The organism is Cryptosporangium japonicum (assembly GCF_039524755.1).
Lineage (GTDB): Bacteria > Actinomycetota > Actinomycetes > Mycobacteriales > Cryptosporangiaceae > Cryptosporangium > Cryptosporangium japonicum.
Genome location: NZ_BAAAGX010000015.1, coordinates 55,636 through 112,813 on the forward strand (window position 1 = coordinate 55,636; position 57,178 = coordinate 112,813).

Below are 57,178 nucleotides of genomic sequence, written 5' to 3' on the forward strand. Positions count from 1 at the left end.
AACGTGAGATAGGTGAGGACCAGGCCGGTCCGGCTCGCGTAGAGCTCGATTCCGGTGGCCCGGCCGATGTTGACGTAGATCAGGAACAGCGGCAGCAGGAACAGGATGCCCGGGAACATCTGGGTGGAGAGCGCACTGGCCAGGAACACCCCGCGGCCGCGGAAACGCCAGCGGCTCGTCGCGTACGCGGCGAGAATCGCGATCGCGACCGAGAACACCGCCGCCGCGGTCGACACGATCAGGCTGTTGACCAGGTACTGCCCGAGCGGAACGGTGTCCCACATGTCGACGAACGCCTCGAACGACACCCGCTTGGGAAGCCACGAGAACGTGTCCCGGACGTCGCTGAGCGGCTTGATCGCCGTCGAGAGCATGACGTAGAGCGGCACCAGCACGAACAGCGTGAGCAGCGTCAGGACGATCCGGCGCGACCAGCGCTCGGCAGCGGTCTCATGCATCGGCGCGCGCCTTCCTCGTCAGGAACAGGTAGATCCCCGAGACGACGCTCAGGAAGAGCAGCAGGGCGACCGACATCGCCGAGCCGAGCCCGAAGTTCCAGGTGACGAACGAACTCTCGTAGATGTGGATCGAGATCAGGTCGGCCTGGTCCGGAGCGGACTTGCCGAACAGCACGTACGGGGTGTTGAAGTCGTTGAACGTCCAGAGGAACAGCACCAGCAGCAGCACCTGGTTGACCGGGCCGAGCATCGGCAGCGTCACCGCGCGCAGCCGGCGCCAGAAGCCCGCACCGTCCATGTACGCGGCCTCGTAGAGGTCCTGCGGGATGCCCTGCAGGCCCGCCATGATGCAGAGGAACGCGAACGGCCAGTGCCGCCAGACCATGACGATCACCAGCGACCAGAAGCTGTTGCCGCCGATCAGCCAGAACGGCCGTTCGTCGACGAGGTGCAGCTGGTCGACGAGGATGTGGTTGAGGGCGCCGGTGTCACGCTGCAGCAGGAAGCTCCAGATGATCACCCCGGCGTAGACCGGCAGCGCGTAGGGCGTCAGGAAGAGCGTGCGCAGGAGCGCGCGGCCGCGGAACGGGCGCTGCAGGAGGACGGCGGCGGCCAGCCCGAGCGCGTACGAGAGCCCGACGACCAGGATCGTGCAGGCGGCCGTCACCCAGAACGAGTGCAGCAGTTCCTTGCCGGTGGCGCTGTTGAAGTCGAGCGCGACCTTGTAGTTGTCGAGGCCGACGAACGGCGCGCCGCTCCAGTTGCGGATGTGGAACTGGGTCAGCTCTTTCAGGCTCATCCAGATGCCGGTGAGCATCGGGATGACGTGCACCGCCAACTCCAGCACGATCGCCGGGATCAGCAGCAGATAGGGGAGGGCCGGCGTGCGGCGCCGTTTGCGGCGGCGCGGTGTGCCGGGGTCGGGCGGCGCCTCGTCGGGCGCCGCGATCGTCGTTGCCATGCGGAATGTCCTTTCCCGACAAGGGGCCCGGGACCTGATGTCCCGGACCCGTCGTCGCGGCGCCTTAGTGAACTCTTTTCAACCTCAGCTGAAATCGCATGTCACGGGATACGCGCAGGGCGGTCGAAAAGAATTCACTTGACCTGCTCCTCGGCTGTCTTCAGCTTCTTCTCGATGTCGGCGGCCGACGGGGACTTGCCCTTGGCGGCCGCGGCGAAGAGGTCGTTCATGACGTTGCCGACGAGCGTTTCGTACTGGCTCTCCTCCGGCACCTGCGGCAGGGGCGCCGCGGTGCTGGCGAGCGTCTCGGCGATCACCTTCTGCTCGGGCCCGGAGAACGCCGGGTCGTCGGAGACCGTCGTGACCGACGGCAGCGAGCCGTAGGCCTTGTTGAGGGCGATCTGCTCCTCGTCGCTGGTCATGAACTTCACGAAGTCCAGCGCACCCTCCTGGTTCTTGGAGTGCTTGAAGACCGCGATGTTGATGCCGGCGACCATGCTGGTGACCTTCTTGCCACCGGCCGGGGGCGTGGCCGGCTGCGGAACCGGCGCGACGCCCCACTGCTCGGGCTTCATGCCGTGCAGGGCCAGCTGGTTGCCGGCCGCCTGCCAGAGCAGCATCGCGGCCTTGCCGTTGGCGAAGTCGTTCACCGACTCGTTCTGCGCGTACTCGGCGTTACCCGGGTTGGTGATCTTGTCGGCCGCCAGGAAGTCGACGTACCGCTTGATCGCCTGGGCGTTCTGCGGGGTGCCGAACGTCGGCTTGCCCTCCTGGTCGAACCACTCGCCGCCGTACTGCTGCGAGAACGTGAACGCGTGGTGCGAGTGCGCCGAGATGTGCGCGCCCTCCTGCGCCAGGCCCCACTTGCCGCCCTTGCTCAGCTTCTTGCCGTCCTCGACGAGCTCCTCCCACGTCGCCGGGGGCTTGCTGATGCCGGCGTCGGCGAACATCTTCTTGTTGTAGTAGAGCGAGTACGCCAGCGAGTAGATCGGCACCGCCGTCGGCGGCTTGCCCTCGGCACCGGTCGCGGCCAGCGCGGACGGGACGAAGCGGCTCTTGCCGCCGATCTTCTCGAGCGTGGCGTCGTCGAACGGCACGAACGCGTCGGTGGCCTGCAGGGACGCCGACCACGTGTTGCCGATGTTGACGACGTCCGGGCCCTGACCGCTGGTGGCCGCGGCCAACAGGCGGTTGAGCAGGTCGGACCACGGAACGACCTCGAACTTGACCTTGATGCCGGTCTGCTTCTCGAACTTGGCCAGTTCCGGCTTCAGGATCTCGGCGTCCTTGTCGAGGCTGATGCTCTGGTTGCTGGCCCAGTAGGTGAGGGTCTTGGCGTCGCCGGCCGAGTCACCCCCGCCACAGGCCGTCAAGGTGGACGCCAGTAAGCCCGCGGCGGCTACCGCGGCGATTCGTCGCTTGAACACACGCTGTCCTTTCCAGAGACGCCGGCCTGCTCGGCTAAGGAGTCCTGGGTTCGAGGCGCGCGGAACCTAGGCCGAGTGACCAGCAGGTTTTGGAGCGGCGGAGTCCAAAGCGTAGGGATATTTCGACATTGTGTTCGTTGTGTTGCGGATCGGAGCGACGAACGGACACTTAGGAGCGCCGAAGTGTAAGCGCTTTCCTGTGAGCGGCCCGGGGCGCACACCCGGGCCGCTGCGCAGCGTCCTACTTGACTTGCTCCTGAGCCTTCTTCAACTTCTCCTGGATCTCCGCGACCGACGGGGACTTGCCCTTGGCGGCCTCGGCGAACAGGTCCTTCATGAGACCGCCGACGAGCGTCTCGAACTGGCTCTCCTGGGCGACCTGCGGAAGCGGGGCCGCGCTGGTGGCCAGCGTGTCCTGGATCGCCTTCTGCTCCGGCTTCGCGAACGCCGGGTCGTCGGAGACCGTGGTGACCGACGGCAGCGAGCCGTAGGTCTTGTTCAGCAGCGTCTGCTCCTCGTCGCTGGTCATGAACTTCACGAAGTCCAGCGCGCCCTCCTGGTTCTTGGAGTGCTTGAAGATCGCGATGTTGATGCCGGCGACCATGCTGTTGATCTTCTTGCCGTTGGCCGGCGGGCTGGCCAGGAACGGCACGGGCGCGACGCCCCAGTCGTCGGCCGGCATGTTGCGCAGCGTCAGCTGCGAACCGACGGCCTGCCAGAGCAGCATCGCGGCCTTGCCGCTGGCGAAGTCGGCCACCGACTGGTTCTGCGCGTACTCGGCGTTACCCGGGTTGGAGATCTTGTCGACCGCGATGAAGTCGATGTAGCGCTTGATCGCCTGGGCGTTCTCCGGGCTGTCGAACGTCGCCTTGCCCTCCTTGTCGAACCACTCGCCGCCGTACTGCTGCGAGAACGCGAACGCGTGGTGCGAGTTCTCGGAGATGTGGGCGCCTTCGATCGCGAGGCCCCACTTGCCGCCCTTGGTCAGCTTCTTGCCGTCGGTGACCAGTTCTTCCCAGGTCGTCGGCGGGTTCGCGATGCCGGCCTCGGCGAACATCTTCTTGTTGTAGTAGAGCGAGTAGGCGAGGGAGTAGATCGGCACCGCCGTCGGGGGCTTGCCCTCGGCGCCGGCCGCGGCGAGAGCGGCGGGCACGAAGCGGCTCTTGCCGCCGATCTTCTCGAGCGTGGCGTCGTCGAACGGCACGAACGCGTCGGTGGCCTGCAGGGACGCCGACCAGGTGTTGCCGATGTTGACGACGTCGGGGCCCTGGCCGCTGGTGGCCGCGGCCAGCAGGCGGTTGAGCAGGTCGGACCACGGGACGACTTCGAGCTTGACCTTGATGCCGGTCTGCTTCTCGAACTTCGCGAGTTCGGGCTTCAGGATCTCGGCGTCCTTCTCCAGGCTGGTGCTCTGGTTGCTGGCCCAGTAGGTGAGGGTCTTGGTGTCGTCACCCGAGTCACCCCCGCCGCAAGCGGCCAAGGTGGACGCCAGCAACGTTCCGACGGCAACGGCGGCTAATCGTCGCTTGAACACACGCTGTCCTTTCAGTTCGGCCAGCACGGCCGAGGGACGCCGGGCGGCTCGGCGTGCGCTCCGGGGTCCCGGTGCGAGCGGAACCCGGACCGAGCGGCCCACAGGTTTGGTGCAGCGGAGCCTAAAGTGTTTTTCGGCACTTCGTTCACGACTTAATTCAAGGCGTTATTAAAGTGTTGCCGTAAGGTCGACCCAGGGGGAGCTCACCGGTGGACGTGGTGTCAGGCAGAACGACGAACCGAGCGCTGCGTCGGCAGAACCGCGCGACGCTGCTCTCGGCGCTGTTCCTCGACGGTCCGCTGAGCCGCCAGGACCTGACCGCGCGGTACGGGCTGAGCCAGGCCGCGGTCAGCAACGTCGTCGCCGACCTGATGGACGACGGGCTGGTCGTCGAAGCCGGAGCGCTGGAGTCCGACGGGGGACGGCCCCGGATCCTGCTGCGGGTCTCACCGGGCTACGCGTCGGTGATCGGCGTCGACGTCGGCGAGACGCGGGTGCGCGTCGAACTGTTCGACCTCGCGATGACGCCACTGGCCAAGGCCGACTACCCGCTGGAGGACCTCGATCCCCGCTTGGTGGTGCGCCACGTGCGCGCCGGGATCGAATCGGTGGCCGGCGAGAACGTGCTCGGCGTCGGCGTCGGGGTGTCCGGGCTGGTGGAGCAGGGTGACCAGGCCGTCGTGCACGCGCAGACGCTCGGCTGGGACGCGGTGCCGCTGGAGCGGATGTTGCGCGAAGGCACCGACCTGCCGCTGCACCTGGACAACGGGGCCAAGACCTGGGCCCAGGCCGAGCACTGGTTCGGCGCCGGACGCGGCGCCCGGCACGCCGCGTTCGCGCTGGTGGGGTCCGGGGTCGGGGCGGCGATCGTGGCCGACGGCCAGTCGTACCGGGGTGCGTCGAGCAGCGCGGGGGAGTGGGGACACACCACGCTGGTCTACGGCGGGCGTGCCTGCCGCTGCGGCGCGCGCGGCTGCCTGGAGGCCTACGTCGGGGCCGAGTCGATCATCGCCCGCGCGCTCGAGGCCGGGGTACGTGTCGAGGGACCGGACGAGGAGACGCAGGTGGCGTCCGTGCTGGCCGATCCGGCCGCGTCCGGTGTGCTCGAGGAGACGGCCGCCTACCTCGGGGCCGGGGTGGCGAACCTGATCAACCTGTTCAACCCGGAGCGGGTCGTGATCGGAGGGTGGGCGGGGATCGCGCTGGGGCCCTTACTGCCCCGGGTGCGCGAGGCCGCCGCCGCCCAGGCCATGCGCCGGCCGTTCACGCAGGCGTCGATCGAGCTCTGTGCGCTCGGCACGGATGCGGTGGCGCTGGGCGCGGCGACGCTGCCCGTGGCGCGCCTGCTCGCCGCGGGCGGCGTCCGCGAGTAACCCCGGCTAGCTGTCGAAGCCCAGGCCCAGCGCGTCCAACGTGCGGAGCCAGCGGTTGCGGCGACCCTGGTCGCGGTCGGCGGCGGCCAGCGCGCGCCGGGTGAGCTCCACCCCCGCGTAGCGCACCGGCTCGGGCGGGAACGGGAGCGGTTTCGTGCGCACCATGCGCGGACGGGTCCGCGGGGTGTCCTGGCCGCTCAGCAGGTCGAGCATCACCTCGGCGCCGAACCGGGTCGCGCCCACGCCGAGGCCGGTGTACCCGGCCGCGTAGGCCACCCGGCCGCCGTGCGCGGTGCCGAAGAACGCCGAGAACCGCGTGCACGTGTCGATCACGCCGCCCCACGCGTTCGTGAACCGCACCCCTTCCAGCTGCGGGAACGTCGTGAAGAAGTGCTCGGCGAGTGTCTCGTACGTCGACGGGCGGGCGTCGTAGCGGGCACGCACCCGGCCACCGAAGTGGTAGATCGCGTCGTAACCGCCCCAGAGGATCCGGTTGTCGGCGGTCAGCCGGTAGTAGTGGAACTGGTTGGCCGAGTCGCCCACCCCCTGCCGGTGACGCCAGCCGAGCTCGCCGAGCTGACCGGCGGAGAGCGGCTCGGTCATCAGCGCGTAGTCGTACACCGGGATCACGTACGGACGCACCCGGGTGAGCGGGGACGGGTACGCGTTCGTGCCCAGCGCGACCGTCCGGGCCCGCACCCGCGCTCGCGAGGTGCGCAATTCCGTGCCGCGCAGCCCCAGCACCGGGGTGTGCTCGTACGTCCGCACCCCGAGCCGTCGGCACACCGCCGCCAACCCCCACGCCAGTTTCGCCGGATGCACCATCGCGACCCCGCGCCGGTTCCACACGCCACCCAGGTACGTCGGCGAGTTCACCTCGGCGCGCACGGCGTCGCGGTCGAGGGCGTCCGGGCCGAGGTCGCGTAACTGGTACGCCTCGGTGGCCACGGACAGCTCCCCGGTGCGCTCCCACTCGGCGTCGATTCCGTACCGGGTGAGCGTGTCCTCGATCGCCTGCAGGTTCTCCGCTCCCAGCCGTTCGAGCTCGGCGAACTCCGACGGCCAGCGCGCCAGCCCGTTCCCGGCGCCGTGCGTCAGCGACGAGGCGCAGAAGCCGCCGTTGCGCCCGGAGGCCGCGTGCCCGATCCGCGCGCCCTCGAGCAGGACGACGTCGAGCGACGGGTCGCGCTCCTTCGCGATCAGCGCCGTCCACAGGCCGGAGTAACCGCCGCCGACCACGGCCAGGTCACAGGACGTGTCGGTGGTCAGCGGGGGCGTCGCGGCCGGGCGGGACGGGTCCTCGAGCCAGAACGATCCGGGTTCGGCGTCGGCCAGGGATTTGTGCATGGGTCAGCCCTCGTGAACAAGCGTTCCGTCGACGTAGGTCAGCGCCACGGTCGTGGCGGCGATCTCGTCGGCGGGGTGGTCGAACGGGTCACGGTCGAGGACGACGAGGTCGGCGCGGTGGCCCACACGCAGCGACCCGGTGTCGTCGAGATGGTTCACGTAGGCGCTGCCCGCCGTGTACGCGGTCAGCGCGGTGCCGAGGTCGAGGCGCTGCTCGGGCCGGAACGGCGCCAGCTCCGAGCCCGGCAGCCGCCGGTTCACCGCCACGTGCACGGCCTGGATCGGGTCGGCGGTCGTCACCGGCCAGTCGCTCCCCGCGACCAGCGTCGCCCCGGCACGCAGCAGGTCGCCGAACGGGTACTGGTGCGACGCGAGGTCACCGCCGAGGAACGGGATCGTCAGATCGTCCATCTGGGGTTCGTGGGTGGCCCAGAGGGCCTGCAGGTTCGCCGACGCGCCGAGGCGGCGGAACCGGGGAACGTCGTCGGGGTGGACGACCTGCAGGTGGGCCAGGTGCGGCCGGGTGTCGAGGTGGCCGTTGGCGGTGCGGGCGGCCTCGATCGCGTCCAGCGCCTCGCGGACGGCCCGATCGCCGAGCGCGTGGAAGTGGACCTGGAAGCCCCGCGCGTCCAGCTCGGTGACGTATCCCCGCAGGGCGATCGGGTCGACGAAACTCAGCCCGGCGTTCGTCGTCGCGCCGCCGCAGGCGTCCCGGTAGGGCACGGTCATGCCCGCGGTGAAGTTCTCGGCCACGCCGTCCTGCATGATCTTGACGCTGGAGCAGCGCAGGCGGCCGACCGTGTAGCGCTCGCGCTTCTCGACCAGACCGGGGATCTGCGACGCGTCGCCGTCCCGGTCCCACCAGAGCGCGCCGACCACGGTCGCGGTGAGCAGCCCCTCGCGGGCCGCGGTGAGGTACGCGTCGGCGATGTCCGGGTAGCCGTTCGTCGCGCCGACCATCGCGTCCTGCCAGGCCGTGACGCCGAACGAGTGCAGCAGGGCCTGGGCGCGCAACAGCCCGGCGAGCCGGTCGGCCGCGGTGACCTCGGGGAGCAGGGCGCCGACCAGCGTCATCGCGCCCTCCTGGAGTGCACCCACCGGGTTCCCGTCGGCGTCCCGGTTGATCACGCCGTCGGGCGGGTCGGGGGTGTAGCGGGTGAGGCCGGCGCGTTCCAGCGCGCGGGTGTTGACCCAGGCGCCGTGGTGGTCCTTGTTCGTCAGGTAGACCGGCCGGTCGGCGACGATCCGGTCGAGAAGCTCCGCGGTCGGGACACCACCCGGGAACGTCTCCATCGCCCAGCCGCCACCGACGATCCACTCGGCGCCGGGGTGGTCGTCGGCGTACGCGCGGATCCGCCGGGTGTACTCGTCGAGGTCGGTGGTGCCGGTGAGGTCGCACTGACCCAGTTCGAGCCCGCCGAAGACCGCGTGCACGTGGGCGTCCTGGAAGCCCGGCAGCAGCAGCCGGCCGGCCAGGTCGACGACCTCGGTCCGCGGGCCGCGCAGCGCGTCCGCGTCCGGTCCGAGCGCCACGATGCGGCCCGCCCGGACGGCCAGCGCCCCCGACCGGCTGCGTGCCGGGTCGGTGGTGAGCACCGGTCCGCCGGTGAACAGCAGGTCAGCGGGGGCTTCGGTCATGCGACGATCGAATCGGCAGCGGCGCCGGGAGTCAATGGTGTTGTCATAAGGGGTGTCCATGCTGGTCCTGGCAGTCGCGCAGCCGCGGCTCGAATCGTTCGCCGTCGCGGCCAACGCGCTCGCGCACGCCGAGGCGGTGCGGTCCGCCTCGGCCCGGGTGGTGGTGTTCCCCGAGATGTCGCTGACCGGCTACGAGTTCACCGCGCCCGTCCTTGACCCGGACGACCCCCGCCTGGCGCCGCTCGTCGCCGCCTGCGCCGAGACCGGCACGCTGGCCCTCGCCGGCGCCCCGGTCGACGGCCCGTCCATCGGGATGCTGGCGGTGGACGGCGACGGGGCCCGGGTCGTCTACCGGAAGCAGTACCTCGGCGGGGGCGAGGGCGCGGTGTTCGTGCCCGGCCCCGAACCCGTCGTGCTCGAGGTCGACGGGTGGCGGCTCGGGCTCGCGATCTGCAAGGACACCGGGATTCCCCGGCACGCCGCGGACACCGCCGCGCTCGGTGTCGACGTGTACGTCGCCGGCGTGCTGGAGACCGCCGAGGACTTCGACGTGCCCGCCGAGCGCGCGGCCCGCATCGCCGGGGCACACGGCGTGCCGGTCGCGATCGCGAGTTTCGCCGGCTCCAGCGGCGAAGGGTTCGACCGGGCCGCCGGCGGCTCCGGGGTGTGGGCCGCCGACGGCTCGCTCCTGGCGCGCGCGGGCACCGGCACCGGCGAGATCGTCCAGGTCACGTTCGACTGAGTCGGTCACGCAACAGCGCGTTCTCCAGCGTCGTCCACAGTGTGCTGGTGAGCAGGTAGAGCACCGCCGCCAGCGGAACCGTGAGCGCGAACAGCACCGACACGAACGGGGACGCGCTGAGCCAGGCCGGCTGCCCCAGCCGCCGCAACCGCCGCGCCGCGACCATCGCCACCCCGACAAACAGCCCGAACAACCCCACGAACACCAGGCTGTGGACGCTGAGCAGCGAGCCGTCGAGCCAGTGGTCGCCGAGTCGGACGCCCCCGAGCTCGTGACCGAGCAGCGCGTTGGGTTCACCGCCCACGGTCGGGAGGCGGAACAGCGAGAACAAGGTCAGGAAGAACGGGGCCTGGAGCAGGAGCGGCCCCATCGTCGTGAGCGTGCCGACCCGTTCGCTCCGGTACAGCGCCGACACCTCGGTGAGGGCACGGACCGGATCGTCGGCGTGCTGGTCGCGCAGCTTCTTGACGCGGGGGGCGAGGGCGGCGCGACGTCGTTCGACCGCGATCTGCCGGAACGTGAGGGGGAGCAGAAGCAGCCGCACGGCGAGCGTGGCCACCACGATCGCGAGAGCGGTCGACGCACTGCCGGCGAGCGGGGTGAGCAGGGTGCCGGCCCACTCCACGAAGGAATGGGCGTAGGAGAGGGGCAGGTCGAACGGCATGGGGACGCTCCGAGGTCGAGGACGGATCTGGTCACCGCCGAGCCGGGTTGGCTGCAGGTGAGGGAGCGGCCTGAGCACCGCTGGTCGCGGGCCGCACCTTCCCCGGTCGGCGGCTGGGCTGGTTGCCGGTAGCGGGGCCGGGCTGAACTTGGCTCGTCGCGGAGCGCACCGTCCCCGGTCTGCGGCTGGGCTGGGTGCCGGTAGCGGGGCGGGGCTGAACTTGGCTCGTCGCGGAGCGCACCCTCCCCGGTCTGCGGCCGAGGTGGTCGCAGGTCGCGGTGCGGTCTGCGGCCAAGGTGGTCGCAGGTCGCGGTGCGGTCTGCGATCGGGCTGGTCGCTAGGTGCACGGCGGGCCTGCTGCGCCACCGCGACCGGTCCGGAAGAGGGCTGCCGTCCGGGCGGTCTGCTCTCGAGCTGGCCGTAGGTCGCGAGGCGGGCCCCGATGCGCCGCCACGATCGCCCCGGGTGCGGACAGCCCCGAGTCGAGCGCGGTCCGGGTGCGCCGCGACCGACCTGGGTGCGGGCACCGTCCCGGACCGATGCGACTCGCGACCGGCTCGAACACAGATCGCGGACCTGTCCGACACGGCTAGGAACCGCGTCGATCGCGGCCCACCCGGTTGGCCGGAGAGTCGGGCGTGCCCGCACCTAGGCGCCGAGCGCAGCGCCGTCTCCGAACGCCGAGCGAGGCCGCCACCCCAGCATCGAGTGCGGCGGCCTGCCCGCGCGCGCCGACCGCGTCAGCCACCCCGAGCATCCAGTGCGGCGACCACACCCGTGCCGCCGAGCGCGGCAGCCGCATCCGATCTCCGAGTACGGCAGCCGCATCCGAACACCGAGCGCGGATACCGCATTCGAACACCGGGTTCAGCGGCCGCATCCGGACACCGAGCGCGGATACCGCATCCGACACCGAGCTCAGGAGCCGCGTTCGACCATCGAGTGCGGTAGCCGCATCCGGGCATCGAGTTCAGCGTCCGCGTCCGAACACGGAGTGCGGTAGCTGAATTCGAACACCGAGTGCAGCAGCCGCGTTCGACCATCGAGTGCGGTAGCCGCATCCGAGCACCGAGTTCAGCGTCCGCGTCCGAATTCGAACACCGAGTGCAGCGTCCGCATCCGAACACCGAGCGCGGGTGCCGCATTCGAACACCGGGTTCAGCAGCCGCGCCCGATCATCGTGTGCGGTAGACGCGTTCGAATGCCGACCACGTCAGAGCACGGTGTGCGGTAGCTACCTTCGGGTGCGAGTGCGACAGCCTTGTTCGAACGCCGAGAGTAGTCGCCGTACCCGAGGCCCGAGCGGGGTTGCGCCTGAGCGCCGAGTGCGGCCTTGCCTGGGTGTCGAACGCGGCTCTGCTCGGGTGTCGAACGCGGCCCTGTTCGGGTGTCGAACGCGGCCCTGTTCGGGTGTCGAACGCGGCCCTGTTCGGGTGTCGAGCACGGGCACGCTCGGCATTGAGCGTGGCCGCCGCCGGAGTGCCGGGCCGGACCACACCGATTCGGGCTCAGCGGCAGCAGCTCGGAGCGTTGTTAGCGCCCGAACCTACTGCCGCCTGACCTCCCGGTGGCTCGTAGCACCGCTACCTGGACATGCCGGTGCGGTGCCTCGGCGTGTTGGCGCAAGTGCCGGTGGCGCGGGTGCAGGCTGCCCGTGCGCGGTTCTCAAGCCCGATGCCTGTGACCCCGAGCCGCGCCGGTGGCCCCTGAGCTGTGCCAGTGGCCCCTCTCAGCCGCGCCGTTGCCGCCTTGAGCCGAATCGGTGGCACTGAGTCGTGCCGGTGGCATTGACCCGTGCCGGTGGCCCTGACGCGTGCCGGTGGCCCTGACGCGTGCCGGTGGCCCTGACGCGTGCCGGTGGCCCTGACGCGTGCCGGTGGCCCTGACGCGTGCCGGTGGCCTTCGCGGTGTCAGCTGGTGCCGATACCCCGGCCGGTGGCCAGGCGCGGGTGCTCGTGGCGGCGACTGTGCGCGGTGCCGGATCGTGCCCGGTGGCGGACGCCGGGGGCGCTACGCGGCTCGAAGAGTGGGTGCTCGGGGGCGGGAGTGGCCTCGGGCGTCGGGGTCCCGGTGGCGAGGAGCCCCTCGGTAGGTGGCGCGGCGGGCGGCGGCGGCCAGGCGGGACGGAGGCAGCGCCGGGAGCTGGATGCCGACCTGACGCAGGGCCAGTGCGGCGAGCAGCGCCACCGCGACGAACGTCAGCACGCCGGTGTTCGGTTGGAGGAGCACCAGCAGGCCGGCGAGTGCCCAGAGCGCGACTACCGCGCGGGACCAGAAGCTGACCATGCCACCAGCGTACGGCCGCCGGGCCACCCACAACCGATATCCACAGAACGCCGACCCGAGCCCGCTGATCCCGGCCACCCAACCGACCGTGAAAGAGGCTCGAGCCGCTGATCCCGGCCACCCAACCGACCGCGAAAGAGGCTCGAGCGCGCTGATCCCGGCCACCCAACCGACCGCGAAAGAGACTGGAGCGCGCTGCCCCCGTCCACCAACCGACCGCGGAAAAGACCCGAGCACGCTCCTCCAGGCCACCAACCGACCGCGGGACAACGGAATGTGCGGCCCCTCACACCGGTTGGCGAGCATATGAGCGACGACACCGGGTTCGACCTGCACGCCCTCCTCGCCGAGGCCCGCCTCGGGGTACTGGCCACCATCAAAGCCGACGGGCGGCCCCAACTCTCCCCGGTCACCCCCTTCTACGACCGCGACGCCGGCGTCATCTACGTCTCGATGACCGAAGGCCGCGCGAAGACCGCCAACCTGCGTCGTGACCCGCGCGCCGCGCTCGAGGTGACCAGCAAGGACGGCTGGTCCTGGGCCACCGCGGAAGGCACCGGCACGCTCGTCGGGCCGGGGACGGACCCGAACGGGCCCGAGGTGGAGGCGCTGGTGGACTACTACCGCGCGGCGGCCGGTGAGCACCCGGACTGGGACGAGTACCGGTCGGTGATGGTGTCCGACCGGCGGGTTCTGCTCACGCTCCGGGTCGAGAAAGTCTACGGCGCCAAGATTCGGTGAGTAACCTACTCGATTAGCTACAAAACGTACTAATCGAGACGAGGTGAGGCTGTGGCTCGCGCTGCCACCAGCGACGAACTCGACGCGGTGGCGCGCGCGGCGGCGGAGGCGGTCGACGTCCCGATCGGGCTAGTGACGCTCGTCGACGGGGAGTGGATGCGCTTCGCCGGCGCGTTCGGCCTGGTCGGGCCGTTGGCGGAGTCGCGCCGCATCCTGGTGTCGGAGTCGTTCTGCCAGGACGTGGTCGCCCGCGGCGCCCCGGTGGCCAACGGCAACACCGAGGACGACCCGCGCTCGCGGCCGACCGGCGCCGCGGTGCGGGTCGGCGCGTACCTGGGCGTCCCGCTGCGCGGACCGGACGGCCAGGCCTTCGGCGTGCTCTGCGCGATCGACGCCCGACCCCGGGAGTGGACGCCGGTCGAGATCGGCGCCCTCCGCGGCGTGGCCACCGCGGCGGCGAACCTCCCCGGGCTGTTCGCCACGACCACGCGGAGCACCGAAAGCACCGAAGAAGGCGACGGCCCGCCGCACAGCCTCTTCCTGCAGGCGTTGCTGGACAGCCTCAACACCGCGGTCTTCGCCTGCGACGCCGCCGGCTACACGATGTTCGGCAACCCGGCTCTGCAGCGCATGCTCGACCTGGTCGAGGAGCTGCCCACCGACGCGGCCGCGATCGCCGGCGACCGGCTGCGCGACGCCGACGGGCAGCCGTTGCCGCACGACCGGCACCCGAGCGCCCGCGCGCTGGCCGGCGAACCGGTCCGCGACGTCGTGCTGCGCCTGGTCCGCCCCGGCCGTCCGCCGCGCACGCTGATCGCCAACGCGGAGCGCATCACGGTGGCCGGCGCGGTGCTCGGCGCGGTCGTCGCGCTGCACGACGCGACCGACCAGCAGCGCGCCCAGCGCTTCCGGGAGTGTTCGCTCGCCGTCTCCCGCGCGCTGGTCGAGGCCGACGGCGTCGCCGAGGCGGCCCGCCAGGTCGTGGACGCGGTGGCGCGGTCGCTGCACTGGCCGCACGCCGAGCTGTGGCTCGCCGATCCGGTCACCGACGTGCTGCGCCCGGCCGCGTCCTGGACCGACGGCGAGCTCGACCGCCCCGGCCTGATGTCCACGTCGCTCGGCCCGGGGGAGGGGCTGGCCGGCACGACGTGGCTGACCGGGGAGCCGGTGTGGGTGCCCGACATCGCCACCGAGACCCGGTTCGACGTCGAGGGCGCGGCCCGGCGCCGGCTGCGTACCGCGCTGGCCGTGCCGGTACGCAGCGCCGAGGCCGTCGTCGGGGTGCTGGCGATCTACGCCGACACTCTCGACGAGGACCGGGTGGCCCTGACCGCGCACCTGGTCGGCATCGCCGCCCACGTCGGCCACTACCTGGAGCGACGCCGCGCCGAGGAGCTGGCGCTGCAGCTGGCGCGCACGAAGGACGACTTCCTGGCGCTCGTCGGGCACGAGCTGCGCACGCCGCTCACCTCGATCACCACCTACGCCCAGCTGCTCGGCGACGACCCGGACTGCTGGGCCACCGACGGACCGCAGCTGCTCGGCGTCATCGTGCGCAACACGCAGAGCCTGACCGCGATCATCGACGACCTGCTCGACCTCGCCGGGCTGGAGTCGGGACACATCACGATCCGGCCCGGCGACACCGACCTGGCCGAGCTGACCCGGGAGGGCATCGAGGCGGTGCGGGCCACCGCCGACGGCCGCGAGGTCACGCTGGTGGCCGAGCTGCCGGAGCGGGTGCCGCTGCACGGCGACCCCCAGCGGCTGCGCCAGATGCTCGACAACGTCCTGTCCAACGCCGTGAAGTACAGCCACCGGGGCGGACGGGTCACGGTCGTGCTCACCGAGGAGGCGGGGGTGGCGAAGCTGTCGGTCGCCGACACCGGGATCGGCATCCCGCCGGACGAACGGGACCGGCTCTTCCAGCGGTTCTTCCGGTCGTCGACGGCCCGCGACAACGGTGTTCCCGGCACCGGGCTCGGGCTGGTCGTGACCCGCGCGATCGTCGAGCGGCACGGCGGCCGGATCAGCGCCACCCACACCGATCCGGGCACCACGATGGTGATCCGCCTCCCGATCGCTCGACCGGGGCCCGACGTGGGATAACTATGGATGCATAGCGCAACTAGGAGGGCCCATGGGCGCCAGATCAGTGCAGATCCCCACCCCCGACGGTGTCGCCGACGCGTTCGTGGCCGAGCCCGAGGGTGACGGTCCGTGGCCGGCGGTGCTCTTCTACATGGACGCGTTCGGCGTCCGTGAGGTGCTCACCGACATGGCCAGGACGATCGCCGACGACGGCTTCGTCGTCGCGCTGCCGAACCTGTTCTACCGCAGCGGCCCGGCGCCGCTCTTCGACACGTCCGGGCTGGGCACGCCGGAGGGCCGGGCAGCGATCTTCGGGCAGGCCCGGCCGATGATCGCCGCGTTGACCCCGGAGGCCGTCAAGGGCGACGCGGCCGCCTATCTGGACTTCCTCGCCGACCTGCCGTCGGTGCGCGGCGGCCCGGTCGGCGTCACCGGCTACTGCATGGGCGGGCGGCTCGCCGTCCGCACCGCGGTCGCGTTCCCGGACCGGGTCGCGGCGGTGGCGAGCTTCCACGCCGGTGGCCTGGTCACCGGCGAACCCGACAGCCCGCACCGGCAGATCGCCGGCACCGGCACCGAGTACTACTTCGCGCACGCCGAGCACGACCACTCGATGACGCCGGCGAACGTCACCGCGTTGAACGACGCGCTGGACGCCGGGGGCGTCCCGTTCAAGTCGGAGATCTACGAGGGCACCGAGCACGGCTTCACGATGTCCGACAGCGACGTGTACGACCCGATGGGCCTGGAGCGTCACTGGCGCAATCTGCTGGAGCTGTTCGAGCGGCGGCTCTGACCGGACGGCGGCCCGGTGCTGCCGCGCACGGTCAGCGTCGGTTCCAGCAGCACGCTCCCGTCGTCGCGGCCGGCCGGTGCGTCCTCGCGGAGCTGGGCGAGCAGCACCTCGAGGCTGCGCCGGCCGAGCTCGGCGAAGTCCTGCCGGACCGTGGTGAGCGGCGGGAGGAAGTACCCGGCCTCCGGCACGTCGTCGAAGCCGACCACGCTGACGTCGTCGGGCACCCGGCGGCCGGCCTCGTGCATCGCGCGCAGCACGCCCAAGGCGACCGGGTCGTTCGCGCAGAACACCGCGGTCACCGACGGGTCGCGGGCCAGCGCCGCGCCGAGGTCGTACCCGGAGTCGGCGGTCCAGGCGCCGAACGCGGCCGGGGGCACCACCCGGTCGTTGGCGTAGAGCGTGGCCCGCCAGCCCTCGATGCGGTCGCGGGCCTCCGGCCAGTCGGACGGGCCGCCGACGTGGTGCACGGTGGCGTGCCCCAGGTCGAGCAGGTGCTGCGTCGCCAGGGCCGCGCCGGCGCGGTTGTCGAACCGGACGCTCGCCACACCGCTCTCGCCGGCCCCGCCGACGCCGACGGCGCCCAGCCCGTCGGGCACCTGGGCCAGCGCGTGCGCGGCCGACTCCTTGGGTGCGATCGCGACGATGCCCTCCACCGCCTGCGCGCACAGCCGGTCGATCGCCTCCAGCACCGCGGTGCGTTCGAGCGAGCGCACGGTGACCACGCTGACGAAGTAACCGGCGGCGCGGGCGGCGTCCTCGATGCCGTACAGCATGGACGCGGGCCCGTAGAGCGTGCTCTCGAACCCGATCAGGCCGAGGATGCCGGAGCGGCGGGTAGCCAGCGTGCGTGCGGCCAGGTTGCGCCGGTAGTTGAGGGCACGCATCGCCTCCAGCACCCTGGCCCTGGTCTCCTCGCGCACGCTCGGGTGCTCGTTCAGCACCCGGGACACGGTCTGGTGGGACACCCCGGCGAGGCGTGCGACGTCACGCATGATCGACGTGCGAGGGCGCTCGGACGGTCTCTCCGGTACGGACAAGGGACCCTCCCATCCAAGCCCTGTGATCGTTCACATCGTAACGACGCGTATCGGCCGGGCCGGATCCTACCGAGGCGGAGCGGGGCGCCGTCCAGAGAAAACACTGGACAGGTTTCGGTGACCCGTCGGTAAGGTGTCGCTTCGCAACAAGCCGGTAACGCGTGGTCGACAGACTCTTGACGTGCCGAATGAGAGCGGTAACACTCTCGGGACACGGACGCGTGATCCGCGCCACAACCGAAGCTCGCCGCGTCCCTGGAACCCGCTCGGGGCTCTCCGCGAGGGATCCGGCTGTTCCACGAAACAAGACCACTCGCTGCTCGTCGGAGAGTGGTAACAAGCGATGTTAACGGTCACATCGCTCGGGGAGTTACTCGTTCTACCCAGGAGGACGTAGTGATCAGGAGAGTGTCCGCGGCGATTGCCGCCGGGTTACTCGTCGCCGCCGGTCTGGCCGGCTGCGGTGGCGACAGCGGAAGCGGAAGCGGCAACGACGACGGCAAGATCACGATGGGGTTCGCGCAGGTCGGCGCGGAGAGCGGCTGGCGTACGGCGAACACCAAGTCGATTCAGGAGTCGGCCAAAGCCGCCGGGATCGAGCTGAAGTTCTCCGACGCGCAGCAGAAGCAGGAAAACCAGATCAAGGCGATCCGCAGCTACATCGCCCAGAAGGTCGACGTCATCGCGTTCTCGCCGGTCATCGAGTCCGGCTGGGACCAGGTGCTCAAGGAGGCGAAGGACGCGGAGATCCCGGTCATCCTGACCGACCGCGCCGTCGACTCGAAGGACACCTCGCTCTACGAGACGTTCATCGGCTCGGACTTCGTGCTCGAGGGCAAGAAGGCCGGCGAGTGGCTGGTCGAGGACTCCAAGGCGGCCAAGGGCCCGGTCAACGTCATCCAGCTGGAGGGCACCACCGGTGCCGCGCCGGCCAACGACCGCAAGTCCGGCTTCGCCGACGCGATCAAGGCCGACCCGAAGATCAAGGTCGTCGCGTCCCAGGACGGTGACTTCACCCGCGCCAAGGGCAAGGAGGTCATGGAGGCCCTGCTCAAGGCGCACCCCGAGGCCAACGTGCTCTACGCGCACAACGACGACATGGGTCTCGGCGCGATCGAGGCGATCGAGGCGGCCGGCAAGAAGCCCGGCGTCGACATCAAGATCGTGACCGTCGACGCGGTGAAGGACGGGATGACTGCTCTCTCCGAGGGCAAGATCAACTTCATCGTCGAGTGCAGTCCGCTCCTCGGCCCGCAGCTGATGGACCTGGCCAAGCAGGTCGTCGACGGGAAGAAGGTGGAGAAGCGCATCCTCACCGAGGAGACCACCTTCACCCAGGAGCAGGCCAAGGCGGCCCTGCCGGACCGCAAGTACTGAGTCACCCACCCCGGGTGGGCCGCGCCGCGGCCCACCCGGGACTTTGCGTGGAATGGAGAGGCGATGGGGGAGCCCACCCCGGCGCAGGAGCCGATTCTGGAGATGACCGGCGTCGGGAAGGTGTTCCCCGGCGTCGTCGCGCTCGCCGACGTGGATTTCCGCCTCTATCCGGGCGAGGTCCACGCGCTGATGGGGGAGAACGGCGCCGGCAAGTCGACGCTGATCAAAGTGCTCACCGGCGTCTACGACATCGACGCCGGGTCGATCCGGCTCAACGGTGAGGACGTCCGGTTCTCCGGGCCGCTGCAGGCGCAGCGGGCCGGGATCAGCACGGTCTACCAGGAAGTCAACCTCTGCCCGAACCTCTCGGTCGCGGAGAACATCTTCATCGGACGCGAGCCGCGCCGGTTCGGCGCGATCCAGTGGCGCCGGATGCGCCGCCGCTCGGCCGAGCTGCTGCGCGGTCTCGACCTCGACCTGGACGTCACCGCGCTGCTGGGCAGCTACTCGATCGCGATCCAGCAGATGGTGGCGATCGCCCGCGCGGTCGACATCTCCGCGAAGGTGCTGATCCTCGACGAGCCGACGTCCAGCTTGGACGCCTCGGAGGTCGAGCAGCTCTTCGCCGTGATGCGCCGCCTCAAGCGGGAGGGCCTGGCGATCGTCTTCGTCTCGCACTTCCTCGACCAGGTCTACGACATCGCCGACCGGATGACCGTGCTGCGCAACGGCAAGCGGGTCGGCGAGTACCGGGTCGCGGAGCTGCCGCAGGCCCAGCTGGTCAGCGCGATGATCGGCAAAGAACTCGCGGTGCTGGAGGAGCTCGAGGAGCAGGAGAAGCCCTCCACCGCGGCATTGGAGCAGGGGGAGCCGGTGCTCGCGGCCACCGGTGTCGCACGCAAGGGCGCCATCGAGCCGTTCTCGCTCACCATCCACCAGGGTGAGGTCGTCGGCCTGGCCGGGCTGCTCGGGTCCGGTCGCACCGAACTCGCGCGCCTGCTCTTCGCGGCCGACAAGGCCGACCAGGGCACGTTCTCGTTCGGGACCGACACCGTCTCGATGCGCGGCCCGCGCACCGCGATGGAGCACGGCGTCGCGTTCAGCTCGGAGAACCGGCGCACCGAGGGTGTCGTCGGCGAGCTGACCGTGCGCGAGAACATCGTCCTCGCGCTGCAGGCCTCCCGCGGCTGGGCCCGGCCGATTCCGCGCGGGCGCCAGGACGAGCTGGTCGACAAGTACATCAAGGCGCTCGACATCCGCCCGGCGAACCCCGATACCCAGGTACGCAACCTCTCCGGCGGCAACCAGCAGAAGGTGCTGCTCGCCCGCTGGCTGATCACCGAGCCGAAACTGCTGATCGTCGACGAGCCCACCCGCGGCATCGACGTCGGGGCCAAGGCCGAGATCCAGCGGCTGCTCGCGCAGCTCTCCGGGGACGGGATGGCGGTGCTGTTCATCAGCGCCGAACTCGAAGAGGTCTTACGCCTGTCGCACAAGATCGCGGTGCTCCGCGACCGGCGGCTGGTCGAACAGCTCGACAACACCGACGACGTGGACGTCGACCGGATCCTCGCGACGATCGCGAGCGGGTCGGCCACCGGGGAGGACTCATGAGCCGGCTCGCGCCGATCGTCCGGCACCGGCTGTTCTGGCCGGCCGTGGCGCTCGTCCTGCTGCTGGTGAGCAATCTGTTCTTCAGCGCGGACTTCTTCGCCGTCCGGATCAAGGACGGCCACCTCTACGGTTCGCTCGTCGACATCCTGCGCGGCAGCACCCCGCTGGTGCTCGTCGCGCTCGGGATGACGCTGGTCATCGCCACCGCGGGCATCGACCTCTCGGTCGGCTCGGTGATCGCGATCGTCGGCGCCGTGGCCTGTCTGCGGGTGAGCGAACTCGACGACCAGAACAGCGTCACCGGGGTGCTGGCCGCGGTCGCCGTCGCGGTAGTGCTCTCGCTGGTGCTCGGGCTCTGGAACGGCGTGCTGGTCGCGGCCGTCGGGATCCAGCCGATCATCGCGACGCTGATCCTGCTGGTCGGCGGGCGGGGCATCGCACAGCTGATCACCGACGGGCAGATCATCAACGTCCGGTCGTCGCCGTACCGCACGATCGGCGCGGGGTACGCGCTGACGATCCCGGTCGCGGTGATCATCGCGGCGGCGGTCGTCGCGGTCGCGGTGCTGCTCACCCGGCGCACCGCGCTCGGCCTGCTGATCGAGTCGGTCGGCAGCAGCCCGACGGCCAGCCGGCTGGCCGGCATCCAGGCCCGGCGGCTGACGCTCATCGTCTACGTGTTCTCCGGGTTCTGCGCCGGGGTCGCCGGGCTGATCTACAGCTCGAACATCTCCAGCGCCGACGGCAACAACGCCGGCGCCCTGATCGAGCTGGACGCGATCCTCGCGGTCGTGATCGGCGGAACCGCGCTGACCGGCGGCCGGTTCTCGATCGCCGGCAGCGTGCTCGGCGCGGTGCTCATCCAGACGCTGAACATCACCATCTACACCGCGGGCGTGCCCGGCCGGTTCACCCTGCTCTTCAAGGCGGTCGTCGTGGTCGTCCTCTGCCTGGCGCAGTCCCCGACGTTCCGGACCAAGGTGTTCGGGCGGTGGCGCCGGTCGAAGCCGCCGACCGCCGGACCGACCCCGGGCGCACCGGCCCCCGCGGAGGTGGCGGCATGACGACGGTCACGACCCAGCCTCCGGTCGAGCGGCCGAAGATCGCCCGGAGCCGCCGGTACGCGGTCAACACCCGGTACGTTCCGGTGCTCGCCACGCTCGTGCTGTTCGGCGTCATGTACGGCATCGGCATCGCGAACTACGAGGGCTTCAGCGACACCCAGGTGCTGCTCAACGTCTTCATCGACAACGCGCACCTGCTGACGGTGGCGATCGGGATGACGTTCGTGATCCTGTCCGGGGGCATCGACCTGTCGGTCGGGTCGGTCCTGGCGCTCGGCACGGTGATCGCGGCCACGCTGCTGAAGGCCGGCTGGAACCCGTTCGTGGTGATCCTGATCGTGCTCGTCGTCGGCGCGCTGATCGGGCTGGCGCAGGGCGCGATCATCCACTTCTTCGACATCCAGCCGTTCATCGCCACGCTGGCCGGGCTGTTCCTGGCCCGCGGCATCGCCCAGCTGATCAGCACCAAGGCGGTCGGCATCACCGACGAGTTCTGGACGACGACCGCCACCGAGCGCATCCATTTCGGCGGGTTCCGGCTCTCCCCGAGCGCGCTGATCGCGATCGTGCTGGCGATCGCCGCGGCGCTCGCGCTGGCGTACACCCGGTTCGGGCGCAACACCTACGCGGTGGGCGGGAACGCGCAGTCGGCCGAGCTGATGGGCCTTCCGGTCGCGCGCACCCGGGTGCTCGTCTACACGCTGTCGGGGCTGTGCGCGGCGCTCGGCGGCGTGCTCTACAGCTTCGAGACGCCGACCGGCAACAGCCTGACCGGCACCGGCATGGAGCTGGACGCGATCGCCGCGGTCGTGATCGGCGGCACGCTGCTCAGCGGCGGTTCGGGCTTCCTGGCCGGCACCGTGCTCGGGGTGCTCGTGCTCGGCCTGATCCAGACGATGATCACGTTCCAGGGCACGCTGAGCTCGTGGTGGACGCGGATCTTCATCGCCGGTCTGCTGTTCGCGTTCATCCTCTTGCAGCGGATCGTCACCCGCCGAGAACCCACCTAGGCAGGCCCCACCGCACCGGCGAAAGCCGGTGCGGCGCAGAATGTGAACGTTCACAAGCGTCGTAGGAGGTACGTCGTATGGGCGAGATCTGGTTCCTGACCGGTAGCCAGGGGCTGTACGGCCCGGAAACGCTGGACCAGGTCGCCGAGCAGTCCCGGCGGATCGCCGACCAGCTCGGGGACGGCGACCTGCCGGTCTCGGTGGTCTGGAAGCCGGTCCTGACCGACTCGGCCGCGATCCTCCGGATCTGCCAGGAGGCCGACGCGAACCCGGACGTGGTCGGTTTGGTGGCGTGGATGCACACGTTCTCACCGGCCAAGATGTGGATCGCCGGCCTCGACGCCCTGCGCAAGCCGCTGCTGCACCTGCACACGCAGGCCAACGTCGCGCTGCCGTGGGCCGAGATCGACATGGACTTCATGAACCTGAACCAGGCCGCCCACGGCGACCGCGAGTTCGGCTTCATCCAGGCCCGGCTCGGCGTCTCCCGCAAGACCGTCGCGGGCCACGTCAGCGACCCCCGCGTCGGCCGCCGGGTGGCCGCCTGGGCCCGGGCCGCGCTCGGGTACGCCGAGATGCGGACGCTGCGCCTGGCGCGGTTCGGCGACAACATGCGTGACGTCGCGGTCACCGAGGGGGACAAGGTCGAGGCGCAGCTGCGCTTCGGCGTCTCGGTAAACACCTACGGCGTCAACGACCTGGTCGAGGCGGTCGACGCGTCCTCCGACGCCGAGGTCGACAAGCTGGTCGCGGAGTACGAGGAGCGGTACGAGGTCGTACCGGAGCTGCGTGCCGGCGGCGACCGGCACGACTCGCTGCGCTACGGCGCGCGGATCGAGCTCGGCCTGCGCTCGTTCCTGGAGGCCGGCGGCTTCCGCGCGTTCACGACGAACTTCGAGGACCTCGGTGGCCTGCGCCAGCTGCCCGGCCTCGCCGTGCAGCGCCTGATGGGCGACGGCTACGGGTTCGGCGGCGAGGGCGACTGGAAGACCTCGGTACTGCTGCGGACGCTGAAGGCGATGGCGCCCGGCGGCACGTCGTTCATGGAGGACTACACCTACGACCTGACGCCCGGTTCGGAGCGCATCCTCGGCGCGCACATGCTCGAGGTGTGCCCGAGCATCGCGTCGGAGACCCCGAAGCTGGAGATCCACCCGCTGGGCATCGGCGGCCGCGAGGACCCGGTGCGACTGGTGTTCGACGCCACGCCCGGCCCCGCGGTGGTCATCGGCATGGCTGACCTGGGCGAACGGTTCCGGCTGGTCGCCAACGAGATCGAGGTCGTGGCGCCGAGCGAGCCGCTGCCGAAGCTGCCGGTCGCGCGGGCGGTCTGGAAGCCGGCCCCCGACCTGGCCACGTCGGCCGAGTCGTGGCTGACCGCGGGCGGGCCGCACCACACGGTGCTCTCGGCCGCGGTGGGCGTCGAGGAGCTCACCGACCTCGCCGAGATGGTGTCGACCGAGCTGGTCGTGATCGACGCGGACACCACGCCGCGCCGCCTCGCGAACGAGCTCCGGTGGAACCAGGCGTACTACCGCCTCGCCCGGGGGTTCTGAGTTCCTCATATTTCCCCCCTTATGCCCGATATTGGGAGCAATCCGGGTAGTGCTCGGGTGTACCAGGGGTGGAGAGAGGATCCGCATGGCGAGTTACCAGGCCGCCGGTTCGGGCACGGCAGCGCGGCGTAACCCTCTGGTGCGCTGGCTGGCCGACCGGCCGGTCAAGGTGAAGCTGTTCATCGCGCTGGGCGTGCTGGCGGTGATCGCCATCGCGGTGGGGCTCGTCGGTATCCGTTCGCTGGCCGAGACGAACAAGGACTCGCAGCACCTCTACGACGAGAACGTGATCTCGATGATCGCGCTCGGTCGCGTCCACCAGGAAGAGCTGAAGACTCGCATGCTCGTCAACGGGCATGCGAGTGCCCTGGACGCCAAGACGATGGCCGAGTGGGAAACCAAGATCCAGGAGAGCGACGCCGAGCTCGCCAAGTGGGAGGCCGAGTACGAGAAGGCCGGGCCGGAGGACGAGGCCACCTGGAACGAGTTCAAGGTGGCCTGGAAGAAGTGGCAGGACTACCGGGACAGCACGCTGCTCCCGCTGAGCCGCTCCAACCAGAACGAGGCGTTCAACACCGCGCTCACCGGTACCTCCGCGGACCTCACCGGCGCGGCCGCCGACCTGCTCGACGAGCTCGAGGCGTACGACTCCGGCCTGGCCAAGCAGACCGCCGACAAGGCCGGTGACGCCTACCGCAGTGCCCGGATCACGGTGATCTCGCTGCTGGTCATCGGACTGCTGCTGGCCGGTGCGCTCAGCCTCGTCATCACCCAGCTGATCGTGGCGCCGCTGCGCCGGGTCTCCGGCGTGCTCGACGCGATGGCCGCCGGTGACCTCACCCAGAACGCCGACGTCAACTCCAAGGACGAGGTCGGCCAGATGGCCGCCTCGCTGGTACGGGCCCAGGACGGTGTCCGGCAGGCGATCAGCGCGCTGGCCCAGAGCGCGGACACGCTCTCCGGCAGCGCGGACGAGCTGACCAACGTCAGCCAGCAGATCGCGAACACCGCGCAGGACGCCTCCAGCCAGGCCGGCGTGGTCTCCGACGCCTCGGAGGAGGTGTCGCGCAACGTCCAGACCGTCGCCGCCGGTAGCGAGGAGATGGGCGCGGCGATCCGGGAGATCTCCCAGTCGGCCAACGACGCCGCCGGGGTGGCGTCGCAGGCGGTGTCGGCGGCTGCGGCGACCAACGCGACGGTGGCGAAGCTCGGTGAGTCGTCGGTGGAGATCGGCAACGTGGTCAAGGTGATCACCTCGATCGCGGAGCAGACGAACCTGCTGGCGCTCAACGCGACGATCGAGGCGGCTCGCGCCGGTGAGGCCGGTAAGGGCTTCGCGGTGGTCGCGAACGAGGTCAAGGATCTGGCGCAGGAGACGGCGAAGGCGACGGAGGACATCTCCAAGCGGGTGGAGGCGATCCAGGCCGACACCGACTCGGCGGTGGCGGCGATCGAGCAGATCTCCGGGATCATCGCGCAGATCAACGACTACCAGATGACGATCGCCAGCGCGGTGGAGGAGCAGACCGCCACCACGAACGAGATGAACCGCAGCATCAGCGAGGCGGCGATGAGCTCGTCGCAGATCGCCGCGAACATCTCCGGCGTCGCCGAGGCCACCCAGCAGACCAGCGGCAACGCCGGCGACGCCAAGGCGGCCGCCGAGCGGCTCAACGCGATGTCGGCCGATTTGCGCGCCCTGGTCGGTCGCTTCCGGTTCTGACTCTCTAGGGTGGGCCCGCCAGCGTGTCCGCATCGGAATGATGGCGGGGTCCAATGCCGAAAGTGGTCGAGTTACTCGTGCACGGCGTCGGCGGAGCGACGCCGATCGAACAGCTCGACGATCCGTCGCCGACCCGGGTCTCCGGGGACGCGACGGTCGGCTTCTACCGGCACAAGAGCCCGCCGCCCGGCGTCACCCCGCCGGACGTGCTGCCCGGCACCGGCGCCGACGCCCCGGGTGAGCGCAGCGCCGCCGTGCGCTCCGGGCTCGTGCAGGAGGCGTACTGCTGGAGCGGCCTGACGTCGGCGTCCGCGAGCCGCGCGGCCTGGTTGATCCTGCTGCCGTTCACGCTCGTCAACGCGGCTGCCTGGATGCGCCCCACCGGCCCGCCCGGTGCGGTGTCCCGGCTCGGCCGCGCGACGCACGACGCCGTGTCGCGGCTGCTCGCGCTCTCGCTCACCGGTACGTTCCTGCTGGCCGCCGGCGGCGTCGGAATCGACCTGATCGGCTGGCAGTGCGCGGCCCGGCCGCAGTGCGGCAGCCACTGGTCGGTGCTGGCGTTCCTGGCCGCACCGGAGTCCTGGGCCCACCCGGCGGGGCGGCGGCTCGCGCTCACCGCGCTGGTGCCGCTGGCGCTGCTCGGCCTGCTCTGGTTCCTGGCCCGGCGCAGCTGGGTGGCGTACGAGAGCGTGCGCTTCCGGGTCGACGTCGCCGAGGGGGACGGCGGCCTGTCCGAGCCGGGTTTCTGGGAGGGCGAGTACCAGGTCGGCCGGCTGCGTACCCTGCACGTCTCGCTCGGGGTGGGAACGGTCGCGCTGATGCTCACCGTGCCCGCGCTCACCGTGGACGGCGACAGCACGGCCGGGCGCGTGCTGCTGGGCGTCATCCTGGCGGTGTTGGCCCTGGTGGTGGTGGCGACGGCCGCGCAGGGCGGCACCCGCGCGGTGCCGGGGCTGCCCGTCCTGCGGCTGGCGGCGTTCGCGGTGCTGGTCGCGTCGGTGGTCTACGTGCTGGCGCCGCACGACTGGCCCGGCCCCGGTCACCGGCTCCCCGGCTACGGCACGCTGCTGATGCTCTGGGTGGCCGGTCAGCTCGTGCTGCTGGTGGCGTCGGTCGTCGCGGTCACGTTGATCGGGCGGGCCAGCCGCGGGCAGATGCTGCGCGGGTTCGTCACGCCGGTGTTCGCGGCGCTCGCGCTGTTCACCGGCATCGCGTACTCGGCGGCGGTGCTCACCCGGGTGTCCGACTGGCTCGGGCACGTCGAGGGCACCACGATGCTGCTGGCGCGGCCACCGGCGGTGGTGTCGTGGGCGGCGGTGGCGTTCGGGATCGAGATCGTCCTGGTCGTGCTGCTGGTGCTGTACCTGGTGGTGCGGGTGACCTGGCGCGTCCGCCGGGGCTGGCGCGCGGTGCTCGCCGAGTACGACGTGGTGCCGACCGCGCCCGCCACGCCCGGCAGCGGCCCGGTGCCGGAGGTGTCGAGCCGGGCCCGCGGGCAGGCGAAGAAGATCGTGCGGATGCGCGCGATCGCGATGCTCACCGAGAGCGCCGGTCGCTACCTGGCGATCCTGATCGCCCCGCTGGTCGCGCTCGCGCTGTACGGGGTCGTCGCGACGCTCGCCACCTGGGCCACCCCGCCGACCCCGGCGACGTACTCCGGGCGGTCCGGGGTGGTCACGCTGCTCTACAACGCCGGGTCCTGGGTGGTCGGGGTGAGCGCGGTGGGGCTGGTGACGCTGGTCTGGCAGGCCTACCGCAACGAGGCGCTGCGCAAGGTCGTCGGCGTGCTCTGGGATCTGGGCACGTTCTGGCCGCGGGCCGCGCATCCGCTCGCGCCGCCCTGTTACGGCGAGCGGTGCGTGCCCGAGCTCGTCGCCCGGGTCACCCAGCTGACCGAGCAGGGCCACGGCGTGGTCGTGTCCGGCCACTCCCAGGGAAGCGTGCTGGCGGCGGCCACGCTGCTGAAGCTGCCCGCGTCGCGCGCGTCGCAGGTCGCGTTGCTCACCCACGGTTCGCCGCTGCAGCGTCTCTACGGGCGGTTCTTTCCCGCCTACTTCTCCGGGGCGCAGCTGGCGGGCCTCGCGGCGCGGTTACCGCGCTGGCGCAACCTGTGGCGGCTGACCGACCCGATCGGCGGCCCGATCGACCCGGTGGAGCGCCACGGGCCGCTGCGTGATCCGGTGCAGTTCTTCCCGACCGCGTACGAGGTGGCGTACCCGCCGGTGCGGTGGCACCTGGACTACCCGTTGGACACCGCGTACGGCGACGAGCTGGCCGCCGCGGCGGAGGCGGTGAAGCCTCAGACGGGCGTCAGCAGGGCCGAATAACGAGTAGTGGAACGTGAACGCCGGCTCCTGTGGACCGCGATCACAGGCCTGGCGATGGTCGGGTACCTGCTCGTGCCGGACAGCCCGGCCCTGAACGGCTGGCTGGTCACCGGCTACAAGACCGTGTTCGGCTGCGTCGCCGGCGGAGCCCTGGTGGCCGGGGCGCTCACGCGTCGGCCGCGCGCGATGACCGGCTGGCTGATCTTCGGCGTCGGGATCATCGCCAACGCGCTCGGCGCGCTCGTCTCCGACGTCTACAGCAAGGCGCTCGGTCAGGCCGGCTACCCGAACATCGCCGACCTGTTCTGGCTGACCCTCTACCCGAGTCTGTTCCTGGGCCTGGCCGTGCTGATCCGGGCCCGCGGCACCGCCCGCGACTGGGCCAGCATGGTCGACGCGCTGATCCTGGCCAGCGGGCTCGGGCTGCTCTCCTGGGTGTTCCTGATGGTGCCGGTGCGCTCCGACCACACCCTGCACACCGTCGGCCAGGTCATCGTGCTGGCCTACCCGGTCGGCGACATCATGGTGCTGGTCATGCTGCTGCACCTGGTGCTGTCGGGCGGCGTGCGCAACGCGTCGTTCTGGCTGGTCTGCGCGTCGATGGGACTGTTCCTGGCCGGCGACCTGAGCTGGGCGACGCTGTCCCAGCTGAGCCTGGTGACGCCGGACCTCGTCAGCCGGCTGCTCGATCTGGTCTTCCTGCTGGCCTACACGACGTTCGCGTTCGCGGCGTGGCATCCGACGGTGGGCGCGCTCAGCCGGCGCGGCACGGTGAAGCCGCCTCGGCTGTCCCTGCCCCAGCTGGCCCTGCTGACCGCGGCGACGATGATCGCCCCCACCGTGCTCGCCTTCCAGGTGGCCTCCGGAGCGGTGACGAACGGCGTCGCGATCGTGATCGGGTCGGTGGCCTCCTTCGGCCTGGTGGTCGCCCGGATGACCCAGCTGGTCCGGCAGGTCGAGCGGCAGGCCGACGAGCTGACCGCGCTGGCCCGTCGCGACCCGCTGACCGGACTGGCGAACCGGCGCGCGTGGTTCGACGACCTGCCAGACGCGCTGGCCCGGTCGGCCCGGAGCGGCGAACCGGTGACGGTGGCCATGCTCGACCTCGACCACTTCAAGGCGTACAACGACGGCCGCGGTCATCAGGCCGGCGACCAGCTGCTCAAGGGCGCGGCCTCGGCGTGGAGCGGTGAGCTCCGCGCGGTCGACCACCTCGCGCGCTACGGCGGCGAGGAGTTCATCGTGTTCCTGCCGGGCGCCGGGGCCGACCGGGCGTCCGAGGCGATCGAACGGCTGCGCGCGGTCACGCCGAACGACCAGACCTTCTCGGCCGGCCTCGCCGTCTGGGACGGCCTCGAGACGTCGGACGAGCTCATCGGCCGCGCCGACCGGGCCCTCTACGCCGCGAAGGCGAACGGCCGGAACCGCACCGAGGTGTCAGGCGTGGAGAAGGCCGGGCGAGCGTCCTCCGATCGTGCTTGACTCGGTGACCGCAGCGCTCCAGCGCTTCGGACCGCCGTCTGCTCGTCGAGGAGAAGACTGCCATGACCGCACGTCAGCGTCCGCCGTTCCGCGCCGACCACGTCGGGAGCCTGTTGCGGCCTCCGCGGCTGCTCGCCGCGCGCGCGGACTTCGCGGCCGGTCGGATCCCGGCCGAAGAACTCCGGGAGATCGAGGACGACGCGATCCGCACGGTCGTCCGCGAGCAGGAGAACGTGGGACTGCGCAGCGCGACCGACGGGGAGTTCCGGCGCACGTCCTGGCACATGGACTTCATCTACCAGCTCGGCGGGGTGCACCGCGCCGACGAGCAGCTGACGGTGAAGTTCCGCAACGCGGCCGGCGGGATCGAGTTCACGTCCGCGGCGTTGCGTGTGGACGGCCGGATCACGTTGCCCTCGCCGATCTTCGCGGACGCGTTCACGTTCCTGAAGGACCAGGTGGGCTCGGCGACGCCGAAGCTCACGATCCCGTCGCCGAGCATGGTGCACTACCGGGGCGGCCGGGCCGCGATCGACGAGTCGGTCTACCCCGACCTGGACGAGTTCTGGGCGGATCTGTCCGCCGCCTACGCCGCGCAGGTGCGCGCGATCGCCGACCTGGGCTGCACGTACCTGCAGCTCGACGACACCAGCCTGGCGTACCTCAACGACCCGGCGCAGCGCGAGTTCATGGCCTCGCAGGGCGGCGACGCCGAGCACCAGCACGAGCGCTACATCGCGCAGATCAACGCCGCGCTCGCCGGGCGTCCGCCGGAGTTGGCCGTGACGACCCACATGTGCCGGGGGAACTTCCGGTCGTCGTGGGCGGCCGAGGGCGGGTACGACTTCGTCGCCGAGGCGCTGTTCACCCAGCTCGACGTCGACGGGTTCTTCCTGGAGTACGACGACGAGCGGTCGGGTGACTTCTCGCCGCTGCGGTTCGTGCCGCCGGGCAAGCAGGTGGTGCTCGGGCTGGTGACGACCAAGCGCGGGGCGTTGGAGAGCAAGGAGACGCTCAAGCGGCGCCTGGAGGAGGCCTCGAAATACGTCGACCTGGAGCAGGTCTGTCTCTCGCCGCAGTGCGGGTTCTCCTCCACGGTGGAGGGCAACGCGCTCTCGCACGAGGAGCAGTGGGCGAAACTGCGCCTGATCGTCGAGGTCGCCGAGGAGGTCTGGGGAATCTGACGGGTTGTCGCTGCCCCGGGAGGGCCTGGGGCAGCAGCAACCCGTCAGTTCCCTAGCGGCGCGTGGTGGTGGGGAGGAGAGGGCGGGGGGTTCTCGCGCGGAGGCTGCCTTCCCAGGTGCCTGCGGTGCTTACCACGTCGTCCAGGACTCGGGCGGTTAGGTAGCGGTCGAGGCGGGGGCGGCGGCCGGCGTTCCACCAGTCCGAGAGCACCGGCGCGGCCAGTGCGGCGACCAGCGGGGCGCGCAGCCGCGGGACCGCGATCGCCGCCGGCACCGCGAGCGGCCACCAGACGCGCCCGACCGCACGCGCCAGGCCCATCGCGGTGACCGGGAGGCCGTTCGCCACCAGGCGGGCGGCCTCGGTGACCGGGTCGGACACGACCGGCCGCAGCTGGCGGGCCAGCAACCCGATCCCCACCGCGGTGGCCGCGGCGGCCACGACCGGCCGTCGCACGGCCAGCGCCAGCGTCGTCGCGGCCAGCGCCGGGCTCACCCGGGCCGCCGGGAGCGCGCCCGGGTGGCGGCGTTCCAGCAGGCCGATCGAGCGGGCGTACAGCCGGCGGCGCGCGACGAACGGGCGCAGGCGGGTGCGGTGTTCGTGGCCGATCGTCACGGCCGGGACGTAGTGGACGTTCCAGCCCGCGTCGACCAGCTTCCACTCGAAGTCGACGTCCTCGCCGATCGGCAGGTCGGTGTCGAACGCCCGGCCGCGCACCGCGTCCATGCGGACGAGCAGCGTCGCGGTGGGCACGTACGGCACCAGCGCCCCGGGGCGCACCAGCCCCGGTGACGCTCCCATGTCGAGCGGGGAGTGTGCCGACTCGTACTCGCCGAGCCAGCCGGTGCCGTCGCCGTGGCCGGTGACCCGCGGTGCGACGGCCGCGGCCTTCGCGTCGCCGAAGTAGGGGCGCAGCGCGTGCAGCCAGCCGTCCGGAACCACCACATCGGAGTCGACGAGCGCCGCGAACGGCGTCCCGACCGCGGCCAGGCCGGTGTTCCGCGCGGCGGACGGGCCGCGGTTCTCGGCGTGGGACACCAGCCGCGCGGAGAACCGGGCGACGACCGCGGCGATCCCGGCGTCGGACGGCGACCCGTCGTCGACGACGAGGACCGGGGCCCGTGGTGCGGTGCGCCGGACCGCCTCCAGGCAGCGGGCCAGCTCCACCGGACGGGCGTACGTCGGAACGACGACCGTGACGTCGCTGACGTCCTCGGCTGGGGACCAGACCGGGTGGGCCATGCCGGCGTCGAGGAGGCGCCGGGCGAGAGCGCGGTGCGGGTTCGCGCTCCCGACGGCCGCACCGGCCTGCCACTCCCGGATCAGCGGCACCGCGGCCGCCGCCACCCGCAGCAGCCGGCCCGGCGAGCCCCCGAGCAGGGTGCGCCCATCCGGGCTGATCCGCAGCGACTCGTCCAGCCGGAGCCGGATCCCGGCCGGCGCGAGCTCCGGCCCGGTCACGACGCGTCGGCCCCGTGCCCGGCCGAGACTTCGCGCCCGGCGGAGACGTCGTGTCCGGCGGAGACTTCGTCCTCGGCGGAGGTCTCGTGTCCGGCGAAGCCGGTGGCGAGTTCGGCGATCGCCTCGTCCAGCAGCGGTTCGAGGGCGGCGTCCTCGTGCTGCAGCCAGTCGGTGTAGGCCGCGATCGCGCAGCCCAGCGCGGCGTGCGCGACGAGCTGGGGGAGCAGCGCGGTGCTCGGCCGCCCCACCCGCACGCCGACGAACTCCGCGATCACGTCACGCCAGCCGGTGAAGCGCAGCGTGGAGTGCGCGAACAGGCTCGGCACCCCGAGGATCAGCGCCATCCGTCTGCGGTGCAGCGCGACGTGGGCGGCGTCGACCCGGTTGAACGCGACCACCGCCTCGCGCAGCGCCGCCATCATCGGCACGCTCGGCGGGGTGGCGGCGAGCCGCTCACGCAGCCGCGACAATTCCGCGTCGAAATCGCCCCAGACCAGGTCGTTTTTCGACGTGTAGTACCGAAAGAACGTCCGACGGCTGATTCCCGCGGCCCCGGCGATCTCGTCGATCGTCGTCTCCTCGAACCCGCGGGTGGTGAAGAGTTCCAGCCCGATCCGCTCCAGCTCGTCGTGCGAGGTGGCCGGTGGCCGGCCCATCCGCACTGCTGGAGCGGGGTCGTTCGCCATCTCCTCTTCCTTTCTGCATCCGGTGTCATTAGTGTTGTGCCTGTTCCGGAGATGATGCCCGCCGTTCACACGGCGAGCTCCCCATCAGCGCAAAGGAGCTTTTCATGCCTGTCGAGACTGATGCGAGCACGGCTGTGACCGAGACCGTCGAGGTCGACCTGGTCGAGGAGGACCTGCTGGTCGAGGACGTCTCGATCGACGGTATGTGCGGCGTCTACTGAGCCCGTGACCGCGGTTCCGGAAAGTCCCGCGGTTCTCGACCGCTTCGACCTGGACCGCGCCTGGGGGGTCCACCCCTCGGTCGCGGTCCGGCCGGAGCCGTTCGGAGCCTTGCTGTACCACTTCGGCACCCGCCGGCTCTCCTTCCTCAAGGATCCGACGCTGCTCGCCGTGGTCACCACGCTGTCGGACCACCCGTCCGCCCGCGCCGCCCTCGCGGCGACCGGAGCCGACGTGGCGCAGCAGCGACGCCTCGCCCGTGCGCTGGCGACGCTCGCCTCGACCGACATGATCACCGAACGGACGGAGGCGTCCTCGTGACGGCACCGACAGCCACCCGGCTGATCGACCACTTCAAGCTCGGCCTCGACGCGCCGATCTGCCTGACCTGGGAACTGACCTACGCGTGCAACCTGTCCTGCGTCCACTGCCTGTCCAGCTCCGGACGCCGTGACCCGCGCGAGCTGACCACCGCGGAAGCCAAGGCGGTCATCGACGAGCTCGAGCGGATGCAGGTCTTCTACGTGAACATCGGCGGTGGCGAGCCCACCGTCCGCTCCGACTTCTGGGAGCTGGTCGACTACGCGACCGCGCACAAGGTCGGCGTCAAGTTCTCCACCAACGGCGTGAAGATCACGCCCGAGGTGGCGGCGCGGCTCGCCGCCAGCGACTACGTCGACGTGCAGATCTCGCTGGACGGCGCCACCGCCGAGGTCAACGACCACGTGCGTGGCCCCGGTTCGTACGCCACCGCGATGCGTGCGATGGCGAACCTGAAGAACGCCGGCTTCACCGGCTTCAAGCTCTCCGTCGTCTGCACCCGGCAGAACGTCGGCCAGCTCGACGAGTTCAAGGCGATCGCCGACACCTACGGCGCCCAGCTCCGGCTCACCCGGCTGCGTCCCTCCGGGCGCGGCGCGGACGTGTGGGACGAACTGCACCTCCTTCCGCACCAGCAGAAGGAGCTCTACGACTGGCTGGTCGCCCACGGCGAGGACGTGCTGACCGGCGACTCGTTCTTCCACCTGGCCGCGTTCGGCGACGCGCTGCCGGGCCTGAACCTGTGCGGCGCCGGGCGGGTCGTCTGCCTGATCGACCCGGTCGGCGACGTCTACGCCTGCCCGTTCGCGATCCACGAGAACTTCCTCGCCGGATCGGTACGGGACGCCGGCGGTTTCCACGGGGTGTGGCGCGACTCCGCGTTGTTCCAGGAGCTGCGTCAGCCGCAGACCGGCGGTGCCTGCCGGTCCTGCCAGCACTACGACGCCTGCCAGGGCGGCTGCATGGCGGCGAAGTTCTTCACCGGGCTGCCGCTGGACGGACCGGACCCCGAGTGCGTGCAGGGGTACGGCGAATCCGCGCTGGCCGGAGTGGTGGCGGGGTCGGCCCCGAAGCCGTCGCTCGACCACTCCCACCGCACCGAGCGCAAGCCCCGGCCGGTGACGCTCACGTTGTCCCGGCGCCCGCCGGCCTCCGCGTGCGACGAGAGCCCGCTGGCCGGGTTCGAGGTGATCGGCCAACCGTCCGGCTCCGGGTGCGCGTCCGGCGCCTGCGGCTGCTGACGCCATGAGAACCCCGGCGACCGGCTCGCTCCTCACCGGAGCGGTGCCGATCGCCGGTGCCCAGGCCCCGTCCCGGGTCGTGTTCGGTCCGCACGAGACCAACCTGGCCCGGGGCCGGGCGCTGGGCGACCGCGCGTGCGCCTACTACGCGGCCCGCGCGGCCGGGGGCGCCGGCGTGCTGATCACCGAGATCGCGTCGGTGACGCCGGACGACTGGCCGTACGAACGGGCGCCGCTGGCCTCCGCGTGCGCGCCGGGGTGGGCCGCGATCGCGGACGCCTGCCGGCCGCACGGCACCCTCGTGCTGGCCGGGCTCGGTCACGCCGGGCTGCAGGGGTCGAGCGCCTACTCCCAGTCGGTGCTGTGGGGGCCCTCCGCGGTGGCCGACGTCGTGACGCGTGAGCAGCCCGCGGTGCTGGAACCCGCGGAGATCCGCGCCGTCCTCGACGGGTTCGCCGCGGCCGCGGCGCTCGCCGTCTCCGCCGGCCTCGACGGCGTCGAGCTCAACGCCGGCACGTACTCTCTCGTGCGCCAGTTCCTCTCCGGTCTCACGAACACGCGGTCGGACGCGTACGGCGTGGACCGTGCCCGCTTCCTGCGGGACCTGATCGCCTCGGTCCGGGCCGTCCTCGGCCCGGACCGGGTGCTCGCGCTGCGCCTCTCCGCGGACGAGGACGCTCCGTGGGCGGGCATCACGCCGGCGTTCGCCGCCTCCGTGGTCGACGAGGTGGCCGACACCGTCGACCTGCTGACGGTCATGCGCGGCGGGTTCTACTCGTCGACGCGGTACCGGCCGGTGGCGCGGGTGGAGCCCGGGTTCAACCGGGAGCTGTGCCGCGCGATGCGTACCGCGGCGGCCGGGCGGGTGCCGGTCGTGCTGCAGGGCAGCGTCGTCTCCCCGGTGATGGCCCAGGAGGCGCTGGACGCCGGGGTGTGCGACCTGGTCGAGATGACCCGGGCGCAGATCGCCGAGCCGCGGCTGGTGGCGATGGTGCGGGCCGGGTGGGGCGAGCGGATCCGGCCGTGTCTGCTGTGCAACCAGGCGTGCCAGGTGCGCGACGTCCGCAACCCGATCGTGAGTTGTGTGGTGGAGCCCGGAGCGGGCCACGAGCTGACCGAACCGTCCGTCGAGGCCACCGACGTGGAGCCGGGCACGGAGGTGCTCGTCGTCGGGGGAGGGCCGGCGGGGCTCGAGGCCGCGCGTGTGCTCGCGTCACGGGGGCACCGGGTGCGGCTGGCCGAGCGCTCCGGGCGGCTCGGCGGTGCGCTCCGCGCCGCCGCGGTCGGCCCCGGCCGCGAGCGGCTGGCGACGTTCACCCGCTGGCAGGAGGCGGAGTGCCGCGCGCTCGGCGTGCGCGTCGCGCTGCACACCGAGGTGACCCCGGCCGAGGTGGCCGCCGCCGGGATCCCGGTGATCCTGGCCACCGGCTCCCGCCCGGCCACCCCCGACCGCACCACCGCCTGGCGGACCGCCGAACCCGCGGTGGTGATCGACGTCGCGGACCTCCTGGCCGGGCGTGTGGAACGGCCGGCCGGGCCCGTCGTCGTGAACGACCCGGTCGGCGGCCCGGTCGGGGTCGGCGTCGCCGAGTTCCTCGCCGCCACCGGGGCCACCGTGCACGTCGTCACACCCGATTCGGTCCTCGGCGCACGCACCCCCGAGCTCGCCGACGCCAACTTCCGGCTCGAAGCGCTCGGCGTCCGCCGGGAACTGCGCACCCGCATCCACGCCGTGCGGGCCGGCGAGGCCGAGCTCGAGCACGTCTGGACCGGTGCGCGCCGTACGGTCGCCTGCGCCGCGATCGTCGACTGCGGCCACCGCCTGCCCGACGAGACCTTCGCGACCGTCGAACCCGCCACCACCGTCCGAGCCGGCGACTGCGTCGCTCCCCGCACGCTGCTGGAAGCAGTGCTCGAAGGGCGCCGAGCCGCCACCCGAACTCGCGGGGCATCGGCCCCGCGTCTCAGCACTGCGCGTGACATCGATTACCGCGCAGTGGACCCCCACCGAAATACGCAATACAGATAGAGGAGGCGCGCGATGGGGCGTGTCACAGGAAAAGTTGCCTTCATTACCGGTGCCGCACGCGGCCAGGGTCGTAGCCACGCGATCCGGCTCGCCGAGGAGGGCGCCGACATCATCGCCGTGGATCTGTGCGGGCCGGTCCGCAACGTGCCCTACCCGGCCGCCACCAGCGACGACCTCGCCGAGACGGTGAAGCTCGTCGAGGCACTGGACCGCCGCGTCATCGCGACCCAGGTCGACACCCGCGACCGCGCCGCGCTGAAGACCGCGATCGACGACGGCGTCGCGCAGCTCGGCAAGCTCGACATCGTCGTCGCGAACGCCGGCATCTGCATCATCGGCGGCTGGGACCAGATCACGCCCGAGGTCTGGCAGGACACGCTCGACGTCAACCTGACCGGCACCTGGAACACCGTCCAGCTCGCGGCGCCGCACCTGATCGCCAACGGCGGCGGGTCGATCATCATGACCAGCTCGGCCGCCGGCCTCAAGGGCCTGCCGTTCCTGACGCCGTACGTCGCCAGCAAGTTCGGCGTCACCGGCCTCGGCAAGGCGTTCGCGCACGAGCTGGCCGAGCACCACATCCGGGTCAACACACTGCACCCGACCGGCGTGGAAACCCCGATGGGCAGCAGCGAGGGAACGTCGGCGTTCGGCGAGCTGCTGGCCGCCCACCCCACGCTCGGCGGCATGCTCGCGAACAGCCTGCCGATCGAGACCACCCAGCCGGTGGACCAGAGCAACGCGGTGCTGTTCCTCGCGTCCGACGAAGCCCGGTACATCACCGCGCTGAGCATGACCGTCGACGCCGGCAACACCCAGTACTAGGAGGCAGAAACCATGGGACGTGTTGAGGGAAAAGTCGCCTTCATCACCGGCGCCGCCCGCGGCCAGGGCCGTAGCCACGCGTTACGGCTCGCTCAGGAAGGCGCCGACATCATCGCGGTCGACGTCGCCGAGGACATCCCCAGCGTCACCCGCTTCTACCCGGGTGCCACCGAGGCCGACCTCGCCGAGACCGTCAAGCAGGTCGAAGCCCTCGACCGGCGGATCATCGCCAGCAAGGTCGACGTCCGCGACTACGCGGCCCTGAAGAACGCCCTCGACGCCGGCGTCGCCGAGCTCGGCCACGTCGACATCGTCAGCGCGAACGCCGGCATCTTCCTGCACAGCGACAAGACGCACGAGGTCAGCGACAGCGACTGGGACGACGTGCTGGACATCAACCTCAAGGGCGTCTGGCACACGGTCAAGGCCGCGATCCCGCACCTGATCGCGCAGGGCACCGGCGGCTCGATCGTGCTCACCAGCTCGACCGCCGGCATCAAGGGCACGCCGAACGTCGCGCCCTACACCGCGAGCAAGCACGGCGTCGTCGGGCTGATGAAGACGCTCGCGTTGGAACTGGCCGAGCACAACATCCGCGTCAACAGCATCCACCCGACCGGGGTGGCCACCGACATGATCCTCAACGAGACGACATTCAAGCTGTTCCTGCCGGACCAGGAGCACCCGACGCAGGAGCAGGCCGCGCCGGTGTTCCAGAGCACGAACGCGCTGCCGGTGCCGTGGGTCGAGCCCATCGACATCAGCAACGCGCTGCTGTTCCTCGCCTCCGACGAGGCCCGGTACGTCACCGGTCTCGAGTTGAAGGTCGACGCGGGATACACCACGAAGTAAGACCCTCGGCCGGCCCCGGCGACGGGGCCGGCCACCGTCAAAGGATAACGAATGACCACATACGCCACCCCTGACGTGGTCGCGGCCCGGGGCCGGGTCGGTGCCCGGCTGGTCGGCCGGGAACGTGAGCTCGACCTGGTGCTCGCCGCCGTCGCGGCCGGCCGGGACATCGTCCTGGAAGGTCCGCCCGGCACCAGCAAGACGACGATGCTCACCGCGATCACGGCCGAGTGGGGCATCCCGCTGCTGTTCGTCGAGGGCAACGCCGACCTCACCCCGGCCAAGCTGGTCGGCCACCACAACCCGGCACGGGTGCTCAAAGAGGACTACAGCGCGGACAACTTCGTTCCCGGTCCGCTCTCCGAGGCGATGCGCCAGGGCGGCTTCCTCTACATCGAGGAGTTCAACCGCGCTCCCGACGACACGCTGAACACGCTGCTCACCGCGATGGCCGACCGGCGGCTCTCGATCCCGCGGGTGGGCACGATCGAGGCGCGGCCGACGTTCCGGATCATCGCGTCGATGAACCCGTACGACAACGTGGGCACGACGCGGCTGTCCTCCAGCGTCCACGACCGGTTGTGCCGGCTCGCCGTCGACTACCAGAACGACGACGCCGAACGCGGGATCGTCGCGCTGCGCACCGGGTGCCAGGCCGACTCCGACCTGGTGGCCGACGCGGTCGCCGTCACCAGGGCCACCCGCGAGCACCCCGACGTGCGCCAGGGCTCCAGCGTCCGCGGCGCGATCGACCTCGCGCTCGTCGCGATACAGCTCGGCACGCTGCGCGGCCTCGCGGTCGACGGGGACGTGACCCGCGCGTCCACCGACCCGTACGCGCAGCTCTTCCTCGACGCGATGCTGGTCGCCCTCTCGGGTCGGATCCACCTCGACGAGGCCGCCGACACGACACCGGAGCGGGTCGTCCGGGAGCTCTGGGAGGACCGGTTCATCCTCCAGCCCGCGGCGGCGCAGCCGGGTTGAAGAGCCGTCGAGGCGGACTCACCGGTCACGAGACAGCGGAATACGAACGGCCGGGGCCGACCGCTCAAGCGCAAACCGAAGCAGCTCGACGAGGAGCCGACGGAGTTCCGCCCGTCGCGGTCGTCGAGCGGCTCGGGACGGGTGCTCACCGGGCGCGGCAGGCCGACGAGGAACGCACCGCAGCTGCCGGGCAGTGTCGCGCCGGGGACGACCGACGAGGACGCCGCGCACGTGGTTCTCGACCCGGACGCGAACGGGCCGGATCCGGTGGTGCGGGCCCGGGCCCGGGAGATCGCGGCCCGGTTGTCGCTGCGTCGTCCGCGCCGGGACCGGCGCACGCACCGGGGCGTCGGTAGCCTGGCGTCGCTCCCGTACCGGGACGGCTCCGCCGACCTGGACCTCGATCGCACCCTCGACGCGCTGATCGGCAACCCCGACGAGGCCGACGAGGAGTCGGGCGTCGACCGGCGCATCATCGTGCGTGAACGGGTACAGACCCGGCGGTCGGTCGTGCTCGTCGTCGACGTGTCGGGGTCGATGAAGGGCGAGCGCATCCGGACCGCGGCGGCCACCGTGGGCGCGGTCGCCGGTGAACTCGCCGACGACGACCTCGCGGTGATCGCGTTCTGGTCGGACGCGGCCGTGCTGCATCCGCTGGGGCGGGCGGCACGCCCGATCGACCTGCTCGATCTGCTGCTGTCGGTGCCGGCGCGAGGACTGACGAACGTCGGTTTCCCGCTCCAGCTGGCCGCGCGCGAGCTGGCCCGGGTACCGGCCCGCGACGCCCGGGTGCTCCTGCTCTCGGACTGCGTGCACAACGCCGGCCCCGACCCGCGCCCGCTGGCCGCCCGGCTGCCGCGCCTGGACGTGCTGCTCGACGTCGGCACGCCGCCGGGGGAGCACGACCTGGAGCTCGGCCGGGACCTGGCCCACGCCGGCCGCGGACGGCTCCGGCCGATCCACTCCCACCGGGACGTGGCGCCCGCGCTGTCGTCGATCTTCGGGTCCTGACGTGGTTTCGCTGGCGACTCCGCTGCGACTGGGTCGGCTGACCCTCCGCAACCGGGTCGTGTTCTCGGCGCACCTGACGAACTTCGCCGTCGACGGCGAGGTGACCGACCAGCACGTCGCCTACTACGCGGCCCGGGCGGCGGGCGGGGCCGGGCTGGTCGTCACCGAGGAGCACACCGTGCACCCCTCGGACCGGGCCTACGAGAAGACGATCCGCGGCTACCGGGACCAGCCGGGCCACCGGGCGCTCACCCGCGCCGTGCATGCCGCCGGTGCCGCGGTGTTCGCGCAGCTCAACCACAACGGTGGACAGTCGTCGGGGTTGTATACCCGGCAGCCGGTGCTGGCGCCCAGCCCGGTGCCCGACGCCCTGTTCCGCGAGGTGCCCCGGCCGCTCTCCGCGGCGGACATCGCGGACATCGTCGCCGGTTACGCCGTGACGGCGGTGCGGTGCGTCGAGGGCGGGTTCGACGGGGTCGAGTTGCAGGCGTCGCACTCGTCGCTGATCCGGCAGTTCCTGTCCGGGGCGACGAACCACCGCACCGACGCCTACCGGGAGCGGTTCCGCTTCCTGGGCGAGGTGATCGCGGCGGTGCGGGCGGCGATCGGGCCGTCGCCGGTGCTGGGGGTGCGGCTCGGCGGCGACGAGATGATCGAGGCCGGGATCACCGTCGACGAGGCCGTGGCCACGGCCCGGGCGGTCGAGGCCACCGGGCAGGTCGACTACCTGAACACCTCGATCGGGCTGGCGACCGAGACGCTCTTCCTGATCCAGGCGAGCATGCGCGTGCCGCCGCGGTACGCACTGCACATCCCGGCCGCGCTGCGGGCGGCGGTGGCGCTGCCGGTCGTCGGCGTGGGGCGGTTCAAGAGCCCGGCCCAGGCCGAGAAGGCGCTGCGGGAGGGGGCGGCGGACCTGATCGGCGCGGTCCGGGCGCAGATCGCGGATCCGTCCTGGCTCTCCGCCGGGGAAGAGGCGCGCACCTGCTTGTCGTGCAACCAGGAGTGCGTGGGGCGGGTCGGCTTCAACCGTTGGATCGGCTGCGTGGTGAACCCCGCCGCCGGCCACGAGGCCGCGCCGTCGGGGGCGTCCCGGCTGGTGGGCGCGCCCCGGCGCCGGAAGCGGGTGGTGGTCGTCGGCGGCGGGCCGGCCGGGATGCGTGCCGCGGTGACCGCGGCCGAGCGGGGGCACGCCGTCACCCTGTACGAACGGTCGGAGCAGCTCGGCGGGGTGGTGCCGCTCGCCGCGTCGGTGCCGAGCCGGGCCGAGTTCGGGGAGCTGACCCGCTCGCTGGCGNNGTCCTTCCCGGCATCGTCGAGCCGGAGGGCCTCGTCGTCGCCAGCCGCCCGCTCCCCGAGCCGGGCCCGGGCCAGGTGCGCCTCGGCGTCGAGGCGAGCCCGGAGGCGCTGCGCGCCGCGGCGCCGGACGCGCTCGTGCTCGCGACCGGCGCGCGGCCGGTGCGGCCGGCGTGGGGCGCCTCGCCCCGGGTGGTCGACGTCCGGCTGGTGCTGTCCGGGCGCGTGGCCCCGTCGGGGAACGTGCTGGTCTACGACGAACTCGGGTTCCACGAGGGCACGTCGGTGGCCGAGCTCCTGGCCGACCGGGGGTGCCGGGTGGAGATCGCCACGCCGGGCATGATCGTCGGACAGGACCTGGGCGTCACGCTGGACCTGGAGCTCTGGACGATCGCGGCCGCGTCGCGCGGGGTGGTGTGCACCCCGGACGTGACCGTGTCGTCCGCGGACGAGGAGCGCGGGGGCCTGCGTGTGGTGCTGGCCCACCATCCGACCGGCGCCCAGCGGGTCCGCACCGTCGACTGGGTCGTGACCTCCGTGCACCCGCGCGCCGACGACACGCTCTGGCGCGCGCTGCGTAACGCTCCCTTCCCGGTGCACCGGATCGGCGACTGCCTGGCCCCCCGACGCGCCCACGCCGCCGTGCTGGAGGGTGAGCGCGTGGCGGCGGCGCTGTGAGCCTCGGCCGGGCCCCGGTGGTGGTGGGCGCCGGAGGCGGGCTGCTGGGCGGCTCGCCCCGGGCGGTGCGCGCGCTGCTCGCCGACGTGGCCGACGCGCTCGGGGGCGAGGTGGGGGCCAGCCGGGCGCTCGTGGACGCGGGCTGGTTCGGCCCCGAGCGGCTCGTCGGCGCGTCCGGCGTCACGATCGCCCCGGTGCTTTACCTGGGGTTCGGTGTCGCGGGCACCACGTACCACGAGATCGGCGATCCGGTGCACGTGATCGCGGTGAACACCGACCCGGCGGCCCCGCTGCTGGCGCGCGCCACGCTGCCGCTGTGCACCGACGCCGCCGCGCTCCTGGCCGAACTGGCCCCGCGCCTGCGTGGCACGCGTCGGGGCATCCGGGCGGACGTCCGCTCGCCCGACGTCCGCTCGCCCGACGTCCGCCGGTCGAGGGGGACGGTGACCGAGCGGCTGCGGGCGGTCACCGGGGTGCCCATCGGGCCGGTGCGGGCCGTCCCGCCGGCCAGTGCGGCGCAGGCCGCCTCCGCGGTCCTCGCCTACCTGGAAGAATGCTGCGGATGAGCGAACTGGCCGACCGCGTGTGGCCGGAGATCACCGGCGCGGGTGTCCTGGCGATCCCGGTGGGGTCGACCGAGCAGCACGGCCCGCACCTCCCGTTCTCCACCGACACCGACGTGGCCGTGGCGCTCGCCCGCGCGCTCGCCGCACGGCGCGAGGACGTGCTGGTCGCGCCGGCGATGCCGTACGGGTCGTCGGGGGAGCACCAGGGTTTCCCCGGCACGCTCTCGATCGGACCGTCGGCCATCGAGACCGTGCTGCTCGAGCTCGGACGCTCGGCCACCGAGACGTTCGGCCGCATCCTGTTCGTCTCCGGCCACGGCGGCAACGCGATCCCGGTGAACCGGGCGGTGCGCCGGCTGCGGAGCGAGGGCCGTGACGCGCTGGCCTGGGCGCCGCGCTGGCGCGGGGACGCCCACGCGGGACGCACCGAGACGTCCGTGCAGCTGGCCCTGGACCCCGCACGGGTGCGCCTGGACCGGGCGTCCCCGGGCAACACCGCTGCGCTCGCCGAGCTGCTGCCGGTGATGCGTGAGCAGGGCCTCCGGCCGGTCACCGAGAACGGCGTCCTGGGTGACCCGTCCGGCGCCGACGCCGACGAGGGCGCCCGGCTGCTCACCGAGGCCACCGACGACCTGGCGACCACGGTGTCCCGCTGGCTCGGCGAGGACGGCGTCTAACGGGGGCTAGCAACCTTTCCGCGTCCGGCGGCGTACTTGGTGGGCGACGGAAGGAGTTGCCCGTGCGCGGGAAACCGCAAGCCTTCGCCGGCCTGGAAGAGTTCGTCGCCGACCGTGGTGACGCCCTGCTGGCGACGGCGATCCTCCTGGCCGGCGGCCGGGACGCCGGCCAGGACCTGCTCCAGGCCGCCATCGAGCGCGTGATGCGTCGCTGGCACACGATCGACGGCGACCCCGAGGGGTACGTGCGCCGGATCCTGTACCACCTCGCGGTCGACACCTGGCGCCGCCGGAGCCGGCGCCCCGAAGTGCTCACCGCGGTCGACACCGAAGCCGTCCCGGACGGCACCGCGACGCTCGACCTGCGTGACGCGCTCCTCCGCGCGCTGGCGCAACTGCCGCCGAAGCAGCGGGCGGTGCTGGTGCTCCGGTTCTTCGAGCACCTGACCGAGGCCGAGGCGGCCGAGCAGCTGGGCTGCTCGATCGGCACGGTGAAGTCCGCGACGTCACGTGGGCTGGCCCGGCTGCGAGAACTCACGAACGACTGGGCCGTCGAGCGGCCCCGCACCACGAACGGAGCACGGGCATGAGGCTGGACGAGGAACTGTCGGTCGCGATGCGGTCCCGGGTCGCGGGGGTGCGCCTGGACGGCGCGGCGCTGGTGGCGGCGGCCGAGCGGGCCCACCGCCGGCGGCGCACCGCACGCCGGGGGGTGGCGCTCGCGGTGGGAGGCCTCACGCTGGCCGCGTCGGTGACCGGCGTCGCCCTGCTGTCCGGGACCCCGCCGACGGGAACGCCGACGGCACCGGCGCCGGCCGAGGTGACGGTGCGGCCGGTCGGCTACGTGGTGGCGCAGGCCAGCGACGCGATCGACCGGAACAAGTCGAAGGTCACGTACGTGCGGACGCGCACCACCGCGAACGGCGAGACCCGCGACGAGGAACAGTGGTGGGACGGCGCGACCGGCGACTGGCGTCGGCACGGCGACGGCGTCGACGCACTGATCACCCACACCGGGGAGCGGGCGACGTTCACGGTGATCGACCACACCACACGCACGTGGTGGGCCATCACGTACCGGGCCGACAGCAACTCCGAGGGGTGGTCGAAGGAGGACATCCAGGCGGCCCTGCGGAAAGAGGGCGCGTTCGCACTCGTCGGGGAGGAGTCGCTGGACGGGCGGGCCACCGTGCATCTGCGGTCGGTGGTCGAGCGCCGGGGCTCGGCGATCGACCTGTGGGTCGACGCGTCGAGCTACGACCTGGTGCGCACGGTCGAGCGGTACACGCCGTCGGGCGGTTCCACCGCTGACGTCAGTACCTGGGACTACACGTTCGTGCCCCGCTCCGAGGCGGAGCTGGAACGGTTCCGCCTGGAGCCACCGGCCGACTACCGGCGCGACCAGTCGGACGCTCCGCAGAAGTCCGGCGCCGAGCCCGCGAAGTAGCGCGGCGCTCGAGATGCGGGGTGGCCGGGGCGGTGATCTGATGTCGGAGAAGGTCAGATACGACCGTTCCGAGTGAAGGGGGAACTATGGCCACGGGTGTCGCTTCGGTATGGGTTCCGGTGGACGACATGGAGCGGGCCGTCGGGTTCTACCGCGACGTGCTCGGCCTGGAGCTGACCGATCAGCAGCCGCAGTGGAGCGAGCTCGACGCGGGCGGCCTGCGGATCGGGCTGAACGCCCGGGAGGGGGTGTCCCAGCACGCCGACGGCGGTGCGGTGATCAGCTTCCGCCCGGACGGCGAGCTGGAGTCCGAAGTGGATCGCCTGCGTGGCGCCGGGGTGCGGTTCACCGGCGACATCAGCGACCACGAGTGGGGCCGGATCGTGCCGTTCAAGGACAGCGAGGGCAACGACCTGCAGCTGTACGCGCCGCCGCGCCACTGATCCCCGGTGTCCCGCCGCCGTACTCAGCGGCGGCGGGACACGGCGGCGAGCACCGACGAGACCACCAGGCCCAGGCTCAGCCCGGCCACTGTTCCCAGCCACGGCGTCTCCGCGAACGCGACGCCGCCCACGTACCCGAGCAGCGCCGTGACCACGGCCCACGCCGCGGTCGCCACCGCCGTCCAGGCGGTGAACCGGCGCAGCGGGTAGCGCCCCGCGCCGCACGCCAGCGTCACCGCGAGCCGTCCGCACGGGATGAAACGGCCGGTCAGGATCACCACCCCGGCGCCGCTCCCGAGCCGTCCGGCGGCCCGCTCCGCCAGCGACGAGAGCCACCGGCCCAGCCGCCCGAGCCGACGCACCCGCCCGCCGGTGTCCGCCGGACCGCGGCCCAGGAGCAGGCGGCCCAGCCCGTACGCGATGTGGTCGCCGACGAACGCCCCGACCGCGGCCGCGAGCACGATGACGAGGAGCACCGGCCGCCCCGACACCGCGAACGACGACGCGGCGATCACGGCCGACTCCGACGGCACCACGGGCGCGAACCCGTCCAGCAGGGTCAGCCCGAACACCAGCGGGTAGACGACGGGCGAGGTCAGGAGCTCCAGGTGCATGCCACCAGCGTGCCGACCGGCGGCCCGCCGGTCGTCACGCTGCGCGGTGGTGCGTCCCTGGCTCCGGAGGGCTAGGGACGAACCCTCAGACGTCCGCGACCGGCTGCGCGAACTGCGCCGAGTACAGCCGCGCGTAGGCGCCCTCGGCCGCGAGCAGGTCGGTGTGGGTGCCCTGCTCGACGATGCTGCCGTTCTCCATCACCAGGATCAGGTCGGCGTCGCGGATGGTGGAGAGGCGGTGCGCGATCACGAAGCTCGTGCGGCCCTGACGGAGCGAGCTCATGGCCTGCTGGATCAGCAGCTCGGTGCGGGTGTCGACCGAGCTGGTGGCCTCGTCGAGGATCAGGATCGCCGGTTCGGCCAGGAACGCACGGGCGATCGTGATCAGCTGCCGTTCGCCGGCGGAGACGCTCGAGCCCTCCTCGTCGAGCACCGTGTCGTAGCCGTCGGGCAGCGTCCGGACGAAGTGGTCGACGTGGGTGGCGACCGCGGCGTCCTCGATCTCCGCCTGGGTGACGTCCCGCCGGGAGCCGTAGGCGATGTTGTCGGCGATCGTGCCGCCGAACAGCCAGGCGTCCTGCAGCACCATGCCGGTCGCGGCACGCAGATCGGCCCGCGACATCGATGCGATGTCGACGCCGTCGAGCGTGATCCGCCCTCCGGTGACCTCGTAGAAGCGCATCAGCAGGTTGACGAGCGTGGTCTTGCCGGCACCGGTGGGGCCGACGATCGCGACGGTCTGCCCGGGGTCGACGCTCAGCGACAGGTCGTCGATCAACGGCTTGTCGGGCGCGTAGCGGAAGCTCACGTGCTCGAACTCCACCCGGCCGCGGACGCGCTCGGGCGTGGCCGGCGTCTCCGGGTCGGGGTCCTGCTCGTGCGCGTCGAGCAGCGCGAACACCCGCTCCGCCGACGCGACGCCCGACTGCAGCAGGTTGGCCATGCTCGCCACCTGCGTGAGCGGCTGACTGAACTGCCGCGAGTACTGGATGAACGCCTGCACCTCGCCGAGGGTCAGCGCACCCGACGCCACCCGCAGCGCACCGACGACCGCCACCAGCACGTAGTTGACGTTGCCGATGAACATCATCGCCGGCTGGATCAGGCCGGAGATGAACTGCGCCCGGTAGCTGGACTGGAACAGCGCCTCGTTCTGGGCCTGGAAGACCGCGCGCGTCTCGTCCTGCCGGCCGAACGCCTTGACCAGCGCGTGACCGGTGAACGCCTCTTCGACGTGGCCGTTGAGCTTGCCGGTGGTGGACCACTGACCGATGAACTGCGGCCGGGCCCGCTTGCCGATCACCCCGGCGACCCAGGTGGACAGCGGGATCGTGATCAGCGCGATCAGGGCCAGCAGCGGGGAGATCCAGAACATCAGGCCGAGCACGCCGACGATCGTGAACAGCGAGATGATCACCTGGCTCAGCGTCTGCTGCAGGGTCTGGGCCAGGTTGTCGATGTCGTTGGTGACGCGGGACAGGATCTCGCCGCGCGGCTGGCGGTCGAAGTAGTTGAGCGGGAGCCGCGCGAGTTTGGACTGGGTGTCCTCGCGGAGGCGGTAGACCACGCGCTGGACGATCGTCGTCGTGACCCGGCCCTGCAGCAGCGCGAACAGCGACGCGACCAGGTAGATGCCGAGCACGATCAGCAGCACCCGGCCGACCGCGCCGAAGTCGATGCCCTGGCCGGGGACGACGTCGATGTGGCTGATCAGGTCGGCCATGGTGGTCTCGCCGCGGTCGCGCAGGGCCTCGACGGCCTGCTCCTTGGTGAGACCGGCGGGGAGTTGGCGGCCGATTACGCCGGCGAAGATCAGGTCGGTGGCGTGGCCGAGGATCTTCGGGCCGGTCACCGAGAGCGCGACGCTGGTGGCGGCCAGCGCGAGGCCGAGGCCCATCAGCGGGCGCTCGGGGCGGAGCGTGGCGAGCAGGCGTCGGCTGGAGCTCTTGAAGTCCAGCGCCTTCTCGCCGGGGCCCGACATGAACCGGGCCGGGCCCGGGCCGGGAGCCCCACCGGGCCCGCGGGCGGCGCTCGGCCGCTCCCCGACGGCGGTGGCGACCCCGCCGTCGGCACTCTTCGCGCTGCCGTTCGGGCTGGTTCCGTTGGTCGACGGGCCGGTCATGCTGCCGCCTCCTGGGCGGTGAGCTGGGACAGGACGATTTCGCGGTAGGTGTCGTTGGTCTCCAGCAGCTCGGCGTGGGTGCCGGTGCCGACGACACGGCCCCGGTCGAGCACGACGATGCGGTCGGCCGTGCGGATCGTGCTGACCCGCTGGGCGACGATCACGACCGTCGCGTCGGTGGTCTCGCGGGCCAGCGCGGCACGCAGCGCGGCGTCGGTGGCGTAGTCGAGCGCCGAGAACGAGTCGTCGAACAGGTAGATCTCCGGCTCGTGCACGAGCGCACGCGCGATCGCGAGCCGCTGCCGCTGCCCGCCGGACACGTTCGACCCACCCTGCGCGATCGGCGCGTCGAGCCCCTCGGGCAGGCCACGCACGAACGACGCCGCCTGCGCGATCTCCAGCGCGTGCCAGAGCTGCTCATCGGTGGCCTCGGGGTTGCCGTACCGCAGGTTCGACGCGATCGTGCCGGTGAACAGGTACGGCCGCTGCGGTACCAGCCCGATGACCCGGGACAGGTCGGCCGGGTCGAGCTCGCGCACGTCGACCCCGTCGACCAGCACGGCCCCCGCGGTGACGTCGGCCAGCCGGGGGATCAGGTTCAGCAACGTGGTCTTGCCGGCTCCGGTGCTGCCGATGATCGCGGTGACCTCACCGGGGCCGGCGACCAGATCGACGTCGCACAGGATCGGGTGCTCGGCGCCGGGGAACTGGAACGAGGCGCCGCGCAGCTCCAACCGGCCGCGCGCCTCGGGCAGCGGGGTGGCCGCCGACGGGGGCACCACCGTGGTGTCGGTGTCGAGTACCTCGCTGAGCCGCTCCGCGCCCACCTGCGCCCTCGGCGCCATCATGAACATGAACGTGGCCATCATGACCGACATCAGCGTCTGCATCAGGTAGCTCAGGAACGCGGTCAGCGCCCCGATCTGCATGTCGCCGGAGTCGATGCGGTGCCCGCCGAACCAGAGCACGGCCACACTCGACACGTTCACGACCACCATCACCGACGGGAACATCACCGACAGCAGCCGGCCGACGCGCAGCGACACGTCGTAGAGCTCGTCGTTGGCCTCGGCGAACCGCGTGCGCTCGTACGGCTCGCGGACGAACGCCCGGATCACCCGGATGCCGCTGATCTGCTCGCGCAGCACCCGGTTGATGTCGTCGAGCTTGACCTGCATGATCCGGAACTGCGGCCCCAGCCGGGCGATGACCACGCCGATGACCGCGACCAGCACCGGCAGCGCGACCAGCAGGATCGACCCCAGCGGCACGTCCTGGCGCAGGGCGAGCAGGATGCTGCCGACACACATCACCGGGGCGGCGATCACCATCGTCAGCGTCATCACGACCAGCATCTGCACCTGCTGGACGTCGTTGGTGATGCGGGTGATCAGCGACGGGGTGCCGAACGTGCCGACCTCCCGGGCCGAGAACGACTGCACCCGGTCGAACACCGCGCCGCGCACGTCGCGCCCGAGGGCCATCGCGACCTTCGCGCCGACGTAGACCGCGCCCACCGCACAGACGATCTGCCCGACGCTGATCGCCAGCATGAGGCCGCCGATGCGCATGATGTAGGCGGTGTCGCCCTTCACCACCCCGTAGTCGATGATGTCGGCGTTGAGCGTCGGCAGGTAGAGCATCGCCAGCGTCTGCAGGAACTGCAGCACGACGACCACGGTCAGCGACCGTCGATAAGGACGCAGGTGCGTCCGCAACAGCCTGATCAGCACGGCTCAGCCTCTCGGTGCGGGTGGGACGCGCGCACGCTCGCCTCCAGGTCTCGGGCCGCGGGAGCGACCCGGTCGAGCGCGGTACGCAGGAAGTCAGTCAACGGCAGATCGCTGTCGTCGCGAAGCCAATATTCGCTCGCGGCGCGGATGGCCAGGGCGTACGCGCCGCCGACGACCCGGGCCGAGAGCTGGTCGCAGCCGGTGCGCTGCGCGACGATCTCGGCCAGCGCGAACTCGGTCATGACCGAGTGGCGGAGGTATTCCGACTGCATCGTGGGGGTGGCCGCGATCAGCCGGATCGTCGCCTTGTCGGGGCTTCGGCCCTCGTGGACCTCGAGCAGGGCGCCGGCGATGACGTCGTGGAGCGGCGCATCGGCCGGGCGGGCTCGCGAGGCCCGGTGGAAGAACTCCTCCGCCCAGCGGATCCGCTGCGCGAAGATCGCCTCTTCGCGGCTGGAGTAGTAGTTGTTGAACGTGCGTGCCGAGACGCCCGCCGCCGCCGCGATGTCGTCGACCCGGACGTTCTCCGGCCCGACCTCGCAGGCGAGTTTCCACGCCGCGTCGGCCAGCGCCTCGCGGGTGGCCTGCTTCTTGCGCTCCCGCCAGGTGACCAGGCCGGAGGGGTGCTGCTCGATGGTGACGAACGGGATCTCGCCGTCGGACATGGCCCCACGATAGTCGCGTTCTTGCGGGCTCCGCAAATTTTCGGACTGCGCAATGTGATCCGGGCCACCGTGGGAATTGAGTCGACCCCGCTCAAGTTTCATGACACGTGAGCCGGTTTTCGCCGGTCAGAGACAGTCAGGAGAACGCCATGAGCATCACTCTCTGGACCCGCCGTGACCCGTTCGCCGAGTTCGACGCGCTGGTCCGCCGCTCGTTCGGGCCGACCGAGACCGCCTTCACCCCGGCGGCCGAGGTGACCCGCGACGGGGACGACGCGGTCGTCCGCCTCGAGGTACCCGGCGTCGACGTCGAGAACGACGTCACCGTGGAGGTCGTCGAGGGAAAGCTCGTCGTGCGCGGCGAGCGCAAGGACGCGCGTGACGGGAACTCGTTCAGCGAGGTCCGCTACGGCTCCTTCCGGCGGACGTTCCGCCTCCCGAAGCACGTCGCCGCCGACGCGGTCACCGCGTCGTACGACCAGGGCGTGCTGAGCGTCCGGGTGGCGGGTGCGCACACCGCGCCGGAGCGGCCGGAGGCCCGCCGGATCGCCGTGACGGCGGCAGCGTCCACCGTGGACCACACCGCCTGATCCGGTGCGTCATTAGTACAGGCCGGGCCCCCTGGGCCCGGCCTCGCCCATATGTAATAGACCGAACGAACTAAGGGGCCATCCTGCGTTCGGGAGATGCGCTGTTCCGCTTCGCTGTGTGACCCCACGACCGCTCTCCGGTGCGATATCACTGTTTGGGGAAGCGTTCAGCGTCCTCAGGCGACGAAACGGGTCACATAGCAATGACGACGAAGCGACGGGGCAAAAGCCGCGAGATCGCCCGCTCGGCAATTTCCGTGTTGAGCGAGCACGGAGTTCGCAACGCTCGGTTGGCGGACATCGGAGCGGGGTTGGGTATGACCGGCGCCCATCTCCTCTACTACTTCGAGAGCAAGACCGACCTGTTCATGGCTTCGTTGCGGATCGTCGAGTCCGACCTCCGGGAACGGGCCGAGTCCGCGTTCGCGGAGCTGGCCACGGCGCAGGAGCGCTGGCGCTGGCTGGTGGACGCCGCCGCACCGAGCGGCCTGCGCGACAGCAACCTGATGATGTGGCTGGAGGCCTGGTCGGAAGCGGTGCACGACCCGGCGGTGCACCAGCTGATCACCGAGCTCGAGACCGGCTGGCAGGGGCTCGTCCGCGAGGTGCTGGAGTACGGGGTGCAGACCGGCGAGCTGGACGCCGACCTGGACGTGGAGACGTTCGTCGAGGGCTTCTCCGCGCTCCTCGACGGGCTGACGATCCGGGCGGTCGTCGGCTACCGCCCGGTCGACAAGGCACGCATCGTCGAGATCTGCGACCGGTTCGCCGAGGCCCACCTGCGCTGGAACACCCCGGCGCCGGTCTAGGACCCGCGGTAGTACGCCCCGCGCAGCGTCATGTCCACGACGTCGGTGACGTACGGCTGCGCCTGCTCGATCATCCGGGGACGGAGCTCCACCGGCGTGACGAGCACGTGCAGCAGGACGGCGCCGAAGACGCTGTCGATGATCGCGGTGGGGGACGCGTCGGCCGGGAGCTGACCGACCGCGATCGCGTCGCGGACAAGTTGGCGCGCGGCCTGCACGGCCGGCGTGACGACCTCGCGGTGGAACAGATCGAGCAGCTCCGGATCCTGCGGCGCTTCGACGTAGAGCCGGATCAGCGCGTGGCCGCCCGGCGCGAGGTACCGCTCGAGGCTGCTCAGCGCGGCCCGGACCAGGGCGTCGCGCAGTGAGAGACCGGCCGGCGGGGCCGGGGGTGGCGGCACCCGGCCGATCGCGTCGACGAGCAGCGCGCGCCGGTCGGTCCAGCGCCGGTAGAGCGAGTCCCGGCTGACGTCGGCGGCGCGTGCGACCGACTCGAAGTTGAAGCCGGCCCAGCCGACCTCGCCGTAGATCGTCAGCGCCGCCGCGGCGATGCGCCGCTCCACCGCGGGGTCACGCGGACGCCCTCGGGTGGTGCGCGTCACTGCCGGGGCACCTCCCCTGCCGTATTGCCGACGACTGTCGTCGGATAATAATGGACGCGTGGCAGCAACTGAAACGCGCGGGTTCGTGGTGCTGGGAACCGAGCAGCAGGCGGCCTGGGGGCGGCGGGAGCTGCCGGGAGTCGAGAAACTCGCCGGTGGCGTCTGGTCGGTGCCGGTGCCGATCCCCGACAACCCGCTGCGGTACACGCTGAGCTACCTGCTCCCCGGCGAGCGCGGCGTGGTGATCGTCGACCCGGGCTGGAACGACGAGGACACCTGGACCGCGCTGACCACCGGGCTCGCGGCCGCGGGGTACGGCCCGTCCGACGTGCTCGGGGTCGTCGCGACCCACGTGCACCCCGACCACCACGGGCTGTCGCTGCGGCTGCGCGAGGAGACCGGCGCCTGGGTGGCGATGCACCCGGCCGAGGCCGAGAGCATGCCGCAGCGGATGGGCGCGACCACGTCGGAGATCCGGCGCACGGGAATGACGCGGATCCTGCGGATGTCCGGCACCTCGGACGAGGAGATCGACGCCCTGCTGGGCAGCTTCGACCCCCGCTACGAGCCCGACCTCGTGATGGCCGAGCCGGACGTGCTGCTCGAGGACGGCGCGCTCGTGCCGCTCCCGGGCCGGCGGGTCCGGACGGTGTGGACGCCGGGGCACACGCCGGGGCACATCTGCCTGGCCGACGAGGAGACCAGGACGCTGCTCACCGGCGACCACGTGCTGCCCCGGATCAGCCCCAACATCGGCCTGGGCCCGAAGACCGACGCGAAGCCGCTGGCGGACTTCCTGGCGTCGCTGAAGAAGGTCGGGGCCTACGACGACCACGACGCGCTGCCCGCGCACGAGTACCGGTTCCGCGGCCTGGCCGCGCGGACGGCGGACCTGATCGCGCACCACGAGGAGCGCTGCCGGGAACTGGTCGCGGTGGTGCGGTCGCTGGGTGAGCCGACGCTGTGGAGCATCGCGCAGGGGCTGACCTGGTCGCGGCCGTGGGAGGAGATCGGCCGGATGCGCTTCGCCGCGCTCGGCGAGACGGCCGCCCACGTGCAGTACCTGGTCGACCGCGGCGACCTCACCTGGATCGCGCCGCCCACCGAGGGCGGCGCGCCACGGGTCACTCGACCGTAGGGCTGCGCCGTTCGATCAGGACGGTGTCGCGCCAGACGCCGTCGAGCCGGCCGATGCGTTCCCGGGTGCCGACGACGCGGAACCCGCGGCGCGCGTGCAGCGCCAGGCTCGCGGTGTTCTCCGGGAACACCGCGGATTGAATCGTCCAGATGCCGTCCCGGTCGCAGGACTCGACGAGCGCGTCGAGCAGGCGCCCGCCGACGCCCCGCCCGCCCGCGTCCGGCCGCACGTAGACGGAGTGCTCGACGACACCGGCGTACGCCGGACGCCGGGACACGGCCGAGCAGGCGACCCAGCCCAGCACCGTGGAGCCCGCCACCGCCACGAACCGGTGCGACGGCAACCGCGCGGCGCTGAACTCGGCCCACGGCGGCACCACGGTCTCGAACGTGGCCTGGCGCGTCGCGATCCCGGCCCGGTAGATCTCCAGCACCGCCTCGGCGTGCCGCCCGGTCATCGCGACGATCACGGGGTCGCGAACAATCCGGTCTCCGGGGGCAGGTCGGCGATCGAGTTCTCCAGGCGGTGGTGGTGCGTGGCGGAGATGTCGAGCAGGGACTTCGCGTCGCGGGCGGTGAAGGCGGTCAGCATGGCGTGGTGGTCGGCGTGCAGGGCGGCACGTTCCTCGACGCCGATGTACGCCATCGGGCGGCACGGCTCGGTGACGTTCCACGCCGACTCCAGCACGTAACGCAGGCGTTGCATCCCGGCCGGTGCGAGCAGGGCCATGTGGAACCGGCGACTCTCGCGGTGGTAGGCGGCCGAGTCGTCGTCGGACACCGCGCGCTCCAGGGCGGCGAGCGCTTCGGCCGCGCGCACGTCGTCGGCGGAATCGGCGGCCACCACGGCGGCGGCGAGCGCGGCCGCCTCCAGCACCCGGCGCACGACGTAGACCTCGCGCAGCTCGGCCAGCGTGAGCTGGGCGACCGTGTAGCCGGAGCGGGGACGGTGGTCGACCAGGCCTTCGCCGATCAGCGTCATCAGCGACTCGCGTACCGGGATCGGGCTGACGCCGAAGCGCTCCGCGACCTCGCCGACCGGGATCGGGACGCCCGGGGGCACCTCGCCGGCGAGGATCACCCGGCGCAGCTCGTTGAGCACTTCGGCCTGGGAGGCGCCCGGTATCGCCGTGACTTTGCCCGCGAAATACGAGTGCCGTCTCTTGGGTGCCATGCGCGCCTCCCGGGTTGCAGACACGGTAGGCCCGATCCGTTTCGAGGGAGTGTCGATTCGCGTCAGATTGTTGCTCCCGTTTCCCGTGAGAACGAGCTCAGCAGCCCGGTGTACGGCTTGGTCGGCGGCGGCGCGAACTCCAGTCGGGTGCTCGTCGTGAGCCCCAGCGCGACCAGGCTCTCCACCATCTTGGTGGCCGCCGCCACCCCGTCGACGACCGGCACGCCGACCGCCGCGCCGATCCGGGCGCAGAGGTCGGCCATGCCCGCGCAGCCGAGGACGACGACGTCCGCGCCGTCCTCGTCGACGGCGCGGCGGCACTCCTCGGTGATGCGGTACTCGGCGTTCGAGCCGGGCCGCTCCAGCTCGAGCACCGGGATCTCGCAGGCACGCACCTGGCGGCACTGCGGCGCCAGGCCGAACCGGGCGGCCAGTTCCCAGGCGCGCCCGGCCGTGCGGCTCAGCGTGGTCACGACGCTGAACGTCCGGCCGAGCAGCACCGCGGTGCGCATCGCGGCCTCGGCGATGCCGAGCACCGGGCCGTGGGCCAGCTCGCGGGCGGCGTCGACACCGGGGTCGCCGAAACAGCCGACCACGTAGCCGTCGACGCCGTCCCGCTCGCCCGCCGCGACGACCCGGAGCAGGCCGGGGACGGCGAGCGCCTCGTCGTAGTGGCTCTCGATCGACACCGGCCCCATCGGGGAGGTGACGGCCTCGACCGTGGTGCCGACCGAGGCCACCGCCCGCGCGCACGCGCCCATCGTCGCGGTCATCGATTCGGTGGTGTTGGGGTTCACGACCTGGATCCGCACTGATCCTCCTGGGTCAGCTCTCCGGCGCGGCCGCCGGAGCCGCCGCCGGCGCGCTCACCGGGATCTGCGACTTCAGCCCGAGGTAGAGCGCGAACGCGATGCCGGCGCCGATGAACCAGCTGAACGCGGCCACGTCCGCCGAGGCGAAGAACACCACCAGCACGCCGATCACCGCCGCGACCGCCGTCGCCACGATCGCGACCGGGTTGTAGCCCTTGACGTAGTGGTAGGTCCCGTCGCCGCGCATCGTGTACAGGTCGTCCACGACGACGGTCTGCCGCTTGACCAGGTAGTAGTCCGCGATCAGCACCCCGTACAGCGGGCCGATGAACGCACCGAGCACGTCCAGGGTGTAGTGGATCGTGTCCGGCGAGTTGTAGAGGTTCCACGGCGTGATCAGCACCGAGCCGATCGCCGCGATCATGCCCCCGGCCCGCCAGCTGATCTTCTGCGGCGCGACGTTGGAGAAGTCGAACGCCGGGGAGACGAAGTTCGCGACGATGTTGATGCCGATCGTGGCGATCATGAACGTCAGCGCGCCGAGCACGATCGCGAACGTGTTGTCGAGCCGGGCCACCGTCTCGACCGGGTCGGTGAGGATCTCCCCGAACACCGGCCGGGTCGCCGCCGCGGTCACCACGACCAGGATCGCGAACACCAGGAAGTTCACCGGCAGCCCGAGGAAGTTGCCCTTCTTCACCGCGCCGAACGTCGTGCCGTACCGGGCGAAGTCGCCGTAGTTCAGCATCGGGCCGGAGAAGTACGACACGACGAGCGCGATCGCGATGATCGTCTCCTGCCAGGCCGGCCAGCCGGTCAGCGTCTCCCCGCTGTCGGACAGGTTGAAGTCCAGGTTCGACCAGCCGGCCTTGTAGACCAGGTACGCGGCGAGCAGGAACATCACCAGGTAGACGGCCGGGCCGCAGAAGTCGATGAACTTCTTGATCGCCTCCATGCCGCGCCAGAACACCACCGCCTGCAGCACCCACATCACGCCGAACCCGAGCCAGCCCAGCGCGGACAGCCCGAGGAAACCGTGTTGGTCGACGTCGGCCCAGGGCGCGAGCCCGGGGTCCAGGCGCAGCGCCACCACGATCAGCGCGGCCGACGCCAGGTACGTCTGGATGCCGTACCAGGCGACCGCGATCAGGCCCCGGATGATCGCCGGGATGTTCGCGCCGAGCACGCCGAACGGGATCCTCGACGCCACCGGGTACGGCGTGCCGGTGCGCTGGCTGGGCCGGGCGACCAGGTTGCAGAGGAAGTAGACGATCGTGATGCCGATCAGCAGCGCGATCAGCACCTGCCAGGCCACCAGCCCGAGCGCGAACAGGCTGCCGGCGGTGAGGTAACCGCCGACGCTGTGGACGTCGGACATCCAGAACGCGAAGAAGTTGTAGGACGTCCAGTTCTGGTTCTTCAGCGGCGCGAGGTCCTCGTTGGCCAGCCGGGGGTCGTAGCCGGGCTTGATGATCCCGTCGCCGGCGGCGTGGCTGTGTGTGGTCTCCGCGGGTAACGTGGTTTCGCTCATGAGCACCCTCCGTCGTCGAGGGCTCACGCTAGGCCCGGCAAATTGCGCCTCTATTGCCTCGCGGATATATCTGCCGCCGAGGGCCCGTGAACCTTCCTCGAGGCGGGCGCGTGTAGCCGGTGCAGTCCAGCCAGCTTGAGGGGCCCACCGTGACCGTCCTGAGCGTTCTACCCGGCGCATTCGGCGTCGACCGCGTCGTCCGACCCGTACCCGACGTCTCACC

50 protein-coding genes and 1 pseudogene (1 of these 51 cut by a window edge) are annotated in these 57,178 nt (G+C 71.6%); 31 read left to right on the plus strand and 20 right to left on the minus strand.

The window, feature by feature from the left end; all coding sequences use genetic code 11:
• From ABD437_RS19150 to ABD437_RS19165, 4 genes are all read right to left on the minus strand, one after another.
• Positions 1–458, minus strand: the 5' portion of a protein-coding gene (locus tag ABD437_RS19150) for a carbohydrate ABC transporter permease (RefSeq protein ID WP_344650230.1). It extends 382 nt beyond the left edge of the window; the window shows 458 of its 840 coding nt (coding positions 1–458); the start codon lies at positions 456–458; the stop codon falls past the left edge of the window.
• A complete protein-coding gene (locus tag ABD437_RS19155) occupies positions 451–1,419 on the minus strand; it encodes a carbohydrate ABC transporter permease (protein WP_344650231.1) in 969 nt (322 codons plus the stop codon). The genes ABD437_RS19150 and ABD437_RS19155 overlap by 8 nt, the downstream gene beginning before the upstream one ends.
• A gap of 134 nt (positions 1,420–1,553) precedes the next feature.
• Positions 1,554–2,846, minus strand: coding sequence for an ABC transporter substrate-binding protein (locus ABD437_RS19160; protein ID WP_344650232.1), 1,293 nt, complete (start codon positions 2,844–2,846; stop codon positions 1,554–1,556).
• Between the two features lie 241 nt (positions 2,847–3,087).
• The gene (locus ABD437_RS19165; RefSeq protein ID WP_344650233.1) at positions 3,088–4,380 is read right to left on the minus strand and encodes an ABC transporter substrate-binding protein; all 1,293 of its coding nucleotides are present in this window, start codon (positions 4,378–4,380) and stop codon (positions 3,088–3,090) included.
• Positions 4,381–4,595: 215 nt separating this feature from the next.
• On the opposite strand from ABD437_RS19165, the gene ABD437_RS19170 reads away from it, so the two are divergent.
• Complete coding sequence (locus ABD437_RS19170; protein WP_344650301.1) at positions 4,596–5,753, plus strand: ROK family transcriptional regulator; 1,158 nt, start codon at positions 4,596–4,598, stop codon at positions 5,751–5,753.
• 6 nt (positions 5,754–5,759) lie between these two features.
• Here ABD437_RS19170 and ABD437_RS19175 read toward each other — a convergent pair whose 3' ends face one another.
• Both ABD437_RS19175 and ABD437_RS19180 read right to left on the minus strand, forming a co-directional pair.
• Positions 5,760–7,100 (minus strand): NAD(P)/FAD-dependent oxidoreductase, encoded by a 1,341-nt coding sequence (locus tag ABD437_RS19175; RefSeq protein ID WP_344650234.1) that lies wholly within the window; start codon positions 7,098–7,100, stop codon positions 5,760–5,762.
• Between the two features lie 3 nt (positions 7,101–7,103).
• Positions 7,104–8,738 carry an amidohydrolase gene (locus ABD437_RS19180; RefSeq protein ID WP_344650235.1) on the minus strand — a complete coding sequence of 545 codons (1,635 nt, stop codon included), beginning with the start codon at positions 8,736–8,738 and terminating at the stop codon, positions 7,104–7,106.
• 58 nt (positions 8,739–8,796) lie between these two features.
• Here ABD437_RS19180 and ABD437_RS19185 point away from each other — a divergent pair, with 58 nt between their 5' ends.
• Positions 8,797–9,480, plus strand: a complete 684-nt coding sequence (locus tag ABD437_RS19185) for a carbon-nitrogen hydrolase family protein (RefSeq protein WP_344650236.1) — start codon at positions 8,797–8,799, stop codon at positions 9,478–9,480.
• Here the strand turns inward: ABD437_RS19185 and yidC are convergent.
• Both yidC and ABD437_RS19195 read right to left on the minus strand, forming a co-directional pair.
• A complete protein-coding gene (gene yidC, locus ABD437_RS19190; RefSeq protein ID WP_344650237.1) occupies positions 9,467–10,144 on the minus strand; it encodes a membrane protein insertase YidC in 678 nt (225 codons plus the stop codon). The genes ABD437_RS19185 and yidC overlap by 14 nt on opposite strands.
• A gap of 2,010 nt (positions 10,145–12,154) precedes the next feature.
• Positions 12,155–12,430 carry a DUF6412 domain-containing protein gene (locus ABD437_RS19195; protein ID WP_344650238.1) on the minus strand — a complete coding sequence of 92 codons (276 nt, stop codon included), beginning with the start codon at positions 12,428–12,430 and terminating at the stop codon, positions 12,155–12,157.
• A 306-nt stretch (positions 12,431–12,736) separates the two neighbouring features.
• Here ABD437_RS19195 and ABD437_RS19200 point away from each other — a divergent pair, with 306 nt between their 5' ends.
• The 3 genes from ABD437_RS19200 to ABD437_RS19210 are packed head-to-tail and all read left to right on the plus strand — an operon-like array spanning position 12,737 to position 16,058.
• Positions 12,737–13,171: a PPOX class F420-dependent oxidoreductase gene (locus ABD437_RS19200; RefSeq protein WP_344650239.1), complete on the plus strand. Its 435-nt coding sequence runs from the start codon at positions 12,737–12,739 to the stop codon at positions 13,169–13,171.
• 51 nt (positions 13,172–13,222) lie between these two features.
• The gene (locus ABD437_RS19205) at positions 13,223–15,280 is read left to right on the plus strand and encodes a sensor histidine kinase (RefSeq protein WP_344650240.1); all 2,058 of its coding nucleotides are present in this window, start codon (positions 13,223–13,225) and stop codon (positions 15,278–15,280) included.
• Positions 15,281–15,311: 31 nt separating this feature from the next.
• Entirely contained in the window at positions 15,312–16,058 is a 747-nt protein-coding gene (locus tag ABD437_RS19210) for a dienelactone hydrolase family protein (RefSeq protein WP_344650241.1), read from the plus strand.
• Here the strand turns inward: ABD437_RS19210 and ABD437_RS19215 are convergent.
• A complete protein-coding gene (locus ABD437_RS19215; protein ID WP_344650242.1) occupies positions 16,016–17,050 on the minus strand; it encodes a LacI family DNA-binding transcriptional regulator in 1,035 nt (344 codons plus the stop codon). The genes ABD437_RS19210 and ABD437_RS19215 overlap by 43 nt on opposite strands.
• A gap of 441 nt (positions 17,051–17,491) precedes the next feature.
• Here ABD437_RS19215 and ABD437_RS19220 point away from each other — a divergent pair, with 441 nt between their 5' ends.
• The 9 genes from ABD437_RS19220 (at position 17,492) to ABD437_RS19260 (ending at position 30,432) form a co-directional block, all read left to right on the plus strand.
• Complete coding sequence (locus tag ABD437_RS19220) at positions 17,492–18,472, plus strand: ABC transporter substrate-binding protein (protein ID WP_344650243.1); 981 nt, start codon at positions 17,492–17,494, stop codon at positions 18,470–18,472.
• Between the two features lie 63 nt (positions 18,473–18,535).
• Entirely contained in the window at positions 18,536–20,086 is a 1,551-nt protein-coding gene (locus ABD437_RS19225) for a sugar ABC transporter ATP-binding protein (RefSeq protein WP_344650244.1), read from the plus strand.
• Complete coding sequence (locus tag ABD437_RS19230) at positions 20,083–21,150, plus strand: ABC transporter permease (protein WP_344650245.1); 1,068 nt, start codon at positions 20,083–20,085, stop codon at positions 21,148–21,150. The genes ABD437_RS19225 and ABD437_RS19230 overlap by 4 nt, the downstream gene beginning before the upstream one ends.
• Positions 21,147–22,160: a galactofuranose ABC transporter, permease protein YjfF gene (gene yjfF, locus ABD437_RS19235; protein WP_344650246.1), complete on the plus strand. Its 1,014-nt coding sequence runs from the start codon at positions 21,147–21,149 to the stop codon at positions 22,158–22,160. Before ABD437_RS19230 ends, yjfF begins: the two co-directional genes overlap by 4 nt.
• Before the next feature lie 77 nt (positions 22,161–22,237).
• Positions 22,238–23,716 (plus strand): L-arabinose isomerase, encoded by a 1,479-nt coding sequence (araA, locus tag ABD437_RS19240; protein ID WP_344650247.1) that lies wholly within the window; start codon positions 22,238–22,240, stop codon positions 23,714–23,716.
• A gap of 85 nt (positions 23,717–23,801) precedes the next feature.
• Complete coding sequence (locus tag ABD437_RS19245; protein WP_344650248.1) at positions 23,802–25,439, plus strand: methyl-accepting chemotaxis protein; 1,638 nt, start codon at positions 23,802–23,804, stop codon at positions 25,437–25,439.
• 62 nt (positions 25,440–25,501) lie between these two features.
• Positions 25,502–27,766 carry a hypothetical protein gene (locus ABD437_RS19250; protein WP_344650249.1) on the plus strand — a complete coding sequence of 755 codons (2,265 nt, stop codon included), beginning with the start codon at positions 25,502–25,504 and terminating at the stop codon, positions 27,764–27,766.
• Between the two features lie 6 nt (positions 27,767–27,772).
• Positions 27,773–29,248 (plus strand): GGDEF domain-containing protein, encoded by a 1,476-nt coding sequence (locus ABD437_RS19255; protein WP_344650250.1) that lies wholly within the window; start codon positions 27,773–27,775, stop codon positions 29,246–29,248.
• 62 nt (positions 29,249–29,310) lie between these two features.
• Positions 29,311–30,432: a 5-methyltetrahydropteroyltriglutamate--homocysteine S-methyltransferase gene (locus ABD437_RS19260; RefSeq protein WP_344650251.1), complete on the plus strand. Its 1,122-nt coding sequence runs from the start codon at positions 29,311–29,313 to the stop codon at positions 30,430–30,432.
• Positions 30,433–30,484: 52 nt separating this feature from the next.
• Here the strand turns inward: ABD437_RS19260 and mftF are convergent, their stop codons facing one another.
• On the minus strand, positions 30,485–31,891 hold the full coding sequence (gene mftF / locus ABD437_RS19265; RefSeq protein WP_344650252.1) for a mycofactocin biosynthesis glycosyltransferase MftF: 1,407 nt from the start codon (positions 31,889–31,891) through the stop codon (positions 30,485–30,487).
• Positions 31,888–32,577, minus strand: a complete 690-nt coding sequence (mftR, locus tag ABD437_RS19270) for a mycofactocin system transcriptional regulator (protein WP_344650253.1) — start codon at positions 32,575–32,577, stop codon at positions 31,888–31,890. The genes mftF and mftR overlap by 4 nt, the downstream gene beginning before the upstream one ends.
• A 104-nt stretch (positions 32,578–32,681) precedes the next feature.
• On the opposite strand from mftR, the gene mftA reads away from it, so the two are divergent.
• The 14 genes and pseudogenes from mftA (at position 32,682) to ABD437_RS19340 (ending at position 45,166) form a co-directional block, all read left to right on the plus strand.
• Positions 32,682–32,798, plus strand: a complete 117-nt coding sequence (mftA, locus tag ABD437_RS19275; RefSeq protein WP_344650254.1) for a mycofactocin precursor MftA — start codon at positions 32,682–32,684, stop codon at positions 32,796–32,798.
• A gap of 4 nt (positions 32,799–32,802) precedes the next feature.
• Positions 32,803–33,117 carry a mycofactocin biosynthesis chaperone MftB gene (mftB, locus tag ABD437_RS19280; RefSeq protein WP_344650255.1) on the plus strand — a complete coding sequence of 105 codons (315 nt, stop codon included), beginning with the start codon at positions 32,803–32,805 and terminating at the stop codon, positions 33,115–33,117.
• The gene (gene mftC / locus ABD437_RS19285) at positions 33,114–34,358 is read left to right on the plus strand and encodes a mycofactocin radical SAM maturase (protein ID WP_344650256.1); all 1,245 of its coding nucleotides are present in this window, start codon (positions 33,114–33,116) and stop codon (positions 34,356–34,358) included. Before mftB ends, mftC begins: the two co-directional genes overlap by 4 nt.
• 4 nt (positions 34,359–34,362) lie before the next feature.
• Complete coding sequence (locus ABD437_RS19290; RefSeq protein WP_344650257.1) at positions 34,363–36,387, plus strand: mycofactocin system FadH/OYE family oxidoreductase 1; 2,025 nt, start codon at positions 34,363–34,365, stop codon at positions 36,385–36,387.
• Between the two features lie 12 nt (positions 36,388–36,399).
• The gene (locus ABD437_RS19295) at positions 36,400–37,212 is read left to right on the plus strand and encodes a mycofactocin-coupled SDR family oxidoreductase (RefSeq protein WP_344650258.1); all 813 of its coding nucleotides are present in this window, start codon (positions 36,400–36,402) and stop codon (positions 37,210–37,212) included.
• Between the two features lie 12 nt (positions 37,213–37,224).
• Positions 37,225–38,064: a mycofactocin-coupled SDR family oxidoreductase gene (locus ABD437_RS19300; protein WP_344650259.1), complete on the plus strand. Its 840-nt coding sequence runs from the start codon at positions 37,225–37,227 to the stop codon at positions 38,062–38,064.
• 51 nt (positions 38,065–38,115) lie between these two features.
• Entirely contained in the window at positions 38,116–39,048 is a 933-nt protein-coding gene (locus ABD437_RS19305) for an AAA family ATPase (RefSeq protein WP_344650260.1), read from the plus strand.
• 141 nt (positions 39,049–39,189) lie between these two features.
• Positions 39,190–40,059 (plus strand): vWA domain-containing protein, encoded by an 870-nt coding sequence (locus ABD437_RS19310; protein WP_344650261.1) that lies wholly within the window; start codon positions 39,190–39,192, stop codon positions 40,057–40,059.
• A 1-nt stretch (position 40,060) separates the two neighbouring features.
• Positions 40,061–42,033 (plus strand): annotated as a pseudogene (locus ABD437_RS19315) (mycofactocin system FadH/OYE family oxidoreductase 2).
• The gene (locus tag ABD437_RS19320; RefSeq protein ID WP_344650262.1) at positions 42,030–42,599 is read left to right on the plus strand and encodes an FAD-binding protein; all 570 of its coding nucleotides are present in this window, start codon (positions 42,030–42,032) and stop codon (positions 42,597–42,599) included. The pseudogene ABD437_RS19315 and the gene ABD437_RS19320 overlap by 4 nt, the downstream one beginning before the upstream one ends.
• A complete protein-coding gene (mftE, locus tag ABD437_RS19325; RefSeq protein ID WP_344650263.1) occupies positions 42,596–43,276 on the plus strand; it encodes a mycofactocin biosynthesis peptidyl-dipeptidase MftE in 681 nt (226 codons plus the stop codon). Before ABD437_RS19320 ends, mftE begins: the two co-directional genes overlap by 4 nt.
• 62 nt (positions 43,277–43,338) lie before the next feature.
• Complete coding sequence (locus tag ABD437_RS19330) at positions 43,339–43,866, plus strand: SigE family RNA polymerase sigma factor (RefSeq protein WP_344650264.1); 528 nt, start codon at positions 43,339–43,341, stop codon at positions 43,864–43,866.
• Complete coding sequence (locus ABD437_RS19335; RefSeq protein ID WP_344650265.1) at positions 43,863–44,723, plus strand: hypothetical protein; 861 nt, start codon at positions 43,863–43,865, stop codon at positions 44,721–44,723. The genes ABD437_RS19330 and ABD437_RS19335 overlap by 4 nt, the downstream gene beginning before the upstream one ends.
• Positions 44,724–44,809: 86 nt before the next feature.
• A complete protein-coding gene (locus tag ABD437_RS19340; RefSeq protein ID WP_344650266.1) occupies positions 44,810–45,166 on the plus strand; it encodes a VOC family protein in 357 nt (118 codons plus the stop codon).
• A 23-nt stretch (positions 45,167–45,189) separates the two neighbouring features.
• Here ABD437_RS19340 and ABD437_RS19345 read toward each other — a convergent pair whose 3' ends face one another.
• The 4 genes from ABD437_RS19345 to ABD437_RS19360 all read right to left on the minus strand — a co-directional run bounded on the left by ABD437_RS19345 (position 45,190) and on the right by ABD437_RS19360 (position 50,300).
• Positions 45,190–45,780, minus strand: coding sequence for a DedA family protein (locus tag ABD437_RS19345; RefSeq protein ID WP_344650267.1), 591 nt, complete (start codon positions 45,778–45,780; stop codon positions 45,190–45,192).
• An 85-nt stretch (positions 45,781–45,865) separates the two neighbouring features.
• A complete protein-coding gene (locus ABD437_RS19350; protein ID WP_425558185.1) occupies positions 45,866–47,902 on the minus strand; it encodes an ABC transporter ATP-binding protein in 2,037 nt (678 codons plus the stop codon).
• Positions 47,899–49,635, minus strand: coding sequence for an ABC transporter ATP-binding protein (locus tag ABD437_RS19355; RefSeq protein WP_344650268.1), 1,737 nt, complete (start codon positions 49,633–49,635; stop codon positions 47,899–47,901). Before ABD437_RS19355 ends, ABD437_RS19350 begins: the two co-directional genes overlap by 4 nt.
• Positions 49,629–50,300 (minus strand): TetR/AcrR family transcriptional regulator, encoded by a 672-nt coding sequence (locus ABD437_RS19360; RefSeq protein ID WP_344650269.1) that lies wholly within the window; start codon positions 50,298–50,300, stop codon positions 49,629–49,631. Before ABD437_RS19360 ends, ABD437_RS19355 begins: the two co-directional genes overlap by 7 nt.
• Positions 50,301–50,449: 149 nt before the next feature.
• Between ABD437_RS19360 and ABD437_RS19365 the strand changes: the two genes are divergently transcribed.
• Positions 50,450–50,890 (plus strand): Hsp20/alpha crystallin family protein, encoded by a 441-nt coding sequence (locus ABD437_RS19365; protein ID WP_344650270.1) that lies wholly within the window; start codon positions 50,450–50,452, stop codon positions 50,888–50,890.
• A 203-nt stretch (positions 50,891–51,093) separates the two neighbouring features.
• Positions 51,094–51,699, plus strand: a complete 606-nt coding sequence (locus tag ABD437_RS19370; protein ID WP_344650271.1) for a TetR family transcriptional regulator C-terminal domain-containing protein — start codon at positions 51,094–51,096, stop codon at positions 51,697–51,699.
• Here the strand turns inward: ABD437_RS19370 and ABD437_RS19375 are convergent.
• Entirely contained in the window at positions 51,696–52,301 is a 606-nt protein-coding gene (locus ABD437_RS19375; RefSeq protein ID WP_344650272.1) for a TetR/AcrR family transcriptional regulator, read from the minus strand. The two genes, ABD437_RS19370 and ABD437_RS19375, sit on opposite strands and share 4 nt — an antisense overlap.
• A 58-nt stretch (positions 52,302–52,359) precedes the next feature.
• On the opposite strand from ABD437_RS19375, the gene ABD437_RS19380 reads away from it, so the two are divergent.
• Positions 52,360–53,439: an MBL fold metallo-hydrolase gene (locus ABD437_RS19380; RefSeq protein WP_344650273.1), complete on the plus strand. Its 1,080-nt coding sequence runs from the start codon at positions 52,360–52,362 to the stop codon at positions 53,437–53,439.
• On the opposite strand, the gene ABD437_RS19385 is transcribed toward ABD437_RS19380, so the two are convergent.
• From ABD437_RS19385 to ABD437_RS19400, 4 genes are all read right to left on the minus strand, one after another.
• Positions 53,426–53,896, minus strand: coding sequence for a GNAT family N-acetyltransferase (locus ABD437_RS19385; RefSeq protein ID WP_344650303.1), 471 nt, complete (start codon positions 53,894–53,896; stop codon positions 53,426–53,428). The genes ABD437_RS19380 and ABD437_RS19385 overlap by 14 nt on opposite strands.
• An 8-nt stretch (positions 53,897–53,904) precedes the next feature.
• Positions 53,905–54,612, minus strand: a complete 708-nt coding sequence (locus ABD437_RS19390) for a GntR family transcriptional regulator (RefSeq protein WP_344650274.1) — start codon at positions 54,610–54,612, stop codon at positions 53,905–53,907.
• A 62-nt stretch (positions 54,613–54,674) separates the two neighbouring features.
• Positions 54,675–55,424 carry an aspartate/glutamate racemase family protein gene (locus ABD437_RS19395; protein WP_344650275.1) on the minus strand — a complete coding sequence of 250 codons (750 nt, stop codon included), beginning with the start codon at positions 55,422–55,424 and terminating at the stop codon, positions 54,675–54,677.
• Between the two features lie 13 nt (positions 55,425–55,437).
• Positions 55,438–56,955 carry an NCS1 family nucleobase:cation symporter-1 gene (locus tag ABD437_RS19400; protein ID WP_344650276.1) on the minus strand — a complete coding sequence of 506 codons (1,518 nt, stop codon included), beginning with the start codon at positions 56,953–56,955 and terminating at the stop codon, positions 55,438–55,440.
• Between the last annotated feature and the right edge of the window lie 223 nt (positions 56,956–57,178).

What these genes read in the sequence shown, in the direction of transcription:
- ABD437_RS19155 (WP_344650231.1), bottom strand. Translation starts at nt 1,419, where the DNA reads ATGGCAACGACGATCGCGGCGCCCGACGAGGCGCCGCCCGACCCCGGC.
- ABD437_RS19175 (WP_344650234.1), bottom strand. Translation starts at nt 7,100, where the DNA reads ATGCACAAATCCCTGGCCGACGCCGAACCCGGATCGTTCTGGCTCGAG.
- ABD437_RS19180 (WP_344650235.1), bottom strand. Translation starts at nt 8,738, where the DNA reads ATGACCGAAGCCCCCGCTGACCTGCTGTTCACCGGCGGACCGGTGCTC.
- ABD437_RS19185 (WP_344650236.1), top strand. Translation starts at nt 8,797, where the DNA reads ATGCTGGTCCTGGCAGTCGCGCAGCCGCGGCTCGAATCGTTCGCCGTC.
- yidC (WP_344650237.1), bottom strand. Translation starts at nt 10,144, where the DNA reads ATGCCGTTCGACCTGCCCCTCTCCTACGCCCATTCCTTCGTGGAGTGG.
- ABD437_RS19195 (WP_344650238.1), bottom strand. Translation starts at nt 12,430, where the DNA reads ATGGTCAGCTTCTGGTCCCGCGCGGTAGTCGCGCTCTGGGCACTCGCC.
- ABD437_RS19200 (WP_344650239.1), top strand. Translation starts at nt 12,737, where the DNA reads ATGAGCGACGACACCGGGTTCGACCTGCACGCCCTCCTCGCCGAGGCC.
- ABD437_RS19210 (WP_344650241.1), top strand. Translation starts at nt 15,312, where the DNA reads ATGGGCGCCAGATCAGTGCAGATCCCCACCCCCGACGGTGTCGCCGAC.
- ABD437_RS19215 (WP_344650242.1), bottom strand. Translation starts at nt 17,050, where the DNA reads ATGCGTGACGTCGCACGCCTCGCCGGGGTGTCCCACCAGACCGTGTCC.
- ABD437_RS19225 (WP_344650244.1), top strand. Translation starts at nt 18,536, where the DNA reads ATGGGGGAGCCCACCCCGGCGCAGGAGCCGATTCTGGAGATGACCGGC.
- ABD437_RS19230 (WP_344650245.1), top strand. Translation starts at nt 20,083, where the DNA reads ATGAGCCGGCTCGCGCCGATCGTCCGGCACCGGCTGTTCTGGCCGGCC.
- yjfF (WP_344650246.1), top strand. Translation starts at nt 21,147, where the DNA reads ATGACGACGGTCACGACCCAGCCTCCGGTCGAGCGGCCGAAGATCGCC.
- araA (WP_344650247.1), top strand. Translation starts at nt 22,238, where the DNA reads ATGGGCGAGATCTGGTTCCTGACCGGTAGCCAGGGGCTGTACGGCCCG.
- ABD437_RS19245 (WP_344650248.1), top strand. Translation starts at nt 23,802, where the DNA reads ATGGCGAGTTACCAGGCCGCCGGTTCGGGCACGGCAGCGCGGCGTAAC.
- ABD437_RS19260 (WP_344650251.1), top strand. Translation starts at nt 29,311, where the DNA reads ATGACCGCACGTCAGCGTCCGCCGTTCCGCGCCGACCACGTCGGGAGC.
- mftR (WP_344650253.1), bottom strand. Translation starts at nt 32,577, where the DNA reads ATGGCGAACGACCCCGCTCCAGCAGTGCGGATGGGCCGGCCACCGGCC.
- mftA (WP_344650254.1), top strand. Translation starts at nt 32,682, where the DNA reads ATGCCTGTCGAGACTGATGCGAGCACGGCTGTGACCGAGACCGTCGAG.
- ABD437_RS19290 (WP_344650257.1), top strand. Translation starts at nt 34,363, where the DNA reads ATGAGAACCCCGGCGACCGGCTCGCTCCTCACCGGAGCGGTGCCGATC.
- ABD437_RS19295 (WP_344650258.1), top strand. Translation starts at nt 36,400, where the DNA reads ATGGGGCGTGTCACAGGAAAAGTTGCCTTCATTACCGGTGCCGCACGC.
- ABD437_RS19300 (WP_344650259.1), top strand. Translation starts at nt 37,225, where the DNA reads ATGGGACGTGTTGAGGGAAAAGTCGCCTTCATCACCGGCGCCGCCCGC.
- ABD437_RS19305 (WP_344650260.1), top strand. Translation starts at nt 38,116, where the DNA reads ATGACCACATACGCCACCCCTGACGTGGTCGCGGCCCGGGGCCGGGTC.
- mftE (WP_344650263.1), top strand. Translation starts at nt 42,596, where the DNA reads ATGAGCGAACTGGCCGACCGCGTGTGGCCGGAGATCACCGGCGCGGGT.
- ABD437_RS19335 (WP_344650265.1), top strand. Translation starts at nt 43,863, where the DNA reads ATGAGGCTGGACGAGGAACTGTCGGTCGCGATGCGGTCCCGGGTCGCG.
- ABD437_RS19340 (WP_344650266.1), top strand. Translation starts at nt 44,810, where the DNA reads ATGGCCACGGGTGTCGCTTCGGTATGGGTTCCGGTGGACGACATGGAG.
- ABD437_RS19345 (WP_344650267.1), bottom strand. Translation starts at nt 45,780, where the DNA reads ATGCACCTGGAGCTCCTGACCTCGCCCGTCGTCTACCCGCTGGTGTTC.
- ABD437_RS19350 (WP_425558185.1), bottom strand. Translation starts at nt 47,902, where the DNA reads ATGACCGGCCCGTCGACCAACGGAACCAGCCCGAACGGCAGCGCGAAG.
- ABD437_RS19360 (WP_344650269.1), bottom strand. Translation starts at nt 50,300, where the DNA reads ATGTCCGACGGCGAGATCCCGTTCGTCACCATCGAGCAGCACCCCTCC.
- ABD437_RS19365 (WP_344650270.1), top strand. Translation starts at nt 50,450, where the DNA reads ATGAGCATCACTCTCTGGACCCGCCGTGACCCGTTCGCCGAGTTCGAC.
- ABD437_RS19370 (WP_344650271.1), top strand. Translation starts at nt 51,094, where the DNA reads ATGACGACGAAGCGACGGGGCAAAAGCCGCGAGATCGCCCGCTCGGCA.
- ABD437_RS19385 (WP_344650303.1), bottom strand. Translation starts at nt 53,896, where the DNA reads ATGACCGGGCGGCACGCCGAGGCGGTGCTGGAGATCTACCGGGCCGGG.
- ABD437_RS19390 (WP_344650274.1), bottom strand. Translation starts at nt 54,612, where the DNA reads ATGGCACCCAAGAGACGGCACTCGTATTTCGCGGGCAAAGTCACGGCG.
- ABD437_RS19400 (WP_344650276.1), bottom strand. Translation starts at nt 56,955, where the DNA reads ATGAGCGAAACCACGTTACCCGCGGAGACCACACACAGCCACGCCGCC.